The organism is Undibacterium sp. Dicai25W (assembly GCF_049340505.1).
Taxonomy (GTDB): Bacteria; Pseudomonadota; Gammaproteobacteria; order Burkholderiales; family Burkholderiaceae_D; genus Undibacterium; species Undibacterium jejuense.
Window position 1 is genome coordinate 57,672 of sequence record NZ_JBMPOQ010000011.1, and the last position, 57,671, is coordinate 115,342.

The following is a 57,671-nucleotide window of genomic DNA, read 5'->3' on the forward strand; positions in this document are numbered from 1 at the left end:
AGTCGTTTTGCGTATTTCAAAATCGCAGACATTTATCAGCAACGAAGCATAGGAAAAATCGCTGAATTATTGGAAGCCGCGGGTGCGGCTCAGGATGTAATGAGCGACGAGCAAACCGACTGGACACCACCGTCTGGCTGGAAGCGATGGATATGCGGCGCGGCTCAGGCGTTGGTTATTCCTTGGCTGGTAGCGATACGTATGGTGCAATGGTTGGCACCGTTCTTCACATATCACTTTTTGACTGGTGACCCTGACGATTCCAATACCCGGGCAATTTTGTTTTCTGTCGCAACGTTTTTACTATTGACACTGGCGGAGTTTGGAATTGCGATCCTCGGTAAATGGTTGATTGTCGGCCGCTTAAAAGCTGGACGCTATCCTTTATGGGGTATCGCATATTTCCGATGGTGGCTTGCGGATCGTCTGGTTGAAGCAGCACCGACTTATATGCTGAGTGGATCTTCTTTGTATCCCTTATGGTTGCGTGCATTGGGGGCAAAGATCGGTAAAGATGTCACGATTGGCTCGATTACCTTACGCTCACCGGACTTGTTAGATATCGGAGATGGCGTCAGCATAGGTAGCGCCGTCAATCTGGAAAATGCACGGGTACAACATGGTGAGCTGATTCTTGGCTCTATCACCTTGAAAAAAGACGCGTATGTTGGTTCATATTCTGTACTGGAAGGAAATGTCTGTTTAGAAAATGGTGCACATCTGGACGGCCAATCTGCCTTGGCAGATGGCAACGTAATTCCGGCATATCGGGTGTGGAAAGGTTCACCCGCAAAAGACTATGCAGCGTTTGATCAAAACAGTACACAGGCCCGTCCGCTGTTATCACACAAACGCGCATTCGGCGAATTCATATTTTTTGTCACTGGCGCATTACTGATTGGCGCGCTGTTCTTTGTGCCAGTATTTCCTAGCTTCGTGATTATTGACTGGTTTGATAATGCCGATGCGTTTCCGTGGTTGCAGGGTAACTCGATACCATTTCAATTAACCAAATATTTTGTCCTGGCCTTCCCTGCTACGGCAATCTTGATTTTATGTACTGCCCTGCTTTCGGCCGGTATCCGTTGGTTTATTTTGCCTAAATTAAAGCCTGGCATCTATAAAGTTCACGGGAATACCTATTGCCAAAAATGGTTGGTGAATCAAATTCAAGAATCGAGCTTACATGTCTTACACGGGATCTATGCGACAGTATTTGCCCCATTCTGGTACCGCTTATTGGGTGCAAAAGTGGGCAAAGGTGCTGAGATTTCTACCGCTTTGGGGGTGGTGCCAGATATGCTGACTTTAGGTGATGAGACATTTATCGCCGATGCGGTTTTGCTTGGCGATGAAGAAATTGATGCGGGTTGGATGCGCATGCAACCCACTGTCATCTCAAGACGGAGCTTCGTCGGTAACGGCGCGTATATTCCAGATGGCACCATCTTGCCTGAGAATGTATTGATTGGGGTTCATAGTTGTGCTCCGGATAATGCCTTAATGAAGGACGGCGACACATGGTTAGGATCTCCTCCAATACATTTGCCGGCACGTGAAGAAACGAAAGGCTTTCCTGAAAGCCTGACATTTAAACCATCATTTTTCCGGCGTATAGGACGAGGTTTGGTCGAGGCCTTTCGGATCATCGCGCCGCATGCCATTGTGATTGCGGTCGGTTATACAGTAGTGCTGAATTTAATGCCGCTGGCAGGTGATGATCGTTGGATGGAAGTGTTTTTGTCGTTATTGGTTGCTGGTTTGCTTTATGGTGTTGGTAGCTTTGGTTTTGTGTTGGTGTTTAAGTGGCTGCTGATTTATCGTTATAAGAAAGCCAGTGTTCCGATGTGGACTCCATTTGTCTGGCTATCTGAAGGCATTACCAATTTGTATGAAGGGGTAGCGATCCCCAATTTTATGCGCTATCTGCGCGGCACCCCATGGCTGCCGATCGCCTTTAATTTATTGGGATGCAACATCGGCAAAGGGGTATATTTAGATACGACTGATATCACTGAGTTTGATTGCGTTCGCATCGGCGATTATACTGAAATCAATGCACTGGCTTGTCCTCAGACTCACTTGTTTGAAGACCGTGTGATGAAAATTGATCATGTCACGATTGGTGAGCGGGTTTATATGGGCGCACGCAGCTCGGTGTTATACGGCGCAGAAGTGGGTAATGGGGCTAGTTTGGGAGCTTTAACGCTGGTAATGAAAGGTGAATTTATTCCGGCAAATTCAAGCTGGCGCGGCTGTCCTGCTGCAATGACGACTTAATTCCCTCTTTAGGGCTTCTGATGGAACAGCATTTGCCTGCTTTTTTATGGCCACTCCAGTCACACACAGCGCTGGAGTATTTTATTGCTAAAGATGTTGTCGTCATTTATATCACCGTTCCAGAAAATATTGAACGCGATGTGGCCAGACAATCTCTGCGCCTGGCCTTAACAGAAATGCTGGTTGCCGCATTCGATTGCCCTGCGCAGCAGATACGCATAATAAGCATCATTGCTAAAGGGAACTTTGCGCTTGTTGGAGAACAAGAATTGTTTATTTCTATGAGTTATGAGGCGGGGATTGCCATTGCCGCTATCAGCGCCAAAAATCAGCTTGGCATCGACATTCTTCGATTAACACCAGAAATAGAATGGCAAGACCTTGCTCGTTTGTACCTTGGGGAGCAAAAAACTTCAGAGATTCTTGCTGCTCCTGTCCTAAATCAATTTAGATTATTTACAAAATATTGGACGCAACTTGAAGCCAAACTCAAATCCAACGGAATGACTTTGACAGAACACGAGAACCAAATCAGTGCCGCAAATCATCATCTGCTTGCGGACACTGAATTATTTTTGCTCCAAGTCCCGGAAACTTATGTTGCCAGTCTTGCTCTGTCGGCTATGCAATAAGTTTTACTTAGCGTGACAGCTCAAGCATTTCAAATTTAAGGTACTTGGCAAGTATCATCACTACTACTTCATCCCAAATATAAAGTTTAGCATCGCCTCTTTGGTCTGATCCACTTACATTTGCAGAGCATCACCATTTTGCCTTAGACAAAATAATCAGCCATTTTTTGCAAAATAAAATTTCTAAATGACCTGCTTGCACACCGCTAGAGCAATCAAATACAGGGTTTACATGGTAAGCGCGCTGTCTGTAATCACGACATACGAAAATCTCACGGCGCCCCAAACGCATCAAAAAAGAAGTTGGTGCCAATTGCAAACTGAATCGTGTATCGAAAGCTTGTTGTATGTATGCCATGGTGAATCTCCGTGTCGGTAGATAATACAAAAATATCATGAAGGACATCTTCGAAACTTTTTATAATCACTGCGCTCGTCTTTTGTCCATGGAAAGTACTTTAACATAAAATACTGTATATGCAATCAGTATTTGTTCTATTGTTGCTTATCTCTGACATGTAAATATCTCTTCAAAATATCTGACGTGCTTGCTGGTATTGGTTTAGCGGGCATTTCCATTGATTTTTAAAAAATCTTTTGAAGTTTCGTGGATAACACAATATACTGTATATTTAATCAGTATATTGTGTTATCTTATGCTTACTCAACCTCCATTGCCAATCAGTCGCACTCATTTGCCGGGTGGAATGGAGAGTTTTCACCCTGATATTTGGCGCGCATCACAATTAGCCCAAGATAACCATGCTACGTTGAGCAGCGGCTATGTGGCGTTGAATGAAGAATTACCAAATGGTGGCTGGCCTTTAGGGCAACTCATTGAGATTCTGGTCGCGCAAGCTGCAACGACAGAAATCAAACTGCTGCTACCTGCTTTAAGAAACTTAGGGAACCGTCCCGTTGCGCTACTCGCGCCACCACATATCCCGCTGGCCTGTGCCTACCAGGCAGAAACGAGCATGAACATTCCTTTGCTATGGATAGCCAGCGCTAAACACATCGACAGTTTGTGGGCTGCAGAGCAAATTCTTAAAAATGGTAGCTGTGGTGCCTTATTGTTCTGGCAAACACAAATTAAAACAGAAGCCTTGCGACGATTACATTTGATCGCTCAAAAATCGCAAACTTTGTTTGTTGTTATACGCCCCTTGCAAGCTGCGCAATCGCCATCTCCCGCAGTGTTGCGACTGGCGCTCAAGCCTCAGGCATCGGGAATACAAGTTGATATACTCAAGCGGCGTGGCGCTGTCAGCGATACACCTTTGTTTTTATATCTGAACAATCACCCTTACCTGACTCTGAAATCTACTGAGTATACGCATCCCGACAAGATCAACAGGTTTGGTAAAGACGTTGATTTTCTCAGTAGCTTGAAAAATGAATTATCAAAAGAGGCAGCAAAAGATCTACACAGTTCTGCCGGCGTTAAATGAGTTACCGCTATGCCTGACGCCATCCGCTTCACCAGAAAAGCACCGATCAACAAACCTGCACCGCATAGCGAGACATTGTGTATTGCAGTGCATTTACCGGCACTGCAGCTGGAAGTATTTGTTCCGCTTTGGCAGCAAGTAGAACGTGAGTCTGCAAGCGTCGTCTTAAAACAAAACCGCGTGATCGCTATGTCGGATGATGCACGCAAGGCAGGTGTGCGAGCTGATATGCGGCGCGGTGGCGTGCAGATGCTCTTACCGGAGGCACAGTTTTTTGTACAAGATAGTGAAAGAGAAGCTGCAGCGATATCGGCTATCGCACTGGCTTTACTGCGCTACACCCCACAAGTCAGTATTGCCGACAATGCGAGCATCTTGCTCGACATCGGCGCCAGCCTTCGATTATTTGGTGGCTTACGCTCCTTGCGCCAGCAAATCCGATCCACCGTTAATACTCTAGGCTATAGCCTGACAACAGGATGTGCGCCGACAGCCAAATCTGCATGGTTATTTGCCATTCATGCTGCACGCCATCAACACCGTCAACGTCAGGGGCATGTTTGTTTGCAGATATCACGTTTGCACAAGGCACTGGATCAGTTGCCCATACACTTATTGATGAACGCACTTGCGTGGCAGGATTTTTTACATGGACTAGCATGTTATCGGCTGGCAGATTTACGTGCCCTGCCACGTCCGGGTCTGCAACGTCGATGCGGCAAGACCTTGCTGGAGGAGCTGGATCAAGCCTATTCTTTGCACTCAGCACCACAAATATGGGTAGTTGCCGATCCGGAATTTCATGCCAGACTTGAACTACCAGATCGACTGGACAGTACCGACGCCTTATTTAGTTACAGCCGCAACCTATTGTGTCAATTATCAGGATGGCTCAATGCCCATCACCTGGCGGTCAAACAGATACGTCTGGAATTACAGCATGAGCGTGGTCGTCAGGCTGTGCCGCCCAGCATGCTCGATATTCAACTCGCCGAAGCAAGTTGGCAAGAAGCGCACTTGCTGCCACTATTTAAAGAAAAGTTAGCACACCTCCACTTACCAGCAGCCGTAATTGCTCTAAGCTTGCATGCTCCTCATACGGTAGCACTGGAAGTGTCTAGCGATTCTTTGTTCCCTGATACCTTGAGCAAGCCGGAAGAGCACCAACACTTACTGGCGCTCCTGGTAGCGCGGCTAGGTGCCAATCATGTGTTGCGCCCATTCCCCAAGGCAGATCACCGGCCTGAAATCGCTAATCAATGGATATCGGTGATGCACAACGATAAGCTATCCGATAAAAAAGTAGCTTCTACCTCATTATTAAGACCCAGTTGGTTGCTCAACCAGGCGATTGCTCTTGAAGTTCGCAGACATAAGCCCTGCTTTGGTTCTGAGTTAAATCTGATTTCCCCCGCCGAACGTATAGAAGCCGGTTGGTGGTCAGATCAGACGCAAGTACGAGATTATTTTGTCGCAGTAGATAGCAATCATGTGCGCTACTGGATTTACCGCGAACGGCCTTCGCATGCAGAAAATACAGAGCCAAGCTGGTTTTTACACGGTATCTTTGGCTGATCTGGGCACAGTGGCATCATGAAATATCTCAACACGGGCTCAGCGAACAGCGCATCGACATCGATCCTGCCAGCCTATGCGGAATTATTCTGCCTTTCTAATTTTAGTTTTTTAGAAGGTGCGTCTCATGCTGAAGAATTGGTCAAACGCGCAGCCAAACTGGCTTATGAAGCGCTGGCGATCACCGATGAATGTTCCTTTGCCGGTATCGTCCGCGCACATGATGAAGCAAAGATACAAAAATTACCGTACATCGTTGGAACGTATTTCAAACTCAGTCAGCAAGATGCGGGTCTGCCAGAAACAACTCTCATCGCATTAGCAAGTAATCGCGAAGCTTATGGCAATTTATCAGAACTAATCACCTTAGCACGCAGCCGTTGCACGAAAGGCAGCTACCTGCTGACACACAAAGATTTGCATACACCGCCAGAAGGATATGAACATTTAGCTGGCTTGCCAGATTGTTTGCTCATTTTAGTCCCTGACTATCCAGTCAAACCGGATATTCTGGCAACACAAGCCACGTGGTGCGGGCAACATTTTAGTGACAGAATTTGGATGGGTTTAAACTTATTATTGCAATCAGGCGATAGTTATCAACTACAGCAAGTCACCCATATTGCCAACGAATATGTACTACCGGTGGTGGCGCTTGGTCACGTACTGATGCACGTGCGTTCTCGCAAGCCATTGCAGGATACCTTGACCTCAATACGTTTAGGAAAACCCGTCGCCGAATGTGGCTATGCATTGGCATCCAATGCCGAGCAGCACCTACGCTCAAGATTCCGGCTAGCCAATATTTATCCGGCGGACACCCTCGCTGAGACGATTCGAATCGCCAATTTATGCCGGTTTTCATTGGATGAATTGCGCTATGAATATCCGGAAGAAGTCATCCCCAAAGGACAGACGCCTGCCGCTTACTTACGTAGCGAAGTCTATCTGGGTGCACAATTGCGCTATCCGCAAGGTGTATCAGAAAGTCTTAAAAAAACCATAGAACATGAACTGCATTTAATTAATGAGCTAGCCTATGAAGCTTATTTTTTAACCGTGCATGACATCGTTAAATTCGCTCGCAAGCAAGGCATACTCTGCCAGGGACGTGGCTCGGCGGCTAATTCCGTAGTCTGCTATTGCCTCTACATTACCGAGGTCAATCCCGAAGTCAACAGCCTGCTGTTTGAACGTTTTATTTCCAAAGAGCGTGGTGAGCCCCCCGATATTGATGTTGACTTTGAGCATCAACGGCGCGAAGAAGTCATCCAGTACATTTACCAAAAATATGGGCGCAATCGCGCCGCGCTGGCAGCAGCCGTGCATACCTACCGGCCGCGTGGTGCTTTACGTGAGACAGGTAAAGCACTAGGCATTGATGAAGCCTTCATCGATATGGCAGCCAAATCGCATCACTGGTTTGATAATAAGCATGATTTGTTGGCGCGCTTTACAGAATGCGGGCTCGACACCAACTCCATGCAAGCACAACAATGGGCTAGCCTGGCTAGTCAGCTATTACGTTTTCCACGCCATTTGTCACAGCACAGCGGTGGTTTTGTGATTGCCAGAGGTAAATTATCCCGATTAGTACCGATAGAAAATGCTGCTATGAAAGACCGTCGCGTCATTCAATGGGATAAGGATGATCTTGAATCGCTGGGGTTATTAAAGGTCGATATTCTGGCACTCGGTATGTTGTCAGCGCTTCGGCGGGCGTTTGAATTAATGAAAACCCTTCCTGGTAAGCCCACACGTATGCAAGACATTCCACGTGAAGACCCAGCGACCTACGCTATGCTGTGCAAAGCCGATACAGTCGGCGTATTTCAAATTGAATCGCGTGCGCAGATGAGCATGCTGCCACGCCTGAGGCCACGTGAATTTTATGATTTAGTTGTGCAAGTTGCAATTGTGCGCCCGGGGCCGATACAAGGTGGTATGGTGCATCCTTATTTACGCCGCCGTCAGGGTTTGGAAGTCGTTGAGACCTATCAAAATCCAGCAATGCAAAAAGCCTTGGGACGTACTTTAGGCATTCCTATTTTTCAGGAACAAGTGATGCAAATCGCGATGCTGGCCGCTGATTTTACCGCTGGCGAAGCAGATGGATTACGCCGTGCGATGGCCGCCTGGAAACGCAAAGGTGGTTTAGATGCCTACCATGATCGCATAGTCAACGCCATGGTCAAAAATAACTACACACTTGAATTTGCAGAAGGAATTTTTGAGCAAATGAAAGGCTTTGGAGACTATGGTTTTCCTGAAAGTCATGCTGCCAGCTTTGCCATTCTGGCCTACGTCAGTAGTTGGATTAAACGGCATGAACCCGCTGTCTTTTTATGCTCCCTGCTCAATTCGCAACCAATGGGTTTTTATTCCCCGTCGCAACTTATTCAAGATGCGAAAAGACATGATATTCAGGTCAGACCGATTGATGTAATGCACAGCAATTGGGACTCTTCTTTGGAAACCACCGATCTACCGGAGAAGCTCAACGCTTACACGCAAACCACCCAATCTGCAGTGCGTTTAGGCATGTCGCTACTGAGCGGCATGTCCGAAGCGGCTGCAGTCAGAATACAAGCAGCGCGTGCAAACGCTGCTTTTATCAACGTCGCTGATCTGGCAAGACGTGCTGAACTCAATCGTCATGATTTGCATGTACTGGCTGCTAGCAATGCCCTGCATAGCCTGGTGGGTCATCGCCGTCAGGCCTTATGGTCAGCGGTCGGCGCAATGCCGGATAATGATTTACTGCGCCCCCTGACAATAGAAGAATATACGCCCACGTTGACTACGCCAAGTGAAGCACAAGAGATCACAAGCGATTATCAGACAACAGGTTTTAGTTTGCAGCGTCATCCACTGGCTTTGTTGCGCCAACAATTACTGGCGAAGCGTTTTTTACCTGCCAGCATGTTAAATACCTTTCAACAAGGTCAATTTGCCAGAGGTTGCGGCATCGTCACTGTCAGGCAGCAGCCAGGCACCGCCAAGGGTGTGATGTTTTTAACCATTGAAGATGAAACCGGCACTGTCAATGTTTTAGTTTGGCCAGCACTGGTGGAACAGCAACGTCGCGAGCTGCTAGGGGCAAGCTTGCTGGGTGTTTATGGAATATGGCAACGTGAAAATGAAGTGTGTCATTTATTAGCGAAGCGATTGGTAGATCTCTCTCATTTGTTAGGCCAGTTAGAAGTGGCCAGCAGAGATTTTTGTTAAAATATCCGCCACTCCTAAAGATCACCAAAAAAGCGCGATTCCTATCAAAGGTAGACCTTGAATACCAAAACCAGCATCACCACAGAACAGCACGCTCCTGCACTTAGCAAATCGGATCGCAAACAACAACAGCAAAGTTTGATCGCTGCATCTACCGCCCACGCAGTACACGATGGAATGACAGATCTGGTGTATGTACTCCTGCCGATCTGGCAAAGTCAATTTGGCATCAGCTACGCAATTGCTGGCCTAATGCGCGGTATCTACGCCGGATGTATGGCTGGTTTTCAAATCCAGGCCAGCAAATTTTCAGAAAAATACGGACGTAAAACCTTGTTAGTCGGTGGCACGGCACTAGCAGGGATCGCCTATATAATCGCAGGACAAACTGCCACTTTAATTGGACTCATTGCCGCACTGGCACTAGCAGGTATTGGTGCCAGCACCCAACATCCCCTTGCCTCTTCCCTGGTAGCAGATGCATACGACGAAGATAAATTACGCTCAAGATCCGCACTGGCCACCTATAACTTTGCAGGTGATATAGGAAAAATGGCACTACCCGCAGCTGTGGGTGTGGCATTGACCTGGTGGAGCTGGCGTCAGAGTGCAGGATTTGTTGGATTATTCGGAATCGCAGTTGCACTTTGGCTAGTCTGGGCGATACGTGAAAAACCTCATGGCCAGACATCTACAGGCATAGAATCGAAAGTCGAATCACAGCCCGAACGAGTCGTCACTGTGAAAACCTACGCATCCTATAGCGCAGGCTTTCACGCTTTACTCGCCACCGGTGTCGTCGATACAGCGACACGTATGGGATTTCTAACCTTTTTGCCCTTTGTATTGAAGGACAAGGGAGCAACTACCGCGACGATCGGCCTGGCATTGTCATTACTGTTTGTTGGTGGCGCTGCGGGAAAATTAGTCTGTGGCTATCTGGGACGTCGCATCGGCATGCTAAAGACTGTCTGGTTTACTGAAATACTGACTGCTATTGTCATCCTTTGTATCCTGAATCTGCCACTCACCATTGCCCTCATGACCTTACCGATTATCGGACTGGCACTCAATGGTACATCTTCGGTACTCTATGGCAGCGTGCCTGAGCTAGTTGATGCCAGTGACCGCACACGTGCCTTTGCTCTTTTCTATACCGGCACCATCGGTGGAGGTGCACTATCCCCAATATGCTTTGGCTGGCTTGGCGATCACACCAATATCGTCTTAGCGATGCAATGTCTTGCAGCATTTGTTTGTTTGACGTTACCGTTGGCATGGATAGTCAATCGAGAACTACCAAAATAAATCCCATTCGCCATCAACAAACGTCCCAAAAAAAGCGCCCATGAAAATGAGCGCTATGCGTGGACGAAACCAACAGGTTTTTACTTTGTTCGCTCTTTTAACACATTCGCTACCAAAGCATCAATCACCTGAAACGTTGCCTGCGTGACTTCGCCGCGACTCATTTTCGGGTTGCTTTCTGCAAGCATGGAACCGTTAGTCAGGTAACGCCCATTAACAACAAACGTTGGCGTACTGTTTACTTCGTAATTTTCTATCACCTTAGCCAAACGCGTTAATGAAGTTGTTACCGAAAAGGAATTATAGGCATCAATAAACTTTGTTTTATCAATGCCATTTTTGATCGCCCATTCCAGATTATCTTCGTCGGTTCGTAATGGTTGATGATTCCGGTGCCATGCTTCTAATACTTTAGCATGCAAATTTTGCTCAAGTCCAAGTGCATCCAGCGTCAGAAATAAATGCGCTTCTGCATCTTTAGGCCCATGGTATGGCAAATGAATACGTCTGAACGTGACCTTGTCACCCTGCCTCTTTATCCACTCAGCCAGATCCGGCTCAAGCGCATTACATGCAGGACAGTGATACATAAAAAATTCAATCACCTCTACCTTGCCCGGCGCTGTCTTTACTTCCTGCGGCGAGCTCAAACCAAGGTAATCAACGCCTTTCTGCGGCGTGACCGGTGAAGCCATGGCTATCGATGAAATAAAAGCGCAAACGATAACTGATAATTTAATAAAACTCATACAATCCTTAGAAAAAACAGACTTGTTTTAATAGAAGCTATAACGCCACCGAAGTAAGCTGACGAAAGTTCTTTTCATTTCAATTTACGGACTTAATTCATATGCCAATATCGCCGTGTATTGGTCAGAGTCAAATTTTTTACCCACAACCAGCATTTGTCCCTGCAATTCAGAGTTATAGTTAAACGTAAAAAAATCACCGTCTTTCTCCATCTCTTGCCAGTGATCCGCTTGTACCAAGGCCATTTTTTCAAAAATCGTGGCATTGATCTTAAATGTGTACATACGATTGAGCTTAAGGCGATACATGACAGGTGCTTTTTGTATCGAGACCAGATGATACGGCAACTCAAAAGTATGCACAAAACTTCCGGAAAACTCAGGACTTCTGGTCGCCTCCCACGCTTCTATCGGTGAAATATTACTGTGAAAAAAGGTTGGCTCTACTTGTGGCAAAGACTCAAACTCACGCTGGGATAAATGGGAAGTTCTTTGCAACTGCCATTGCTCATCGACCGGAAAATGACTGAAAACGAATTGTTCTGGCGGCGTCAAAAAAAATGCTTCAGAGAGTTCTTTTTTAAATTTTCCGTCCTTGATGTACCCTGCTCCCCAGGTTGAATCGACCAGATACCAATTCTCATTGATGCGAATTGCGTTCCATGCATGATTCGGCTTATCAAAATGTTGCCCTTGGGAAGTACCGTATGCTTTGGCATAGCCAGAAATACTTTTCACTTCCAGATTGGCATCTTTTGCCATTTTCTCAAATAGACTAGAAAACCCAAAGCAAACGCTCTTGCGCTTTTTCATCACATCTTCAACACTCATATCTTCCACTCGACCTGATAAAAAAGCATCCGCATCATAGACGATACGATCGGTAATCCAACGGTAAATAGCACGGGCTTTTTCAGCGTCAGTATTCAAGCCTTGCGTAAGATAGGCTACCAACAATTGACGATCTACCTCTACTTCTGGCGGCGCCGCAAGCGTGTGAGCATCAATGGCCGCGATTTGCTGATCGCTCAATTCGTGTGCGCAACAACTGACGTTCAGAAAAAAGAAAATCAGAAAAATGCCAGAAAAAAGCGAACGGGACGAAGCCTTTAAAAAAGCGCCTGTGAAGTTCATATCAGTACCAAAAATATAGGGTAGAAATGGCGAAAAGTTCTGGAAAATCACGCAATTTATTATAGTTTAGTATGATCCTTCCGAGATAACATCATCAAATTAAGATTAAAAATTAAGCAACATTAACACCATAGTGTTTTGCAATGTTACAACCTTAAAAATGATTTTCAGCTTACTTTTGATTTAACGTTGCGAAGTATGCACCGTCACATTAAGGATCAACGAAATTGTGAGCCATAAAAAATGGCAACTCCGCTGGAGTTGCCATTTTAACATTGAAATTACGAGAAAAAAACGAATTACTCTTCGTCTTCCTGTTCTGGCATCTTCAATCGACCAGTGTGGTAATCGTATTCATAGACCTCACCATAGCGACCCCATTCAATCGCCACTTCCAGCACGCGTTTAGCTTCATCAGCTTTGAGGAATTCTTCCAGTAACTCCAAAAGCGGCTGCTCAGATAAGCTGCCATTTACTTCCATTTCCAACTTGCGACGAATATGTGCCGCTAATGGGACGTGCATCAATAACTGCTCTCCAAACAACTCCTGTTTCTCTGCCTGTTCGGCGTCGAAATATTTTCGACCGAGTGGCGTCAAAATAATATCGCCTTTTTCCAGAACTGCAAAACCTAACAAACTCAAGGCTTCATACGTAGGGAACAGTTCTTCATCTGATAATTCTGCTTCTTCCGCCAATTGTGGCAAGTCGGCACGACCATTGTAAGGCGCCTCGGCGACCATATCCAAAATCGCTTCGATACGGCTAACGTCAGTATCTGGCAAGCGATAGCCAAGATGTTTGGAACTTGGCACTTCGGAACTTGCTTCGTGCGTCGTACGCATAGTCATCAAACCATACACTTCATCGATCAATGCCCGTACTTCCGCCGACTCAACATTACGTGGGCGCGGCAAATCAATTTTGACTTCACAACGGATCGTACCCGGATCGCTGGACAGAATGATAATGCGGTCTGCCATCACCACCGCTTCTTCGATGTTATGCGAAACGATCAAAATACCTTTCGTCGATATCTTATCTTCATCCCACAATTCCAACATATCATTGCGCAGAGTTTCACCGGTCAATACGTCGAGCGCCGAGAAAGCTTCATCCATCAACAAAATATCAGGATTGGTCACCAGTGCACGGGCGATACCAACACGTTGCTTCATACCACCGGACAACTCGCGTGGCAACGCACCACCGAAACCAGCAAGACCGATCAGTTCTAACACGGCATCGGCGCGTTCCTCACGTTCTTCGGCTGGCACACCTTGTGCCTCTAGCCCTAATTCAACGTTTTGTTGCACTGTCAGCCAAGGAAACAAAGCAAATGACTGGAATACCATCGCCACCCCTGCGACCGGTCCGAAGATAGCCTTATCGCGATAAGCAACCTTACCTTTGTCCGCGGGAATCAAGCCGGCCATAATGCGCAGCAAGGTGGACTTACCCGAACCCGATTTTCCAAGCAAGGCAACGATTTCGCCTTCTTTCAGTTGAAAATCTACTTTATCCAGAATCAAACGGGACTTGCCGTCTGTTGCTTTGAAGGACTTAGCGACCTGCTGCAGGTCTATCAATAAATTTTGATTCATCTTTATTTCTTTCGGACGACATTCCGTCTACGTAAGCGGCAAAGGGTTTTAAGCGATTAAATAGTGATCATAAATTGATCCGCATCATGATCATTAGCGAATACGATCTTCCGCCAACAAATACAATTTACGCCAGAAAAAACGATTCAATAAGGTAACAAAAATACACATCACGCCAATACCCAAAGCAATGCGATGAAAATCACCGGTTTCGGTCATTTGTTTGATGTAACTACCCAAACCATCGGCGACCAGCGTAGTTTTACCCCAGGTCACATATTCCGCCACAATACTGGCATTCCATGAGCCACCACTAGCAGTAATAGCACCGGTAATATAACTAGGGAAGATCGCAGGCAGGTAAACGCGCTTCCATTTCAGCCAACCTTTCAAACCCAGGTTATCAGCAGCCAGTCGCAATTCATTTGGAATCGTAGCCGCACCGGCAACGACGTTAAACAAGATATACCACTGTGTACCAAATACCATTAAGGGGCTTAGCCAGATGTTTGGCGTCAGATTTAACGACACCATCACAAACACGACCAGTGGGAACATGAGATTAACTGGGAACGCGGCCAGGAATTGTGCAACAGCCTGGACTTTTTGCGAGTATTGGGGGCGTAAGCCTATCCAGACTGAAATCGGCACCCATACCAATGAAGCAAGGCCAATTAACAGCATTACGCGAACCAGCGTAATCGTAGCAAGCCCGAAGACGCGGATAACTTCACTCATCCCCACGTCACTGTGAATAAAACTGATCAGACGGAAAATTGCGAGTAAGGTGACGACAGTCAGTAGCCCATCCCAAATACGGGACCACATAGGGCTCATCGGCTTTTTCAATGCGCGCTCAGAAGTGCCATCGTAAGTAACACTAAACCACCCTAAACCACGGCTCAAAAATGCCCAGAAACTCTCTGTCCAAGAACGCACCCAACTACTATTACGCATCCAATCCAGTAACCACGATTGCTGCGCCGTTTCGCCTTGCGATTCTTCAAAGCGGAATTTATCTGCCCATGCCAATAATGGGCGGAAAAATAATTGATCGTAGAGAAGAATACCCGTCAACATTGCAGCAATTGCCCACGCAATTGCATAACCATCCTTGGCTTCGATGGCGACCGCTATATACGAACCAATACCAGGTAATTTGATGTCCTGACCAGCCACAGAAATCGCTTCAGCCGCTACTAGTAAGAACCAACCACCAGACATCGACATCATCATGTTCCAAAGCAAGCCAGGCATCGCAAACGGCAATTCAAGTCGCCAGAAACGTTGCCATGAAGATAATCTAAAAATATGCGCAGCTTCTTGCAGTTCAGCAGGGACCGTCCGCATTGATTGATAGAGGCTGAACGCCATATTCCACGCTTGCGAAGTAAAGATGGCAAAGATGGCTGCACACTCAACACCAAGTAGATTTCCCGGAAATAAGGCAATAAAAGGGGCGATTGTAATCGCCTGAAAACCTAAAATTGGTACCGACTGCAAAATATCTAAAGCTGGGATCATGATTTTTTCAGCAGCGGCGTACTTCACCGCAATGGCAGCAAATACAAAGCTGAATAAAAGAGAAAATCCCAGCGCGGTAAACATGCGCAAAATAGTTCTGAGCAGATAGTAAGGTAAATACCACGGATCGAGAGAAACTTGCAATGCTTCACCAACCGAGAATGGGCGGCTCATCTGCATTGCAGCGAAAGCAAAAATGCTGAGTAAAGCCAGAATCAAAGGTAGTAGAGCCCAGTCCCAACGATTAGGACCTTTATCATCAACGATCACATCGTCACGCGTCTGGAGCTTGAATAGTTCAAACATGCATACCACCTTGCAGCAAGCGTTTCATCAAAAAAGCATCATTCATATGCAACAAATTACCTCCTCAGTTACTTAGGCTTCATCAGTAACTCCGGGATAAATTATTGCCGGATGATCACGCAAAAATTTGCACGCCAAACGACGGTTCGATATCGACGAATCAGGTAGAAAAGCCAGCGCATGCTAGAAGAACTACTACCCACATTTTAGCAAGGTAGCAGCAGGACATCTGCGGTTACATTGCAGTGTTGTGGTCGACGTTTGATCGACAACTATAACCATCCACAGAACGAATTCCAATGAGAAGAAGCCCGCACTTTAACACAGGGAGAGACCTGTTCACAATATGATGCGATGCAAAATAATCTTTATATTTTTAACCTCTAAAATTCACTAAATCATTAATAAATGACCAAAGTCACAGAGACTATTTCTGAGAGGTAGAGATACGATTTTTTAACAACAAAATTAGATCATTTCGCTCACTTTTGTTAGCAAAATCGAGCGCTGTCATGCCAGCGTCATTTTTAAGGCTTATATCCGCACCACTATCAATCAAAATTTTTGCTGTGTCGTACTTTCCAAAATTAAGTGCCATCATCAGTGGCGTTGTTTTATTTGGAGACTCAGAATCAATATATGCGGCATGCTCTAATAAAAAATTCAGTGTTTCAACGCTACCGCTTGCCGCAGCGTAATGCACGGCAGCCCAGCCAGGTTGATTCACTTCAGCACCAGCTGCAACTAATTTTTTTACCGCCTCTACATTCCCCGAAAAGCTTGCCAACATCAGCGCCGTATCACCATTGCGAGCATGTTGTTCAAGTTTAATATCGCGCGCACTCAAAAGAGTATCAATCACCTTCATTGATTTTTCTCTGATCGCAATCATTAACGCTGATTCGCCGCGCAACTCGTCAACCGAATTTGGATCCATGCCACGCTGCAGTAAACCACTGACTGTTGCCTGATCATTAAATTTCACAGCAAAGATAAAATCATCATAAGAATTACTCGCAGCTAACACTACGTGATGAACGCCAATCAGAAGAAATAAGCCACAGATCGTTTTCGCAAGCAATCGGCCAAACGGTTTCAACGCAATAAAGTTAACTATTATTTTCATCTCTACCATCCTATCGTTTTCAATTAGATATCCTGTGAATTTAAGCTGCAAACTGAAAAAGATTAAAGAAATTTTCCGTGGTGATTTTCTGCACTTCATTCACTGAAATACCTTTGATATCCGCTAAAAATTCTCCTACATGACGTACAAAACCTGGCTCATTCATTTTGCCACGATGCGGAGCTGGTGCCAGATATGGAGAATCCGTTTCGATCAAAATTCTGTCCAATGGCAAGACTTTTGCAACCGCCTGCAAATCTTTCGCACTCTTAAAAGTCAATATGCCGGAAAATGAAATATAGAAACCCATTGCAACCGCAGCCTGCGCTACTTCTAAAGATTCTGTAAAACAATGCATGACACCTGCCACCCCACCCTTCTCTATACCTGCACCTTCTTCCTGCATAATTCGAATCGTATCTTCAGATGCTGCACGCGTGTGAATGATCAGGGGCTTACGACTGATTCTGGAAGCGCGTATATGCTGACGAAAGCGCTCTCTTTGCCATTCCAGATCACCTTTTAGTCGAAAATAATCCAGACCAGTTTCACCGATGGCAATAATTTTCGGATGCTGCGCCAACTCTACCAATTGTTCTGCGCTGGGCTCTGGTGTTTCTTCATAATCCGGATGGACACCGACCGAGGCATAAATATGCGGATATTGCTCTGCCAACGCTAACACTTGTGGAAAATCCGGCAAATCAACAGAAACGCATAATGCGTGACTCACACCGTTGTCTTCCATCTTTTGCAGAATTTCAGGCATGCGTCCGGCTAACTCCGGAAAATTAATATGACAATGGGAATCTACGTACATAATGAGGCCAGATAAAAAATAAATGGCAGCCGTAGCTGCCAGGATAGTAAGGTCAATTGCTCAGATCAAAAAGTGACCCGTGTGCAATGAAACTTAGAAAAATAACTAGCGATGCTGAGCGATTACATCAATAACTGCTTGTGCGGATATATTAGCAGTATCGCGCAGCAAGGTATGGTGCATTTCTGTAAATCGTTCTTTCAGACTACTTTGCAACTGATCACTATTTAATTGCTCCCAAAGCGCATCCGCCATTGCTAATGGTGTTGCAGCAGATTGCAAAAATTCTGGCACCACAAAATCACGGGCAAGAATATTAGGCAAACCTATCCATGGCTGGTAGCCCATATGCTTCAAGATCTGCCACGATGCTTCCATCATCTTATATGCGATCACCATAGGCTTTTTGAACAGTGCGACCTCTAATGACGCGGTGCCTGATGCCACTAGCACCACATCTGCCGCCGCGATAGCGGTGTGAGACCTGCCATCGATCAACAAGACTGGAACCCCTTCGAGCTTCGCCGCCACGACCAATTTAATGTAATAGCTACGTTGCTTATTACCAGCCATAGGGACGACGATTTGAAGGTGCGGATCGCGTTCCAGCAAAATTTTTGCGGTACGTATGAAAGCTTCGGTATTGTATTTAATTTCAGAAATACGACTACCAGGTAATATCGCTACCACTTTGAATCTGGGATCAAGTCCCAATTCTTCGCGCGCTGCGTTGGTATCAATTTCCAGTGGAATAACCTGTGCTAAAGGATGCCCGACATACGTTACAGGGATACCAGCATTTTTGTATATTTGCTCTTCGAACGGAAATATCACCAACATGTGCGACACCGCAGCGGCGATTTTTTTAATCCTTCCGCCACGCCAGGCCCAGATTGAGGGACTGATGTAATGCATCGTTGGAATACCAGCTTGCTTAAGCTTAACTTCCATATCCAGATTAAAATCTGGCGCATCGACACCGATGAATACATCAGGCTTTTCAATCAACAACTGTTGCGTCAACTGTTTGCGTATCCCACTGATTTCACGGTAATGCACCAGTACTTCGAATAAACCGCGCACTGACAGTTTCTCCATAGGCCAATCACTAACAAAACCGTGCTCAGCCATGTGCGAACCACCAATACCATGCATATAAGCGTCTGGCAAACGTGGACGCAAACCTGATAGCAAACGCGCTGCCAGCATGTCGCCGGAGGTTTCTCCGGCGACCATAGCTATCTTAGACTGATAAGAAGATGGCATAGACAACTAGCGAACAATGCCACGCGTAGACGTATCAAGAAAGTCGCGTAGTGACTTTACGTGCACGGCAACCTCCTGAGACAAGCCAGCGATTTGCTGATCAAGTGCCAGTTTGGCCTCATCCAATGTCAATCCCGATTTATAGATTACTTTATAGGCTTGGCGAATTGCATTTAATTGTTCACGATCGAACCCACGACGTTTTAATCCTTCCAGATTGACGCCATGTGCTACCGCTGGATTGCCGGAAAGCAGAACAAACGGCGGCACGTCCTGCGTCAGGCTAGTATTCATCCCGACAAATGCATGCGCACCAATCTTGCAGAATTGATGCACCGCTGAAAATCCGCTCATGATCACCCAATCGCCGATTTCCACGTGACCAGCCAAGGCGGCGTTATTCGAAAAAATCGTGTTATTTCCAACGGTACAGTCATGAGCAATATGAACGTAAGCTAAAAACCAGTTATCACTGCCGATGCGCGTAATGCCGCGATCTTGTACCGTACCACAATTGAATGTACAAAATTCTCTGACCAGATTGCGATCGCCGATTTCCAGATACGTAACCTCACCGCCATACTTTTTATCCTGTGGCGGGCCACCAATCGAGGAAAAAGCATGAAAATCATTGTCTTTGCCGATCGTCGTGTGACCGCTGATGACAACGTGCGGGCCGATTTTGGTCCCGGCTCCAATACTGACATGAGGGCCAATAATCGAATATGGGCCAACTTCTACCGAGCTATCAAGGTTTGCCTTGGAATCGATCAGCGCGCTTGGATGGATCAGCATTATTTCTCCGCATTGTCATCAGTGGTGCGCATAGTACACATCAACTCGCCTTCTAATGCAAGTTGACCATCTACTGTGCCTTTCGCTTTATACTTCCAAATGCCACGAGCAACTTTAAGAATTTCTACTTCCATTTTCAATTGATCGCCTGGCTCAACTGGGCGTTTAAAACGCGCACCGTCGATTCCAAGGAAATACACGATCGTCTTCTCGTCAGGCTTTTGCCCCATTGTTAAAAACGATAATAGTGCTGCTGTTTGTGCCAGAGCTTCAATCATCAACACGCCCGGCATCACTGGTTTGTTCGGAAAATGTCCGTTAAAAAATTCTTCATTCGCCGTAACGTTTTTGATGGCGGTGATGGTCTTACCATCTTCCCAGTCCAACACGCGATCCACCAATAACATTGGGTAGCGATGGGGCAAATATTCTTTAATTTCGTTAATGTTGAGTGTTTTTTTCATGATGATTTTTCAGTCAATGTTTTGATTGTTTTTTCTAATTGGCGAATTTTTTCACGCATACCCGAGAGATTTCTGACGATGGCTGCGGATTTTTCCCAATCTGCATTTTTTGCAAGAGGATAAAAACCAGTGTATTGGCCTGGCTCAAGAATGGATCTCGACACCATACTTGCAGAAGACACGTGGACATTATCAACAATCGTCAAATGTCCAAGCACCATTGCCGCACCACCAAACGTACAATTTTTTCCGATCTTGGCGCTACCAGCAACACCCACACATCCTGCCATCGCGGTATTTTGACCAATATGGCAATTGTGACCAATCTGAATCTGGTTATCGAGTATCACGCCATCTTCAATGATGGTATCAGCCAAAGCACCACGATCTATACTAGTGTTAGCGCCGATTTCGACACGATCGCCAATGACTACGCGTCCGGTTTGCGGAATCTTAACCCATTGTCCCCGGTCATTGGCAAATCCAAAACCATCGGCACCGATCACCGCACCAGAATGAATAACGCATTCAGCCCCAACCACGCAATAGTCATAAACGGTCACATTAGCATGCAATAAAGTATTGTCGCCAATAGTGACGCCACGCCCAATCACCGTTCCCGCCTTAATCACGGCGCCTTCACCGATCACCGCCTCAGCATCAATACTGACATGCGGCCCAATACTCGCCGACACTGGCACAATTGCATGCGGGCTCACCCAAGCACTTGGATGTACACCCAGGACAGGAGGAATTGCCTTCAGCGACGCAAAATATTGGGCCGCACGCGCAAAGTAGACATAAGGGTTCGGCACAATGATGCACGCCCCCGAATACTGAGCCGCAATTTGCGCGTGATCCGTCTCGGTCAAGATTAAGGCTGCAGCTTTGGTCAAAGCTGCTTGCGCACGTAATTTTGAATTGGAGAGGAAAGTAATGTTCAGGTCTCCAGCATCGCTTAAAGGCGCAATGCCGGTCACTGTTATATCAGGAGATCCAATTAATTGACCACCGAAGCGATCGACCAATTCTCCCAGCCGAGTGCTCGTCGTGGTCATTGTTTATTTAGAGAGTTCTTTGAGAACCTTATCGGTAATATCGACGCGGGGATGAGAGTAAACGGCATCTTGCAATACGATGTCATACTTCTCAGCCTCTGCAATCTTTTTGACAGCTTTCACTGCGCGATCAACCAAGGCTGCGATTTCTTCATTTTTACGTTGATTAAGATCTTCGTTAAACACACGCTGCTTACGCTTAATATCCTGATCCAAATCGGTTAATTCACGCTGCCGTTTAATACGATCTGACTCTGAGAGTACAGGTGTATCTTTATCTAGCTTCTCTGCTAACACTTTAATCTTAGCAGTCAGGTCTTGCAACTCTTTGCCTCTTTTGGAAAACTCTTGTTCAATTTTCGCTTCGGCAGCCTTCGCAGGTGCGGACTCACGCATGACACGCTGAGAATCAAAAATAGCCACTCTCGAATCTTGTGCATTCGCTTGTGCAAGGCTAAAAAAACATGCCGCACAAACCATCAAACGACTAAACAATTTGGACGGGGTAAGATGTTGACTCAAAATAATCTCCGTAACTCGAACTAAAACACGCAAAAATTGCGGTGCCGCAATTAAAAACCTGTACCCATTTGGAACTGGAAGGTTTGCTTTTTATCTTCCGGCTTAGCATTTAACGCACGCCCGAAACTGAGCTTCAACGGACCCACCGGCGAAATCCAACTTATACCAATACCGGTACCAAAGCGCAAATCTTTGAATTGCATTTTTTGTCCTTCGTCAAAAACCTGACCACCATCCAGGAAAGTGAACCAGCGCAAAGATTTGTCGGCACCAGGGAATGGTACTTGCAACTCTATATTGCCAATGACCCTGCTTGCACCACCCAAAGAATCGCCATTAGGGTCTTTAGTACCAAGACTAGATGGTTCATAACCCCTGACAGAACCAATACCACCGGCATAAAAGTTCTTGAAAATAGGATATGGATTACCGTTGAGGCCATGACCGTAATCAAATTCCCCATTTAATGCCAACACAACGGAGCGATAAACTGGCTTGAAATATTGGGCATTATAGATTGCACGATAATATTTCATGTCGCCAATAGCTGCCACCTCCAGATTGGCACGCTGATAACGTCCTACAGATGGAGTCATGACGCTATCACGACTATCTCTTTGCCATGCGACCGTAAACGGGAAGGCATTTGTCGTTGCTGAACCTACCCCATAGAGTGGATCGGTAGGATCTTTAGAAACATTGTTGCCATACGTCGCTATGTATTTCAAATAGCGTGAAGGACTGCTCTGATACGCATCAACCTTGGTTCGTTCAACACCAATACCAAAGAAAATAGTATCTACCTCAGAAAAAGGAACGCCAAAACGAATGTTGCCACCGGTTGTTTGTACTTTATAGTCACCAATACTGCCGATAATTGGTCGTGTCGTACGCAAATACCCTTCTAAGCTACGACTAATGCCGTCATCAGTAAAGTAAGGGTCAAAATGCGACAAAGCAATAGTGCGGTTCATGCGACTGGTATTCATTTCCAAGCCGATAGTATCTCCACTACCAAATGCGTTGGCTTGTGAAATCGATCCGGTCAGTGTTAATTTTTCCGCATTAGAATAACCTGCACCAAATGTCAAATTACCAGTTGGTTTTTCCGTGACTGTCAGACTAATATCAACTTCGTCGGCACTGGTCGCTACCTCTGGCGTTTCAAGTTTAACATCGCCAAAGTAACTCAGGCGCTCAACACGGTCACGTGATGCTTTAATTTTTTCACCGTCATACCACGAACCTTCAAATTGGCGGAATTCGCGGCGGATTACTTCGTCCCGCGTCTTTGTATTTCCCGCAAGATTAATTCGGCGAACGTAGACACGCTTGCCAGGATCAACAGCGACAGCGAAAGCAACTTCTTTCTTTTCTTTATTTAAGATAGGATTTGCACTCACGTTAGCAAACGCGTACCCAAAATTACCTAAACGTTCAGAAATACGCTTCGTACTTTCAGTTAAACGAGCAGCATTGTAGACGTCATTTTTCTTCAACAACATCAAGGAGGCCAACTCATCCTCGCGACCAAACATTTCACCTTCGAGCTTCACGTCGGAGACCGTGTATTTCTCGCCCTCAACCAGATTGATAGTGATATAGATTTCTTTTTTGTCAGTTGTAATCGCAATCTGGCTTGAGAGAATTTGCATCTCAAGATAGCCGCGATTTTGATAGAACGAGCGTATAGCCTCGATATCGCCCGACAATTTCTGTTTAGAATATTGATCTGCTTTGGTGTACCAAGAGAACCAGGTTGGCGTATTCAACGCCATTACGTCACGCAATTCGCCGTCAGAAAACGCCTTATTGCCGATAATCTTGATTTGCGCAATTTTCGCAATTTCACCTTCGTCCACTGCAAACGTAACTTTGACACGGTTACGCTCTACTGGCGTGATGGTTGTTGTAATTTGCATGCCATACAGGCCTTTAGACAAGTATTGTTTTTTCAATTCTTGTTCAGCGCGATCAACCGTAGCTTTGTCGAAAATTTTCGATTCGCCAATACCGATATCTTTGAGCGCCTTAATCAAAGCATCTTTTTCAAATTCTTTGGTACCAGTAAAGTCTACGCCAGCAATAGTTGGACGTTCTTCCAGTAAGACAACCAAAACGCCGTCTTGTTCTTCAATCTGAATATCTTTGAAAAATCCTGTGGCGTATAAAGACTTAATTGCAGTCGTACTTTTAGCATCATCAAATACTTCACCCACTTTTACGGGTAAATAGCTAAATACGGTACCAGCCTCTGTTCTTTGCAAACCTTCAACACGAATATCTTTAACTGTAAATGGCTGTATCGCAAAAGCGCTGCCGGAACATAAAGCCAACGCAGCCAAAGCTACAGTATGACGACGAAAATGTGGCAAAGTGAAATGCTCGATATGTAATTTCATTGGGTGTAAAGTTCTTTCAATACTCTCAATATTGCTATCTGGAATGAGTTTTTTATCATCAAGCCGACTATTATGACATTAGTCTGACTATGTCATTAAAAAAAGCTACCGCCATCATTGCCATCAACAGTGCTAAGCCGGCACGTTGGGCAATTTCGCCAAAGCGTTCTGAAACAGGTTTCCCCGTCAAAACTTCCAGCGAATAATACAACAAATGCCCACCATCTAACACTGGTATGGGCAGCAAATTCATTACGCCAAGGCTAATACTGATTAATGCCATGAAACTCAGGTAGCTAATCACACCAGTTCTTGATGTCTGACCCGCATAGTCAGCAATAGTTAACGGTCCTGTCACATTCTTTAAGGAAATTTCGCCAACCAGCATTTTCCCGATCATCTTAAAGCTCATCAGACTAGTATCCCAGGTTTTTTGACCCGCCTTCAATACCGAATCAAAAAGACCAGCGCTGACAACGGTCATTTCTGGTGCCAGCATTAACTTAACTTTCAAGCGTCCGACACGTGTGCCAGCATTACTTTCTGGCTCAGGGGTTGCTACTATATCAAATTCAGACTGATTTCTGAGAATGTGTAGCTTCAACGGGATGCCAGGCGATGCACTTACCATTTCCGTGAACGCCAACCCATCAAGAACCGCAACTCCATTAACCGCCAGCACCCTATCATTTTGCTGCAATCCCGCCAACTGAGCAGCACCACCGGGAAGTATCTCGCCAAGTATTGCCGCAGGTCGCGCAAGAGAGAATCCTAGCTTAGATAAGAAATCCCCTTCCAAGTCTTTAGCGCTCAACTGCTGCAAAGGTAAATCAACAACGCGACTTTCTTTTCCATTTAACGCCCCGTTTGCCTGGCGCTCAACAACAAGCTCAGCAGCACCTTTTGCCAAAGCGCGCTGCATCAACTCCCACTGCACTTCGCTCCAACTTTGCACCACGAGACCATTAATGCTTAAAATCCGGTCACCATGGCGCAAACCTGCTTCGTAGGCGATAGAATTGTTTGATGGGACTCGGATTTTTGCAATTGGTTCAGGAATACCATGTATAAACAATCCCGCATACAAAACAATCGCCAACAGAAAATTTGCAACCGGCCCTGCAGCGACAATAATAATGCGCTTCCAAACAGACTGACGGCAAAATTCACGCGGCAAATCTTCCTGCGGTATTGGTATATCACCTTGCTCACGCATATCGAGCATTTTGACGTAGCCGCCCAAGGGCAACATGGAAATTACCCATTCGGTCTGATCTTTTCCTAGTTTGCGAGAAAAAATCACTTTCCCCATACCCACAGAGAAGCGAAGTACTTTAACGCCACACAATCTGGCTGCCAAATAGTGGCCAAATTCATGAATAGTGACCAAGGTCCCTAAAGCGACTACAAATGCAAGTATTGTTTGTATGAGTTTCATTGGGAAACAAGTTTAGTAGCTACGCTTCGCGCTTCCGCATCAGCCGCCAAAATACTTTCAAGATCCGTCATTTCGGTTACAACAATCTTTTGCAGACTTTGCTCAATGACTTGAGGAATCATGGTAAATCCTATCTTTCCATCCAGGAAAGCCTGAACGGCAATTTCATTACTCGCGTTCAAAATTGTCGGTGCCGAACCACCTGTCCGCAGCGCCTGAAAAGCCAAAGCCAGGCAAGGGAAACGATTGAAATCCGGCGCCTCAAAGTCAAGTTTCCCAACTTTAATTAAATCCAAAGCATCAACACCAGAATCGATGCGTTCCGGATAAGCCAACCCATAGGCAATCGGTGTACGCATATCTGGATTACCCAATTGCGCCAACACCGACCCATCGTTATACGAAACCATCGAGTGAATCACGCTTTGAGGGTGAATCACCACATCGATGCGATCCGCAGGAACATTAAACAGCCAATGCGCCTCGATCACTTCCAAGCCCTTATTCATCATTGTGGCGGAGTCGATAGAAATTTTTCTACCCATTACCCAATTTGGATGCGCAACTGCTTGCTCTGGGGTGACAGAACTTAAGGTTTGGATGTCACGATATAAAAACGGGCCGCCGGATGCCGTCAGCAATATCTTGCGCACACCATATTGATCAGGTTGCCCATCAAATGACCGCGGCAAACATTGGAAAATGGCGTTATGTTCACTGTCAATAGGCAACAAAGAAGCGCCATGCGCTTTAATCGCATTCATGAACAGATTGCCCGACATGACCAGCGCTTCTTTATTCGCCAGCAGCACCTTCTTACCAGACTCTGCTGCTGCAAGAGACGCTGGCAAACCAGCAGCACCAACAATCGCCGCCATCACGATATCGCACTCTGGCGCCGAGGCTACTGCGCACAGTGCAGAGGCACCAAATTCGATCTGAATATTTCCAAGGCCACTTGCCACGAGCAACTGCCGCAAACCATCTGCTGCAGTTGCAGACCCGACAACCACCACCTTAGGATGAAATTGCGCGCATTGTGCAGCCAATTTTTCAATCTGGCTATGTGCTGTTAAAGCATACACGCTATATTTATCAGAGTGACGGGCAATCACATCCAAGGTCGAAACACCAATGGAACCAGTTGCCCCAAGAATGCAGACTTGTTGTTTATTGTTTATATTATTCATGATACTAGCGCCATAAATCTAAAAGTACCGCTAAAGGCAGCACAGGAATCAATGCATCAATTCTGTCTAACACACCACCATGACCCGGCAGCAAGTTACTGCTATCTTTCATTCCTGCACGACGTTTTAGCATAGACTCAAACAAATCACCAACCACACTTGCCGCTGAAATCAAACTAAGTAATACAGCTGCAATCATCCAGCCTTTGCGCGCAAACAATTGTGCAGCAAAGGTATCATGCAATTGCGGAACTAATGTTGAAAGGCTAGCCAAAACCAGCACTGCTAACCAACCACCAATAGCACCTTCCCAGGATTTTCCGGGTGAGATCGTTGGCGCAAGCTTATGCTTACCAAACGCCTTGCCAGCAAAATAAGCACCAATATCTGCCACCCAAACGATCACCATGACTGACAGCAAGTACAAGGGGGAACGTTGAAACAGCACTGCGATAGCAATAAAACAGCCGAAGATGCTAATCCCATAAAGAGCACTCAGCAAGCCATTTGAAAATCCAAAACCAGGCAAACCCTTTGCCAACAATGGCGTTAGTCTTAATATCCAGAAGGCAACGCACAATGCAAATAGCAATGGTGTAGAAAAGCTATTCAAATGAAAGAGCAAATACCCAAAAAACACCGTCCAGATTGCCGACATCAAAATTGGTCCGGGTTTTTTAAATAAGCGCTGACACTCCCAAATTGCAGCGGCAAAAAAAGCCGCAACAATGGCTGAAAAGGCCAGGAAATTCCCGAGATACATTATCGGCAACAATATTGCCAACAAAACCAATGCGGTAATAATACGGGTTTTTAACATCAATGACTTTCTATCAGGACGTTTGCATCGTCAGCGCGATAGATGATTCACGCATCGTTGTAAACTTGATGGTCAAATGGCTCTCACTGCCCTCGTCCAGACAGGAATCATCGAGATCACTCAAAAGCTGACTAAACATCGAAATCAAAATTGGCAGGAAAATAAGAGAGAAGAAATTGCGGATCGCAAGAGGAATAACCGTGAATGTCAAAGATACGTTTCGCACCAATGACATTCCCACGGAAAATAAAAAACACACACCACTTACAGAAAAAATAGAGTCAAATCTACAAGGAAGTGTGTTTTTCACAGGGTGCTCTTTTGTGCTTACAGGCACAATCAAATACCAGATAAAGAGTAAAAAGCCGGATTTAAACCGTCAACACTTCTTTTTCTTTTTCGAGCAATAATTTATCGACTTCGGCGACAAATTTATCAGTCAATTTTTGAACATCATCTTGCGCGCGACGTTCATCATCTTCAGAGCACTCTTTATCTTTGAGAATTTTTTTCAGCGTTTCATTGGCATCACGACGAATATTACGGATCGCAATTTTTGCGCCTTCACCTTCTGTTTTTACCAGCTTCACCATTTCTTTACGACGCTCTTCTGTCAACGGTGGTGTTGGCACACGAATCATGTCGCCTTGGCTCGATGGATTCAAACCCAGATCGGAATCGCGAATCGCTTTTTCAATCGCGTTCAGCATTTTCTTTTCCCAAGGTTGAACACCGATAGTGCGCGCGTCAATCAAGGTAACATTCGCGACCTGAGTGATGTTGGTTGGCGAACCATAGTAATCAACCATGACGTGATCCAGAATACCAGTGTGAGCACGACCAGTGCGCACTTTGGCTAAATCGGATTTCAAAGTCTCGATCGACTTTTGCATTCTTTGTTCGCTATTTTTTTTAACGTCTGCTACTGCCATTCTGTCCTCCTGTACATCAATGCAGGATCTCCATTCAAAAAATGAAGACCCTTATCAAAATTAAATCATTAAATCACAAATCCTGCATTATACGTGGACAAGTGTGCCTTCGTCTTCACCCATAATGACATTCTTCAACGCACCGGGTTTAACGATAGAGAAAACTTTGATCGGCAACTTCTGATCACGGCACAATGCGAATGCAGTCGCGTCCATCACTTGCAAATGACGAGAAATAGCTTCATCAAAAGAAATGGTTGAGAAACGGGTTGCGTTAGCATCTTTTTTCGGATCCGCAGTGTACACACCATCTACCTTCGTCGCTTTCAACACGATTTCAGCACCGATTTCAGATCCACGTAAGGCAGCGGCTGTATCTGTAGTAAAGAATGGGTTACCTGTACCTGCAGCAAATACCACAACCTTGCCTTCTTCAAGATACTGCAGGGCTTTGGGACGCACATACGGCTCAACCACCTGATCAATCGCAATCGCCGACATCACGCGTGCAGTAATACCAATTTGACGCATGGCGTCTGCCAAAGCCAAAGAGTTCATAACTGTTGCCAGCATCCCCATATAGTCCGCCGTTGCACGATCCATTCCTTGCGCACCAGGTGCTACGCCACGGAAAATATTGCCACCACCGATAACGATGGCCAATTCCACGCCTAAGCGAGAAATTTCTGCTACGTCGGCCACCATGCGCTCAATGGTGGCACGATTGATGCCAAATGGGTCATCGCCCATCAAGGCTTCGCCAGAGAGCTTCAAGAGCACGCGCTTGTAAGCAGGTTTTGTCATGATAGGACTCCTTCTGGAAAGTTAAATAAAATGATGAACAGCAAAAATGCTATTTGATTTGGATACACTTAAGTCCGACCACTACCGGCACAGCAAAGGCACGCTAAAGGGAATTCAGTCAATATTTTAAAGATTGAATATACACAAACCAAATAACTTTTAAAAAATATTCTGCGTGCTTAAAAAAACGGGCCTTTCGGCCCGTTTTTTAATAACGACTTATTACGCTTGTTTTGCCGCTGCAACTTGCGCAGCAACTTCAGCAGCGAAGTCATCCACTTTCTTTTCAATGCCTTCACCAACAACGTACATAGTGAACGCTTTGACAGAAGAATTAACAGATTTCAGCATCTGCTCAACTGTTTGCTTGTCGTTTTTAACGAAAGGCTGATTGAACAAAGATACTTCCTTCAAGAATTTGGAAACAGCACCTTCTACCATTTTCTCAACGAATTTGGCTTCTTTACCAGATTCCGCTGCTTTTTGCTCAGCAACTGAACGCTCTTTAGCGATCAAATCTGCTGGAACTTGCTCAGTAGACAAGGATACTGGTTTCATCGCAGCGATGTGCATCGCGACGTCCTTACCAACTTGTTCGTCAGCACCATCAAATTCAACGATAACGCCGATACGTGTGCCGTGCAGGTAAGAAACCAATTTAGCTTGTGTTTCGAAACGTGCAAAACGACGGAAAGACATGTTTTCGCCAATTTTACCAACCAAAGCAGCACGCACCTCTTCCACTGTTTTGCCTTCGAGTGGCAATGCGCCCAATGCAGCGATGTCTGCAGGATTGTGTTCAGCGATCAATTTAGCGACAGTGTTAGCCATAGCCAGGAAGTCGTCATTCTTAGTCACGAAGTCTGTTTCACAGTTAACTTCAACCAAAGCACCAACACCACCAGAGATATAAGAAGCAACAACGCCTTCTGCAGTAACACGGGAAGCAGCTTTAGAAGCTTTGCTACCCAGTTTTACACGCAGAATCTCTTCCGCACGATCCATATCGCCTTCAGCTTCTGTCAAAGCTTTTTTGCATTCCATCATTGGTGCATCAGTCTTTGCACGCAAAGCACCAACTAAAGCTGCTGTAATCGCTGCCATGTCATTCTCCTAATTCAGTAGTGCTAAAAAGCACGATCATCAAATTTTGTTTAAAAAAAAGGGCGAACGACTGTTGCCCCATTTTTTGTTTTAGATTACCGAAGCAATCCAAAACTTATTTACCTGAACAAACTATTACGCTTGCTCAACTTCTACAAACTCATCAGAACCTGGCTTAACAGCTTCCAGAACTTCGTTAACCGCGTTTGCACGGCCTTCGAGGATCGCGTCTGCTACGCCACGAGCGTACAAGGAAATTGCTTTAGAAGAGTCATCATTACCTGGAATGATGTAAGCAACACCTTCTGGAGAGTGGTTAGTATCAACAACGCCGATAACTGGGATGCCCAATTTAGCAGCTTCAGTGATCGCGCCTTTGTGGTAACCAACGTCAACCACGAAAATTGCATCAGGAATGCCGCCCATATCTTTAATGCCGCCGATAGACTTTTGCAGCTTGATCATTTCACGTTGGAACATCAACGCTTCTTTTTTGGACAATTTTTCAACGGAACCATCTTCAACAGATACTTCCATATCTTTCAAGCGCTTGATCGAAGTTTTTACTGTTTTGAAGTTTGTCAGCATACCGCCCAACCAACGCTGATCAACGAAAGGCATACCTGCACGTTGTGCTTCAGCAGCGATGATTTCACGAGATTGACGCTTAGTACCAACCAGCAATACTGTACCGCGATTTGCGGACAATTGACGGATGTACTTCATCGCTTCCTGGTACATAGACAAAGTCTTTTCCAGGTTAACGATATGAATTTTGTTGCGGTGACCGAAAATGTACGGTGCCATTTTTGGATTCCAAAAACGAGTTTGGTGACCAAAGTGCACACCAGCTTCCAGCATTTCACGCATTGTTACAGACATAATAACTCCAGGGTTAGGTCTTGAATCCAGCCAGTGATCTTCAGATACGTATCTGAAAACACCCTTTTCGACCGGATTCGATTGATAAGAAATTAATTAACTTGCTCGGAAATTCCGTTCTTTTACAAGCTAACCATCTATTCTACTATGAAACTATAGATTTTCTCAAGCAAGAAGTTTCACACTGAGCTGCGAACGACCGCTTCCTCGTCTATAATTCTGCTTTTAGTAGCCTTTGGCATTTACACAAGCGGCATTGTTCATTTTGCTGAACAGCTAAAATTGCATCGAATCATGAGCAACAAGCTTTTTCGAGCAGTTCGGCCGCCACCATTACAAAGAAGAAAAATTATGGAATCCATCTCAATTAAAACCGCAGAAGACATCGCAGGTATGCGTATCGCTGGCAAACTCGCGTCTGAAGTTCTGGACTACATTACGCCATTCGTTAAAGTTGGCATCACTACAGGTGAAATTGACCGGCTGTGTCATGAGTACATGACGAATGTGCAAGGTACCATCCCTGCTCCGCTGAATTACTGCCCGCCCGGGTACACTCCTTATCCAAAAGCTATTTGCACTTCAGTCAACGACGTAATTTGCCACGGCATTCCAGGCGATAAAGTTTTGAAAAGTGGCGACTCCGTCAATCTCGACATCACGGTCATTAAAGATGGCTACCACGGCGACACCAGCCGTATGTTTTTAGTTGGCGAACCTTCTATTCTGAGCAAACGTCTGAGTGAAATCACTTATGAGTGCATGTGGCTGGGAATTGCCAAGATCAAACCTGGCGCACATCTGGGTGACATCGGTCATGTGATTCAACAACACGCAGAAAAAGCAGGATACAGCGTCGTGCGCGAATTTTGCGGTCATGGTATCGGCAAAATTTTCCACGAAGCACCACAAGTCATGCACTACGGCAAGCCAGGTACCATGGAACGCCTCGAAGCTGGCATGATCTTCACAGTTGAACCAATGATCAATGCGGGTCGTCGTGAGATCCGTGAAATGGGCGATGGCTGGACCATACGCACCAAAGATCGCAGCCTGTCGGCACAATGGGAACATACTGTACTGGTGACCGAGACTGGCTACGAAGTTTTGACCATGTCAGAAGGCTATCCTGAACTGCCAGATTTCATCAAAAATCATCAAGGCTGAGCTGGATAATGCTCTCACCCGCTCTCGCATTCAAAGAGGAAATCAAGACAGGTCAGGCTGCAATTATTCGCGCCTTCAACGCAGATCACAAAGCTGAACAGCTGCTGCACGACTTATGTCGACATGTTGATCAGGTTCTGGAAAAAGTCTGGAAGCATTTTCAACTACCTAAAGAATACTCTCTGGTCGCCGTTGGCGGGTACGGGCGAGGTGAGCTATTTCCACAGTCCGATGTGGATGTCCTGATTCTGCTGAACAAAGCACCAGAGCCAGCAGAGAAAGAAAAGCTCGAAAATCTGGTGCAACTATTCTGGGATATCGGCTTAGATATTGGACATAGTATCCGCACCGTAGACGAATGTTTGCAAGAGTCTAGCGCTGATATCACGGTGCAAACCAGCCTGCTCGAAGCACGCCTGGTGACTGGTAGCCGAAAGCTCTTCTGGGAATTACAAGAGCGCTATTCATCGGCAATGAATCCGCAAAAGTTTTTCCAGGAAAAACTGCTGGAATTACAGCAACGACACGTCAAATACGAAGACACGCCATACAGTCTGGAACCAAATTGCAAAGAGAGTCCAGGGGGTTTGCGCGATCTACAGGTAATTTTATGGGTCGCAAAAGCGGCCCACCTGGGTAACTCATGGCGAGAATTAGCTGACCGCGGCCTGATCACTAATACAGAGGCACGCCAACTCAAACGTAATGAGCGTGCGTTCAAAGATATACGAATTCGCCTGCACATCCACGCAGGTCGAAGAGAAGATCGTTTGATTTTTGACGTACAGACTCCGATCGCGGAATCGTTTGGTTTTAAGACGACGGAGTCACGTCGCGCTAGTGAATATCTGATGCAAAGGTATTATTGGGCGGCGAAGGCAGTCACTCAGCTCAATCTGATTCTCTTGCAAAATATTGAGGCCGTGCTATTCCCGCAGCCATCAGTACCACGCCCTATTAATGAGCATTTCAATGAGGTGAATGGCTTTATTGACATTGCACGGGATGACACCTTTGAGTCTTCACCCTCTGCACTTCTGGAAGTATTTTTAGTTCTGGCAAGACATAGCGAATTAAAAGGAATGACCGCCCGAACGTCACGTGCGTTGTGGCATGCGCGCTTACTCATGGATGCGGAGTTCAGGCACAATATTTTCAATCGTTCTTTATTTTTGCAAATTTTGCAGTCCCCGCAGGGCATTACCCATGCATTGCGCCGCATGAATCAAATGAGCATCCTTGGCAGATATTTACCAAATTTCCGGCGCATTATCGGCCAAATGCAGCATGACTTGTTTCATGCCTATACAGTTGATCAGCATATTCTGATGGTCGTACGTAATTTGCGACGATTTACCATGCCAGAACACGCGCACGAATACCCATTCTGCAGCCAATTGATGGCGAACTTTACGCAGCCCTGGGTTTTGTATATTGCGGCTTTGTTTCATGACATCGCAAAAGGGCGCGGCGGCGATCACTCCGTTTTGGGGATGGCAGATGCCAAAAAATTCTGCTACGACCACGGGTTAACTCGCGCCAACACTGAACTCATCGTTTTTTTGGTACAAAACCACCTCACGATGTCACATGTCGCTCAAAAACAAGACTTATCCGATCCGGATGTCGTCAAGCAATTTGCCAGCGTGGTGAAAGATGAGCGCCACCTGACCGCACTGTATCTTCTGACGGTGGCAGATATACGTGGCACCAGTCCCAAAGTATGGAATGGCTGGAAAGGCAAATTGCTCGAAGATTTATATCGCATGACTTTACGCGTTCTGGGCGGAGAAACTCCATCTAAAGACCGTGAACTCAAAAACCGACAAGAAGAAGCATTAAAAGCATTACGCTTAGTTGGCATAGCCCCTGATGCACATGAAAAATTCTGGCAACAACTAGATGTGGCCTATTTTTTACGCCATGACGCATCCGATATCGCTTGGCAAACCCGCGTTTTACACGACAAGATTGACAGTACCACACCGGTCGTCAAATGCCGTCTTTCACCCATTGGTGAAGGATTGCAGGTGACGGTCTACGTCAAAGACCAACCCGATCTGTTTGCACGCATATGCAATTATTTTGACAGTAAAAATTTCGGCATCCTGGACGCCAAGATTCATACTAGCAAAAATGGTTACGCGTTAGACACCTTCATGGTGACGGAGCCAACATTTGCCCATCAATATCGTGACATTATCAACCTGATAGAACATGAGCTGAGTGCAGTACTTGCCAAGCAGACGCCTTTATCTCCGCCAAATAGAGGGCGTTTATCGCGCATGTCACGTAGCTTTCCTATCGTGCCGACCGTGGATTTACGCCCAGACGACAAGGGGCAATTTTATCTGCTCTCCATTTCTGCAAACGATAGAAATGGTCTTCTCTACGCCGTCGCAGAAATATTAACTAAATACAAGATCAATTTGCATACAGCAAAGATCATGACTCTGGGTGAGCGCGTTGAAGACGTCTTCATCGTTGATGGCGCGGCATTGCAAGGGGCGCGAACCCAAATTCAATTTGAAACTGATTTGCTTGATGCTTTAAGAGTTTAGGGTGTAAGCTCGCGACCTATTTGATTTTATTAAAATATATTGAAATAGCTAGTTTCAATTTCACAGCAAGATATTTAAAAAATGACAGAATTAGTACGACTCTCAAAACGCATGTCCGAACTGGGACTATGCTCGCGGCGCGAAGCCGATGAATGGATCGCTCGGGGTTGGGTGCGGGTTGACGGCAAAGTCGTTGATGAACTGGGTAGCAAAGTTTTACCACACCAAAAAGTAACCGTGGAACGGCAAGCTGCGGCTGAGCAATCCAAACGTGTCACCATCCTTATCAACAAACCTGTCGGTTATGTCAGCGGACAAGCAGAAGATGGCTATACACCCGCCGTTGCTCTCATCAAGCCAGAAAACCGCTGGTCCGAGGATAGTGTCGATACGACTTTTCATCCAACACAGTTGCGCAGCCTGGTTCCAGCCGGACGACTCGATATCGATTCCGTCGGACTCCTGGTCTTGACACAAGATGGTCGCGTCGCCAAACATTTGATCGGTGAAAATACGGTCGTTGAAAAAGAATATCTGGTACGCGTAGCGTATAGTGGAACTGGGAAATTACCAGATCAAGACTTGCGACGCCTCAATCACGGCTTGAGCCTGGATGGCAAAAAATTACTGCCTGCCAAAGTCAGCTGGCAAAATGAAGATCAGCTCAATTTCATTCTGCGTGAAGGCAAGAAACGCCAAATTCGCCGCATGTGCGAGATGGTCGGTTTAAAAGTATTAGGCCTGAAACGGGTTCGCATTGGAAAAGTCAGATTGGGTAATCTCCCTGAAGGCCAATGGCGTTATTTGCGTGAAGATGAAATGTTTTGATTTGAGAAATCGATGAATAAAATAGAAATTCATTCATTTTTATGAATTAACATTAAGGTCGCCTTGAAAGAATTCCCAGTCGATCCGATCAAAAAAAGAGAAGATGTAGCAATGCATCTTCTCTTTTTTGTTTTAGTCGTCATCCTCAGGATTCAATTCAGGAAATAAGACCTCTGTAAAACCAAATTGACTAAAGTCCTTGATGCGCATAGGGTACAACATTCCATCCAGATGATCACACTCATGCTGCACGACACGAGCATGAAAAGCCTCTACTTCGCGCGAAATTACTTGACCATATTGGTCGAATCCCTCGTAACGCAATGCTGACCATCGTGGCACCACGCCACGCATGCCCGGCACAGATAAGCACCCTTCCCACCCATCTTCAATTGCATCCGACAAAGGTGTCAGGACAGGATTGATCAGCACAGTTTCTGGTACCAACGGTGCATCGGGATACCGCGGGTTTGTTTTAAAGCCAAAAATGACGAGTTGCAAATCAATGCCAATCTGTGGCGCAGCTAAACCAGCACCGTTTGCAGCCTTCATCGTTTCAAACATGTCGGCAATAATCTGATGCAATTCAGGCGTATCAAATGTGGCGACGCTTTTTGCGACACGCAATAAACGCGGATCGCCCATTTTTAGTATTGGGTGAATCATTTAAATGCCTTAAAAAATTAGTCGATGAGGTCGATGCGGTTGATACGGTTGATGCATTAGAGTATAAACACAAATAAAAAAATGCGATCAGATTCAACATCTTGACCGCATTTTTTTAATTCAGCATAGCGAACGTTACAAAAATTCGCGCCCGACGAACGCCTTTAGCTCAAGATTAAATGCTTATTTGATTGATTTAAGAAATTCAGAAAATTCAGCACTCGTTTCTCTATGTTTCAAACCCAATGCAACGCTGGCTTTAAGATAACCGAGTTTAGAACCGCAATCGTAACGAGTTGCCTCAGAACGATACGCATAGACTGGGAAGTCTTTCAGCATCGCTGCAATACCGTCAGTCAATTGAATCTCACCACCAGAACCTTTGCCAAGGTTTTCCAGATAAGAGAAAATGCGTCCTGACAAAATATAGCGGCCAACAACCGCCAATGTGGATGGCGCTACGTCAGGCATCGGTTTTTCGACAATTGCTTGTACGCGCTCCAGACGATCTTTATACGCCGTACCGCTGACAATACCGTATTGACGTGTGAATTCGCGCGGTACTTCTTGCACCGCAATAATACTTCCACCTTCTTGTTCATATTGCCTTGCCATTTGAGCCATGACAGATGGTGCACCTACATCAGAGTCCATCAAGTCGTCAGCTAACAAGACTGCGAATGGATCATCGCCAATCACCGGACGGGCGCACAAAACCGCATGGCCAAGACCCAATGCCGCCGGTTGACGGATATAAATACAATTAATGTTTTTTGGAATAACATTACGCACCAGATCCAACAGCGCTTCTTTACCTGCTGCTTCCAATTCACTTTCCAGTTCATAGGCTTTATCGAAATGATCTTCTATCGCACGCTTATTGCGACCGGTAATAAACACCATTTCGGTGATGCCTGCCTCTACCGCTTCTTCCACCGCGTATTGAATCAGAGGCTTATCAACGATAGGCAACATTTCCTTTGGTTGCGCTTTGGTTGCAGGCAAGAAACGACTTCCCAAACCAGCGACAGGGAAAACCGCTTTTTTTATTTTTCTCATTTCTCAGCTCCGTGAACAATGTGAAGCAAATCTGCTTCGGTTAATATGGTAATACCTAATTCCTGTGCTTTTACCAGCTTACTACCCGCCTCGTCTCCTGCGACGACAAAGCTGGTTTTTTTGGACACTGAGCCGGATACTTTACCACCGTGCGCTTCAATTAAAGCGCTTGCCTGCTCCCGACTCAGTGTCGGCAAGGTGCCTGTCAATACAAAAGTCTTTCCGCTCAACGAGCCTTCAGCGTCGGTCACCTCGGGAATTTGCGCTAATAACTGCAAGCGCAAATTTTCCAGTTGAAGCAATTGTTGTCTATTTTTTGGAGCCGAGAGCCATTCCAGCAGCGCGGCATTGACGTCGGCAGGCAAACCAAGTTGCACAAAACCATCATCTCCGATTTCTGCCAAATTTACCAGCGTCAGGCCGCGGTCTTGCAATTGTTTGCAACGGGTTGTGGTTAATTTTGGAATTCCAAGAGTAGCTAACAACACGGAGCTTTGGAGGTACTGCCGCAATTTTGCACTTGGCGGATGCTCACCTCCCGGTCTTACGTCAGCTTTCAATAGCTCATCCAGCGCTTGTTGGTTTTTTTCTTCAGCAAAAAAGTCAGCTATTGCTTCAGCGACAACAGGACCTACGTCGGGCAAAATCAAAAATAAACTCAACGGCGAATGACGTATTAATTCAAGGCTACCCAACCACTCTGCCAGCGTCTTCGCCGTCGATTCACCCACATGACGTATACCGAGCGCAAACAAGAAGCGTTCTAATGGCGGTTGCTTGCTCGCAGCAATCGCATCAATAAGATTTTCTGCCCACTTGGTCGCAATTTTTCCTTGCTGAACTGTTTCAGGAATAACGCCTTCACGCTCGTCAGCGCGACGCTTCATCTCCAGCAAATCAGCCAGGCTTAATTTATAAAGGTCAGCAATACCGCGCACATAGTCGAACTCCACCAGATTGTCAATATAACGCTCACCCAGTCCATCGATGTCCATCATCTTGCGCGAAGCAAAATGTCGCAAGGCTTCTTTTCGTTGTGCCGAGCAAAACAAACCTCCAGTGCATCGCGCCACCGCCTCTCCCTCTTCCCGCACAACATGGGAACCGCAAACAGGGCAGCTTTTTAACATCTCAAACATCGATGGCGCAGGCTCGGGTCTACGCTCGATCACGACCGCTAACACTTCCGGAATTACGTCCCCAGCACGCCGTACGATGACGGTATCGCCTATGCGAACATCTTTGCGTCGAATTTCATCTTCATTGTGCAGTGTCGCATTAGTGATCGTCACGCCACCAACAAATACTGGCGCCAGACGTGCAACCGGCGTCAAAGCGCCGGTACGTCCAACTTGAATATCAATCCCCTGTACTACCGTTAGTGCCTCTTCCGCCGGAAACTTGTGCGCAATCGCAAAACGCGGAGCACGCGAAACAAAACCTAACTCCTCTTGCTGCGCAAAGCTGTTGACCTTGTAGACCACACCATCAATTTCGTACGCAAGTGAAGGACGTTTGGTTTGGATGCAGCGATAGAAATCAAGTAAACCGGCAGCACCTGTGACCACCGCATTTTCATCGCAGACTGGAATGCCCATCACTTGATACCATTGCAAAAGTTCACGATGAGATTCAGGTGCCTCTGCACCTTCGAGATAACCAATTCCATACGCAAAAAATCGTAAGTTGCGCTGAGCTGTTATTTTCGAATCTAACTGTCGCAAACTCCCTGCCGCCGCATTACGTGGATTTGCAAATTCTCTTGCGCCGGCATCACGCTGACGCTGGTTTAAATGAGCAAAATCATTTTTAAACATTAACACTTCACCGCGTACATCCAATACTACTGGTGGGTTGTTTGTGTTTAAACGCAAGGGGATACTGCGAATAGTGCGAATATTTTCCGTAACATCTTCGCCGGTAAAGCCATCACCCCGCGTCGCTGCCTGTGTAAATACGCCATTTATATAGCGCAAATTAATCGCCAAACCATCAAACTTGAGGTCAATCGCATACTCGATAGCATTATTGGCGTTTAAGCCTTCAGAGACCCGTCGGTCAAATGCCTGAATATCCTCATCCTCAAACGCATTATTTAAGGATAACATTGGCACGGCGTGCTGAACCTGACCAAACTCAGCAAGCGCAGCTCCACCTACCCGCAAGGTAGGAGAGTCAGGCGTTTTTAATTCAGGGAATTGCTCTTCCAACTGCTGTAGCTCGCGGAACAGCTTGTCATACTCACTATCCGGAATAGTCGGTGCGTCCAGGACGTAGTAAGCATAGCTATGGCGTTCAAGCTCTGCTCGAACCACAGCAGCACGCTGCGCTTCTGGCGTTAGCGTATTCGCGACGGTATTTGATTCACCGTCGCCAAACAAATCATTTTGCATGAAACTAGATTACCTGTTTAGCTAAACAAACGCTGGGCACGCAAGGACCCTGCCGGAATCTGCGCCTCAGCCATAGCACCGTAGAACTCATTGACTTGACCAGCTATTTCATCCAGCGCAGCCTTGGAAATTGGCTGATTGCCGTCGTCCACTACGGTGCCACCTAGTCGCGTAGCGAGCGAACGTGCACATGCTGCCATAGCACCAAAACTATCGCGTGATGGTGCAACGCATGGCACATCCAATAACAATGTCAAACGTGAAGTCATAACCTCACTCACACCAACATTGGTAGAAAGGGTAAATAAGCTGCCGCCATCACCATCAGGCATCATTAAGCGTCCGTCAGGGCGTTGATCAAACCCCATTTTCTCTAACGCAGCCAATAATGTATTCAATGCCCACGGCGCACCGTTTGCTGCGACGTTGACACTTAATTGTGCATCGTGTTCAGCGACAAATTGATGTAATTCACGAGCATGTAAAATCACTTTATTCATGTCAGGAATATCTGGATGCGCATTTAAGTTATCAGCGATGACACGCAGTTTCATGATGAACTCGGAATATTCAAGCTCACTCAACGGACCACTACGACTCACCATCTGAATGCCAGCAAATATAGCAGTGTAAGCGCCACCTGTCGCGATCACGTCACGTTCGCCATCATCTCTTTGCCCGATAAAATGGACGGGTTTCTTACCCACATATTTGAGATCAGCGATTTCACCCAAAATCTTTTCACCGCGAATTGGCGTATCGAATTCTAAAGGAATAACACAGTCAATTAATTCATCGACTGGTAATTCTCGCGCCAGCACAGGTAGCAAAGAACTAGTTAATGGCTCTGCAACTGGCTCGTCGTGCGGCATCGGTACTTCTTCCGAACCTGTATCTTTTGACGTGCCAAGCAGTTCCTCCTGGACAGGAGCAGATGGACGCGTTTTTTTTACGACTGGTTCGATATCCAGCTCTTTGTCTGCGAACACTGGCTCTTGCCTCTGCGTCGCATCGACGGGAGCGTCAGGATTGAGCAATACATCATCGTGTCCATCCGCAAAGGCGTTTTCAACTGTCTTTTTTGCCTTATATTCTTGCCATTTGTTAAAAATTACGACTCCAACGACCAATGTGCCGCCAGCAATTAATAAACTTATTTGAAAATCGGTCATGCCGCTTGAACCTCAGTAGCAAAATTGACAGCAGACTCCATGTCTACCGCCACAATTCGGGAAACTCCCTGCTCTTGCATGGTAACGCCAATCAATTGTTGCGCCATTTCCATTGCAATTTTGTTGTGGGAGATAAATAAAAATTGGGTATTGGAGGACATCCGTTTCACCATCTTACAGAAACGTTCGGTATTCGAATCATCCAAAGGAGCATCAACCTCATCAAGCAAACAGAACGGTGCAGGATTGAGCTGAAACATTGAGAATACGAGAGCCGTTGCAGTCAGCGCTTTTTCGCCACCTGACAACAAGTGAATCGTGGCATTCTTTTTGCCAGGCGGCTGCGCCATCACTTGCACGCCTGAATCCAGAATTTCATCGCCAGTCATGATTAATTTTGCCTGACCACCGCCAAACAAGATCGGGAACAATTCAGCGAAATGATGATTAACCTTGTCGAAGGTATCCTGCAACAATTCGCGCGTCTCAATATCGATCTTATGAATCGCATCTTGCAAGGTCGTGATGGCTTCCGTCAGATCAGCATGTTGTGAATCAAGGAACGTTTTACGCTCTTTTGCCTGCGCTAATTCATCCAGTGCTGCCATGTTAACTGCACCTAATGCGGCAATTGCATTCGTCAGGCGCGTCACCTCACCTTGCAAATAAGATGGTTTCAAATCTGCATGGAGTTTTTCGGATAATTTATCTTCATCAACCTCAAAATTTCGCAACTGTTCCGCATATTGTTCTTGCGCCAGACGAGCAGCCTGTTCTTTGAGTTGCAACTCAACGATACGATCACGTTGTGGTTGGAGGCCACGTTCGGTTTGCGTTTTACTGTCTTCGTGTTGACGCAGTTTTTGCGTCAATTGATCCAATTCATGCCTTGCATCAGCCAGCGCGCGCTCTTGCTCACTGCGTCTATCCAACAAATCTTGAAGACCAGCTTGCGCAGCCTGATCATTCATGGATTCCAGCTCTAACTGTCCTTGTTGCATACTAGCAAATAGTTGAGCAGATTGCTCCAGCGCGGTCGCAATATTTCTGCGCATTTCTTCCATCTTACTGCGATGAGATTTCTCCGCAAAAGATGCCTCTTGTGCCGCTAATTCAAGCTCGCGCAAACGCTGACGTGCGTTATTGAGTTGCTGTTCTTTTTCGAGGTACGCGGTCTGTCCGTCCTCGTGTGATTCTTGAAGTTCAGCCAGTTCTAAGTCGAGCATTTCAAACTTTTGTTCAGACTCTGCACGGATTTGCTGTTGTTCCGCTTCTTGCGTAGCAATTTCCATCAAATCGGTACTGATTTGCGTACTACGCTGATTAAAGCGTTCTTGTACTTCAGCCAGTTTCATGTATTCGATTTGAAGACTGTGGGTATTCTGCGTCAAAGAACTGACTCGCTGACGCAGATCTTGCAATTGCTGGGCTGCCTGAGTATAAGCAGCCTCAGCTCGAATCGCACCGGATTTTGCCTCATCAGCAAGCAATTGCTTAGCACGGCATTGCTTGCCGATATTTTCTATTTCTTGCTGGCGACCCAGGACACCGTCTTGCTCAGAGTCTGAGGCGTAGAAGCGCACACTCGAGCGTGAAATCACATGCCCTTGTTTGGTCACAAATGATGCGCCAGCTGGTAATTTGACTCTGTCTACAAAGGCAGCAGTCACATCTTCGGCAACATAAACTTGGTGCAACCAATCTTGCATCAGACCACGCACGCCAGCATCGTTTAATTGAAGCAGACTTAAAAATGGCTTTAAGCCAGGTGCAGGGAGAATTTGTTCGCCAGAAATCTGCGGACTATACACTGCGAGCTTTGCAGGGGGAGCATCGCTAAAAAAGGCTTTCGCCCAATCAAGATTGGACATTTCCAGAGAAGCTGTACGCTCACGCAGAACAGACTCGAGTGCAGTTTCCCAACCAGCTTCAATGTGCAGTTTTTGCCAAAGTTTTGGTAAGCCGCCGAGCTCGTGTTTTTCCAACCATGGTTGCACTTTACCTTGCGTCTGTACTTTTTCTTGCAATTGTTTGAGCGCGAGCAAACGGGCTTCCAGTTGCGCCAATTCAGCCGCATCCTGATTCACCTGAGTTTGTGCCTGCTTGCGAGCGTCTTCCATTAGTGGTAGTTGCTGTTGCGACTCTTCGAGCTGCATCGACAACTCTTCCAGCATTTGCTTTTTCTCTTCCAGTTGGAAGGATAAATTTTCTAAATGACTGGAATCTGGCATGGCCAGACCTTGCTTTTCTTGCTGTAAGCGCTCTTTACGCGCCGCCAGAGAGTTGAGAATATTTGACGCATTGCGTTGATGCGCAGATTCAAGTTCTATCTGTTGTTGCATCTGCATAATTTTGGCGCGTGATTCTGTCGTCTTCAGTTGCGACTCGCGCCATACCTGCTCCATCGCAGGTAACGTATCGCCCTGAGAATGTGCCACCTCTGCTGCTTGTTCGGCACGCATGGCCAGTTCTTCGACATGAATCTCGGCTTCAGCCAATTCATCTTGCAGATGATGACTTTGTGTTTGCCATTGATCTCGTTGCGCGGTCAATGAGTGCAATTGTGATTGCAAACGGCTGCGCGATTCAACGACAAATTTAATCTGTGCTTCAAGACTGCCAATCTCTGCATTGGTCTGATATAAGTGACCCTGTGCCTGATGCATGCGATCACCGACGGCATAATGCGCCTGACGCATTTGCTCGAGCTCTAATTCTACATGCCGCAGTTTGGCGGTATGCTCTTCTAAATCCAGCTGGGTCTTCTCAATTTCAGAAAAATACTTTTGCTGCTCGTTGGCCGCCTCTTTTTTACGCAGCAACCACAATAACTTTTGCTTTTCTTCCTGATCAGACTGCAATTCATGAAATTTATTCGCAACGACAGCCTGCGCTTCCAACTTTTCAAGATTGGCGTTTAACTCGCGCAAGATATCGTCAACACGGACCAAATTTTCATGCGTATCGTGAATGCGATTTTCAGTTTCGCGGCGGCGCTCTTTATAACGTGAGACACCGGCCGCCTCTTCGAGAAACACGCGCAACTCTTCAGGCCTCGCTTCGATAATGCGAGAAATCATACCCTGGCCGATGATCGCGTAGGCACGGGGCCCCAAACCTGTTCCAAGAAAAATATCTTGAATATCACGACGACGTACGGCCTGACCATTGATGTAATAGGTCGAAGTGCCATCGCGTGTTAAGGTGCGTTTGACGGCAATTTCACCGTACTGGCTCCACTGGCCAGCAGCTTTACCCAGACTGTTATCAAAGACGAGCTCAACGGAAGAACGTCCAGCTGGTTTTCTATGCGTCGAACCATTAAAAATAACGTCCTGCATGGATTCGCCACGCAACTCGGACGCTTTTGATTCGCCCAGCACCCAACGCACCGCGTCGATGATGTTGGATTTTCCGCAACCATTAGGACCGACAACGCCGACCAACTGGCCAGGAACCTGGAAGTGAGTGGGATCCACGAATGACTTGAATCCCGACAATTTAATAGAAGTTAATCGCACTTAATGAAATTTAATTATCTTTTGCAGTCATATCTACCTTCATTTTTCGAACAAACAAAAAATGACATATAGAGGCTTGGCTAGTATTTTGGCATCATACCATTTGATCGGCAAATTATGATATTTACGGAACAACTTCCCATAACAAAAAATAATATTACTACTTGCAGTTGATATGCGAGTGAAACGCATTACTTAAGAAAAACAATAAACGTGCAACAACCAACGCAAGAAAAAAAACTCACATCGACATATATGACAATGTGAGTCAATTTAACTATTTACTTATTTACTTAGCAAGAAACCACAACTTGAGTGATAAATCCTGTGGCTGGAATCGTGCCGGAAACATTAGCCGTTGTACAGTTCAACCCCGGGGACTGGCTTTTTAAAGACACCAGATAGGAGCCGCCAATTGGTACAGCGGTCGGGAACGCAAATGCTCCGTTGACTGTTAGTGTCAACGTATCCTGAGCATTCGTTAAAACAACCTGCTTACCAGCCGGCAATCCAGTCAAATTTCCAAAAACAATATTATTGTTCGGTAAATTAGCAACACAATTCACAGCAACATTAGTAACGGCCGCACCATTTGAGCTTACTGTTCCAGTACCATTTGTTACTGAACACGTCTGACCTATTGGCTGGGAATTAACAGTGACATTGTAGCCAGATCCAGATGGAAGATACAAAGAAAACGTAAAAAAACCATTCGCGCCAAGAGTTAACGGATTTGCATTATTATTCAATAGCGTTAATGTACTCCCGCCTGCCAACCCTGTCAGGGTGCCACCTATTGGCGCATTAGATGAGCCACCGCAACCTGCTATAACAAGCCCAACTAACGAGCTTAACATTAAGGTTTTTACTTTTATCATTTCATCCTCTTTTCTCAACCGTTTTCTTAACCATTTTCTTAACCACTAAAACACCCATACTTTTCAAAGTATGTGATTATTTTGAATAGAAATCACATTACCGCCTTTAAAAGAGGGTAAAAGTTCACACATCTTTTTTTACGCGGGCAATTTTAACTCAAGCACGCATGTAATAACTAAATAACACGGTATAGTAATCGATCAAAAACTGAGAACAAGTGGGTAGTTGTAATTTTTTTAGACCTATTTGTATCCACATGTACTTTTTATATGACCACTACGCCGCGCATTCCATGCTTACTTAATAAGATTTATAAAGACTCATTAGAAATCATCAACGCTCACGAAGAAAAACAAACAGCGCTGTATCATTGGTTTCGCCAAAGATCTTCCCACATTTAAAGCCAAAGGATTTCTCACAGGAATGTCCGTGAGGATATAATGCGTGAATCACTTAAGGAACAACTTATTTGGCAACGAGCTTGCACAAAATAAATAAAAATAGATAGAAACCCAAAATGACTTTCCATCCTCATCTCGCAAAGTTGCAACCTTATCCATTTGAGAAACTGAAACGCTTGTTTGCGGATACCAAGCCCAATGCATCATTCAAAGCAATCAGTCTGGGGATTGGTGAGCCCAAGCACCCAACTCCGGAATTTATTAAGCAAGCACTCGTTGATAATATGGATGGGCTTGCGAACTACCCTCTTACGGCAGGATCGGAAGCCTTACGCTCCTCTATTTCTCAATGGATAACAAGACGCTATAGCATTCCAGCACTTAATCCGGCGACGCAAATTTTACCGGTCAACGGTTCACGGGAAGCCTTATTCTCTCTAGCTCAGACGATTATTAATACTGAACAATGCGCAAATGGCGCCCCATTAATCATCTGTCCCAATCCGTTTTACCAGATTTACGAAGGTGCGGCCTATCTTTCGGGTGCTGAGCCGTATTTCGCTAACGCTAATCCTTCGCGCAACTTTGCGCCTGATTACGGCAGTATTCCTGAAGAAATTTGGAAACGCGTTCAACTCCTATTTGTATGCTCACCAGGGAATCCTACTGGAGCCGTATTAAATTTGGATGATTGGAAAGAATTATTCGATCTGTCGGATCGCTATGGCTTTATCATTGCCGCTGACGAATGCTACTCTGAGATTTATTTTAAAGAAGACGCGCCTTTAGGTGGCTTGCAAGCGGCACAGCTATTGGGCCGAGCAGACTATCGGAGACTTATTTCTCTATCAAGCTTGTCAAAGCGTTCCAATGTGCCAGGCATGCGTTCTGGCTTTGTGGCTGGGGACGCTGAAATCGTCAAAAACTTTTTGTTATATCGAACCTACCATGGTAGCGCAATGAGCCCCATGATACAGGCGGCCTCAGCGCTCGCTTGGAACGACGAGCTTCACGTACAAGAAAATCGGACTAAGTACATTAAGAAATTTGCGCAAATCACACCTATACTAAAAGAAGTTTTAGACGTTGACCTTCCAGATGCGGCTTTTTATTTGTGGGCAAAAGTCGACCACCTTCATGGCATCAGTGATACTGAATTCGCCAGGCGTTTATATGAACAATATAATGTGACGGTTTTGCCGGGTAGCTATCTGGCGCGAGAGGCGCATGGAATGAATCCGGGACAAAACCGGATTCGTATGGCCTTGGTCGCAGAAGTGGAAGAATGCCTCGAGGCAGCTCAGCGTATTGTCGCTTTTTGCAAAGACCTTTTAAAGAATCAATAAGTGCAATCGATGCTTATATAACTTTTTAGTATCATCCATTTATTCAAATAAACTACACTGCAACAACACCGTTTTTATTTTACTTAAAAAGACTCAACATGACACAACAATTACAGCAACTGATCGATAACGCGTGGGAAGATCGTGCCAATTTATCTCCTAAATCTGCACCAGCAGAAATCCGTGAAGCCGTCGCCCATGTATTGAGTGAATTAGATAGCGGTAGTTTGCGCGTTGCTCAAAAGATTGACGGTAGCTGGCATGTGAATCAATGGGTAAAAAAAGCAGTTTTATTATCATTCCGCCTTGAAGATAACATCTGCATGCCATCTGGCGATCACATGCAATTTTTTGACAAAGTACCAACTAAATTTGCAAATTATACCGCTGAGGATTTTGCTAAAGGTGGTTTCCGCGTAGTCCCACCCGCCGTCGCACGCCGCGGTAGTTTTATCGCCAAGAACGTTGTATTGATGCCGTCTTACGTTAACATTGGTGCCTATGTTGATGAAGGTGCCATGGTCGACACGTGGGCCACCGTGGGCTCCTGTGCACAAATCGGTAAGAATGTCCATTTGTCTGGCGGCGTTGGTATTGGCGGCGTATTAGAACCCATGCAGGCTAATCCTACAATCATCGAAGACAACTGCTTTATCGGTGCACGTTCTGAGATCGTTGAAGGTGTGATTGTCGAAGAAAATTCTGTCATTTCTATGGGCGTATATATTGGCCAATCAACCAAAATTTTTGACCGTGCAACTGGCGAAGTAAGTTATGGCCGCATCCCATCCGGCTCTGTTGTAGTGTCTGGTAGCTTACCGTCAGCAGATGGCAAATATAGCTTGTATTGTGCAGTAATTGTAAAACGTGTTGACGCACAAACTCGTTCCAAAACGAGTATTAATGAATTGCTGCGCGGCGCTTAAATCGTCGAGAATCAATTAAAGAATTCAATCAATCAGATATTTTTGAGTGCAAAGGAAGCATCATGGCAGCAATGGAGCGCTTGTTTCAGCTCATGAAAGAAAAACATGCTTCCGACATGTTTTTCGCAATGAACTCCCCGGTTCATTTGAAAATTAATGGCAATTTATTGCCTATTAACCAACAAAGAATGGATCAGGCTAACATTCTTTCATTGTTGTCTGAAGTTGTCTCTCCTGAACACCTCGAAACGCTCGAACGAGAAAATGAGTTGAATGTCGGTATTGGTGCGCCTGGCATCGGACGTTTCCGCTTGTCCGCGTTCCGCCAACGTGGAACGTTCTCTGCCGTTTTCCGTTTTGTTCCCGGAGATATCCCACGACTAGACAGCTTAAACCTGCCCCCAGTAATGTCCGAACTGATTATGGAAAAGCGCGGATTGATACTCGTGGTAGGTGCAACGGGTTCTGGTAAGTCTACCTCGATTGCTTCGATGCTCGATTACCGCAATGAAGTGCGCACTGGCCATATTCTGACCTTAGAAGATCCGATTGAATACTTGTTCCGAAGTAAAAAATCGATCGTTAATCAACGCGAGATTGGTAGTGATTCTGATAGTCTTAAAATCGCGTTAAAAAATTCTTTGCGTCAAGCACCTGACTGTATCTTAATCGGCGAGATTCGTGATTTAGAAACGATGATGGCGGCGATCGCCTATGCACAATCGGGTCACTTGGTTCTGGCAACCCTGCACGCAAACAACAGCTACCAGGCACTGAACCGGATTATCAGTTTCTTTCCGATGGAAAACCGGACTGCCCTATTGCTGGATCTGGCCTCATCAGTACGCGCCATCGTTTCACAACGCCTGATACGTGCAGTCGATGGTGGTCGGTGTCCGGCAGTAGAAATTATGCTTAACACTCGCTATGTTTCTGAACTGATTGAACAAGGTGATATCTTCCAGATCAAGGAAGCCATCGAAAAGAGCCTGTCGCCAGGCTCGCAAACGTTTGAACGCGCCCTTATGAATCTCATCAAAGCTGGATTAATCACTAAAGAAGAAGGTCTGGCAAATGCAGATTCCGCCAATAACTTGTTGTGGCTGTTGAATAATGAGGCATCAACCAGTCTGGCACCCGCCCCAGAGCCAGAGCCAGAAGTAAAAGAAGAAGCTTCTTTTACTGAATTTACTTTAAACATGTAAGCTAACGTAATCAATGACTTCAACAATGTCACGACAAATCACGGTTTTCGGCATTCCCAATTGCGATACCGTTAAAAAATCCCGGGTCTGGCTGCAAGAGCAAGGCCTGGATTTTGAATTTCACGATTTCAAAAAACAAGGCTTGGATCGAACCACGGTTCAGGCATGGCTGCAATTTGTTCCGCTCGACATATTGATTAATCGTAAGGGAACAACGTGGCGCGCGCTATCTGATGCGCAAAAAGCATCGGCGGCAGAAGCAGACCCTGCGATCCCACTGATCCTGAGCAACCCCTCCCTGATCAAACGTCCGGTATTACAAATGAAGAATACCGACCACATCAGTCACGTTTCAGTCGGTTTTTCAGCAGACCAGTTTAAAACAATTTTTGAAAATAAATAATGAGCAAAACGCTAGCATTAACTGAGCAGTTAATCGCCCTGGACTCAGTCACGCCTGAAGATAAGGGTTGCCAACGCACTTTAATTTCATTGCTTGAACCATTAGGTTTTACTTGTGAAACCATACAATCGGGCGATGTGACCAATCTCTGGGCGCGTCGCGGCACTGCTCAACCTTTAGTTGTATTTGCCGGTCATACAGATGTCGTGCCAACGGGTCCTGTAGCACAGTGGCACTCAGCGCCTTTCACGCCAACACATCGCGATGGCAAGCTGTTTGGACGCGGCGCGGCTGATATGAAAACCTCTATCGCTGCTTTCGTTGTCGCTGCTGAAGAATTCATTGCAGCACACCCAGAGCATAACGGCTCGATAGGCTTTTTAATTACAAGCGATGAAGAAGGTCCGGCGACAGACGGTACTGTCGTCGTTTGCGACATGCTCAAAGCGCGCGGTGAACAACTGGACTATTGCATCGTTGGCGAACCTACTTCTGTTGGCGCATTAGGTGACACCATCAAGAATGGCCGCCGCGGCACCATGTCCGGAAAATTAACCATCAAAGGTATTCAGGGACATATCGCTTATCCACAATTAGCCAAAAATCCTATTCACCTGTTCGCTCCGGCAATGGCGGAATTAGTGGCTGAAGTTTGGGATCATGGCAATGAATACTACTTGCCAACCTCATGGCAAATGTCAAATATTCACTCAGGAACCGGCGCCTCCAATGTCATACCTGGCGATGCAGTGATTGACTTTAATTTTCGCTTTTGTACAGCAAGCACTGCTGAGGGCTTGCAACAGCGCGTCCATGCGATACTGGATAAGCACCGCCTCGATTATGATTTAAAGTGGACTATCGGCGGTCATCCTTTCTTGACCCCTAAAGGCAATTTGAGTGATGCATTAGCAAATGCGATCCGCGCTGAGACGGGACTGGAAACGGAATTATCAACAACTGGCGGCACTTCTGACGGACGTTTCATTGCCAAAATCTGCCCACAAGTCGTCGAGTTTGGTCCACCGAACGCCAGTATTCACAAGATTGATGAGCACATTGAAGTGCAATACATCGATCCACTCAAAAACATCTACCGTCGCACATTAGAAAATCTGCTGACTTAATTCGCGCACCAGGAATTTAACATGACTATACCCGCCAATACCTTTATTACGATTCGTGATCTGCTACGCCATGCGGTGTCGCGCTTTAATAAAGAGAAACTATTTTTTGGTCACGGCAGCGCCAACGCACTAGATGAAGCGGCGTATTTGATACTTCATACCCTGCATTTACCACTGGATAAAATTGATCCTTTTCTGGATGCAAAATTATTAACCAATGAAATTGATGCTGTCCTGCGCGTCATTGAGCGTCGCGCCACAGATCGCGTCCCCGCTTCTTACATCACCAATGAAGCATGGCTGGGCACTTATAATTTTTACGTTGATGAACGTGTGATCGTGCCTCGCTCCTTTATTGCAGAATTGATTCCGGAACATTTTTCTCCGTGGGTCAACGACCCGGATACGATTACTAACATCCTTGAACTCTGCACTGGCTCTGGATGCCTGCCTATCATGTTGGCTGATATGTTCCAGAATGCCCATGTAGACACGGCGGACATCTCCAAAGATGCCTTGGAGGTCGCGAAACGTAATGTGGAGACATACGAACTTCAAGATCGTATCACTTTGATTGAGTCAGACCTCTATACCAACGTACCAAACAAAAAATACGACTTGATCATTACCAACCCTCCCTATGTGAATTCAAGCTCCATGGCGAAGTTGCCGAAAGAATATCTGCACGAGCCACAAATTGCCTTAGCTGGTGGCGACGACGGTATGGATCTAGTACGAAAAATTGTTGCTGGTGCCTCTGAACGGCTGACAGAAGATGGTTTATTGATGGTAGAAATTGGCAATGAACGTGCATTTACCGAAGCAGCGTTTCCTGATCTGAACCTGACCTGGTTGACCACCAGTGCTGGCGATGACATGGTGTTTTTAGTTGAAGCACGGGATTTAGCGAACTTCAGCGCATAAACCTGTAAAATTGCAGCAACAACTGATGTGACACGGGCAAAAACATCTTTTGCCCGTTTTTTATTCAAATATACTCACCACTAGTATATTTTTGAGCCGCTTATTTTATGCTGATATATTCAGTAAAAAGCGATATACCCCCTAATTTTTAAGTTTATATGATACGTTTGCAGCAAGTCATCCTCGCGCGAGGCACCAAGCCCCTGTTTGACAGCGTCGATGTCACCCTTAACCCTGGCGATAAAATTGGCCTGATTGGCTCAAATGGTGCAGGTAAATCCAGTCTGTTCGCCATGTTGCGCGGTGAGCTGCATCCAGATCAGGGCAGCATAGAATTCCCGGCAAAGTGGCAGTTGGCCCACGTTGCGCAAGAGACACCACCATTAGAGCGCTCAGCGATTGATTACGCCATCGATGGCGACGTTACTTTGCGCAAACTTGAAGCGGAGTTAGCAGCATTAGAAGCGCAACCAGAAAGCTATGAAAACGGCATTGCGATCGGTGACTTGTATGGCTCTATGGCGGATGCTGACGCCTACACGGTTCGCTCACGCGCAGAACAATTGCTGATCGGCCTTGGTTTCAAACTCGATCAATTGGAGCGTTCAGTCGCCAGTTTCTCAGGCGGCTGGCGCATGCGCCTGAATCTGGCGCAAGCATTGATGTGCAAATCAGATCTATTGCTGCTCGATGAACCAACCAACCATTTGGATCTGGATGCGATTATCTGGCTGGAAGACTGGCTCAAACGCTACGCCGGCACCTTGATCATTATTTCGCATGATCGTGACTTCCTTGACGGCGTCGCTAATGTGATCGTACATATCGATGAACGCAAACTCAAACGCTATTCAGGTAACTACTCAGCTTTTGAACGTCAACGTGCAGCGCAATTAATTCTCGCAGCTGGCACAATCGAAAAGCAAAACCGCAAGCGTGCACATCTGGAATCCTTCATCAGCCGCTTTGCCGCGAAAGCGTCTAAGGCAAAGCAAGCGCAAAGCCGTATCAAGGCATTGGCGAAGATGGAAGAATTGGCACCATTGCGCGCAGCAGCTGAATTTTCCTTTGAGTTCCGCGAGCCTCTCAGTGCACCAAATCCTATGTTAGTGATGGAAGATGTCGATTGCGGCTACCGCATTGAGTCTGAAACTGATCACAGTTTTACCGAAAGACGCATTGTTAACGGCGTCAAATTTTCACTGCAAATTGGTCAACGTATCGGCCTCTTGGGTGTGAATGGCGCAGGTAAATCGACACTGATCAAAACCATCGTCGGCGACATCTCCCCCTTATCTGGTGTCATGCAAACCGGTAAAGGCCTATCGATCGGCTACTTCGCGCAGCATCAGGTTGAAATGCTACGCCATGACGAGTCACCTTTATGGCATTTGGCACATATCGCTCCCAACGTGCGTGAACAAGAATTGCGTAACTTCCTTGGTGGATTCAACTTCCCTGGCACGATGGTCACCAGCCCCATCAAGCCTTTTTCGGGCGGAGAAAAAGCCCGTCTCGCGTTAGCAATGATTGTCTGGCAGCGCCCTAACCTGCTGCTGCTTGATGAACCCACCAACCATTTGGATTTGGAAACGCGTGAAGCGCTTACCGAAGCGCTGGCGCAATTTGAAGGCACTCTGGTCGTCGTATCACATGACCGCCATTTGCTGCGCGCCACAACCGATCAATTTATCATTGTCGCTGACGGTCAATTGCAACCGTTTGATGGCGATCTGGATGATTATAAAGAGTGGCTTTTCAAAAGCAAGTTAGAAAAAGAAGCCGCTCCTGCGTTACCGGAAAAAGCCAAAGCCAAAGAAACAGCATTGCCGCAAGCTAAGCCTGTTCCAGTTGCGAAGGTTGATGATAAAGAACAACGCAAACGCGATGCTGATGAACGCCAACGGCTCGCCAACTTGCGTAAGCCCATCGAAAATCGCATCAAGCGTTTAGAAGAGGAAATGGCAAAACTTAACACCAGAAAGCAAGCCATCGCCGTGCAACTTGAAGATAGTGACGTGTATAGCGATGCTAACAAAGAAAAGCTCAAAGCACTCTTGCTTGATCAGGCGTATCTCGTCAAAGAGCTGGAAACTACTGAAGCTGATTGGCTGGAGCAACAAGAGTTTTTAGAAGCTGTCGTTTGATGCAGGTAATGTACGACGTGTTAAATACATGATTTTTTTGTAGGGCGGGTTTCACCAGCCCTACAAAATTGGCCGTTCAAACTTCAAGACCAATCCCTCGGTTCAACCTGATAGTAGCTTCTAAGTTGTTCATACAACGCGGGATGATGTACCGCCAACTCTGTACTTTTCTTAAAAAACGCTTCAGTCGTGACTGCAAAAAATTCTGCTGGATTGGTCGCGCCGTAAGGATCAATGACGGTTGCGTGGTGATGTTCTCTCGCATGCAATAACTTCGTGTACTCCACTTCCATCACTTGCGACCACCTGCGATAAGCTTCAGCATCAGGTAGCAATGGCGCGCCATTCGTAGATCCAGATTCGCTATCAAGTTGATGGGCAAATTCATGCATCACTACATCCTGACCGTGACCAATATTTGCAGGATGATGAATAATTTGATCCCACGCCAATATCACGCGGCCATCACTCCACGACTCGCCACTTAGTCCCTGATTCGTATGTGTTACCACCCCGCCATTCAACATTTGCGTTCGCGGTGCAACAAATGCGGATGGGTAGACCAAAATATGCGTCAGTTTTGGATAGACCTCGCTAGAACGATTCAAAAGCAACATACAAGCTCTACCTGCAATAGTCACTTTGATCTCATCGGTGATGATTAATCCACCACAACCAACAAACGTCTTTTGAAATAAAAACTGCCGAATGCGACGCTTTAATTGCATCTGTAAATCAGTAGGCATCTTGGAATATTCAGGCAAGTTTTTGCGCAGGATTTTTGAATAGGGCAACGGAAATGCCTGCGACAAGACATAGCGCAAGCGCGCACGCGGGACTTCAAAAGCCAGCAGCAATAAAACAAGGATGAATAATAACCACCACATAAAGCCCCTTTTTTGATGAGGTTTGTACACCTATCTCACATGGGCGCAACTGCAATAAAGTCAATGGTAACGTTGAGCATTAAATTTTGCATTGACGTAGCGTAATCGCATTTACCTGGATTTGAAATGAAAAAAGCTGCCAGAATTATTCTGTCAGCTTTCTACTTTCTATATTGCGACTCTGAATCTCATTCAGACTTATTTGACCTCAGTCACAAACTGCTCTGTTGGACGGCGCACTTTTTTCAAGTTCACCAGCCAGTCGCCTTCTACTTCACGATACCCAATCGGCAAAATAACCACACTACGCAAACCTTTTGCGCGCAAGCCCAAAATTTCATCCACAGCCGCTGGATCAAAACCTTCCATCGGCGTGCTGTCAACTTCTTGTTCTGCTGCAGCGATCAATGCGGTACCTAAGCCGATATAAGCCTGACGTGCTGCGTGCTGGAAATTGATTTCTGCATCGCGGGTAGGATAAGTACTCAGCAACATGTTGCGATAGTTTTCCCAGCCTTCGTTTTTGAAGCCGCGCACATCATTAGTCAAATCAAACATCATGTTGATGCGTTCAGTTGTGTAGTTATCCCATGCTGCGAAAACCAACAAATGAGAGCTTTCTGTGACCTGAGCCTGATTCCAGGCAACAGGTTTGATTTTTTCACGAATTTCAGCGTTTGTTACAACCAGAACTTCGTATGGTTGCAAACCACTGGAAGTTGCAGTTAAGCGCACTGCTTCTAAAATTTTATCCACTTTTTCTTGTGGAACAACTTTGGCAGCATTGAATTTTTTGGTTGCATAGCGCCATTGCAGCTTTTGAATTAAATCACTCATTTATGTTTCCTTTGATAAATTAATGCAATAAAAGCATCTAAAAATATTTAAAAATATTTGAAAGTATTTGAAAGTATTTGAAAGTATTTAAAAGCTCAACACACAGCTAAAAATAAACATACAGTCTAGTTTGTATGTCGATTTATAAGCACTATAGCAGCTCATTTGAATTCTTGCAGAAGCCCCCAAAAAAGCGAATCCATTAGCATCCGATAAGCACTTAAACTTACTACGCAAATAAGACTACGCGATTACAGCAGTTGATACAACTCATTACTTTTCCGCCTTCAACCGTCAGTCTGGCTGCACGGTTCAGAGTCCGGCACAGTAAGTATTTTGCCGATGACGATAAAGGGCAAAAAAAATCCCGGGCTGTCGCATAAAAATGCACAAAATCCCGGGAAGATCGCTAAACTTGATTCTTTTCAGAAAAATATTTTTAAAATTGACGCTGTGGCTATCTTATTTGAAACGCTGGGCGCAGTGATTTTGTAAGCGCGGGTCTTGCACGAGATATACGGTTTTCGTGCTCTTTATGATTCGCATGCGTTGGAACCGAGGCCAGTGCCGGGCCGCCATCGATAATAAATACGCTCACGACATGTGCCAATTTTCTTGCTTGATCCTGAAGCGATCCCGCGGCAGCAGCAGCCTCTTCGACTAACGCTGCATTTTGTTGCGTCACATTATCCATTTCTGTGATGGCTTGATTAATCTGCTCAATGCCTGTTGATTGCTCCTGACTCGCAGCAGTAATTTCACTGATCACATCCGTCACGCGGCGAACGCTATCAACCACTTCCTGCATCGTCGTTCCTGCCAGATCGACCAGCTTAGTACCAGCATCCACTTTTTCGACCGAATCGCCTATCAGTGTTTTGATTTCCTTGGCCGCACTTGCGCTCCGTTGAGCCAGATTTCGGACTTCCGCTGCGACCACCGCAAAACCACGTCCTTGCTCACCTGCCCGAGCCGCCTCAACCGCAGCATTCAAGGCAAGAATATTGGTTTGAAACGCGATACCATCAATCACGCTGATAATATCGACGATTTTCTTGGCGGATTCATTGATAGAACTCATGGTATCAACCACTTCCGAAACCACTGAACCACCCCTGCTCGCGACATCAGACGCCGTTTGCGCCAGGCTATTAGCTTGACGAGCATTGTCGGCATTTTGTTGCACCGTCGAAGTTAATTCTTCCATCGAAGAAGCAGTTTCTTCGAGTGAACTTGCCTGTTGTTCAGTACGCGACGATAGATCCAAATTTCCACTAGCGATTTGACTAGTAGCCGCCGCCATATTGTCAGTGCCTGAGCGAACCTCACTAACAATGGTTTGCAACGAACCATTCATTTCTTTCAAGGCCTGTAAAAGTTCACCCATTTCGTCTTTGGAATTCACTTCTATATTGCTGGTCAAATCGCCGGAAGCGACTTTCTTTGCCACTGCAACCGCGGCATAAATTGGACCGGTGATTGAGAGCGTAACAAACCATGCAATACCAGCGCCAACAATCACAGTCAATCCGGTCAAAGCCAACATTAAAGTGAGTGCATTGTGATATTTTTGTGCTGCCAATTCCTCATCTTTCTTATTTTTTTCTCGCTGCAATTCAATAAAATCTTGCATCGAATTTTGCCATTCGTTCGTAGCAGGAACCGCTTCCTTCAGCAAAAATTTAACAGCCGCATCTTTGTCAGTTTTCACCTGTTCCATGAACTGGTCATTAAGTGGTCGCGTCTTGGTCTGGTACTCTTTAATCTTAGCAACGAATGCTTTACCCGTATCGTCCAAGGGCATTTTT

The 57,671-nt window shown here is 45.9% G+C and carries 46 protein-coding genes (2 of these 46 cut by a window edge); 16 read left to right on the forward strand and 30 right to left on the reverse strand.

What is annotated here, in order from left to right; translation table 11 throughout:
• Together ACO0KY_RS13290 and ACO0KY_RS13295 are read left to right on the forward strand one after the other, a co-directional pair.
• A protein-coding gene (locus ACO0KY_RS13290) for a Pls/PosA family non-ribosomal peptide synthetase (RefSeq protein WP_423046767.1) crosses the window boundary here: on the forward strand, positions 1-2,280 show its 3' portion. Its footprint begins 1,764 nt before the window's first position; the window shows 2,280 of its 4,044 coding nt (coding positions 1,765-4,044); its start codon lies off the left edge, out of view; its stop codon occupies positions 2,278-2,280.
• A 20-nt stretch (positions 2,281-2,300) separates the two neighbouring features.
• Entirely contained in the window at positions 2,301-2,912 is a 612-nt protein-coding gene (locus tag ACO0KY_RS13295; protein WP_423046769.1) for a hypothetical protein, read from the forward strand.
• Between the two features lie 130 nt (positions 2,913-3,042).
• On the opposite strand, the gene ACO0KY_RS13300 is transcribed toward ACO0KY_RS13295, so the two are convergent.
• Positions 3,043-3,270 carry a hypothetical protein gene (locus ACO0KY_RS13300; RefSeq protein ID WP_186910846.1) on the reverse strand — a complete coding sequence of 76 codons (228 nt, stop codon included), beginning with the start codon at positions 3,268-3,270 and terminating at the stop codon, positions 3,043-3,045.
• 298 nt (positions 3,271-3,568) lie between these two features.
• On the opposite strand from ACO0KY_RS13300, the gene imuA reads away from it, so the two are divergent.
• The 4 genes from imuA to ACO0KY_RS13320 are packed head-to-tail and all read left to right on the forward strand — an operon-like array spanning position 3,569 to position 10,474.
• On the forward strand, positions 3,569-4,363 hold the full coding sequence (imuA, locus tag ACO0KY_RS13305) for a translesion DNA synthesis-associated protein ImuA (protein ID WP_423046771.1): 795 nt from the start codon (positions 3,569-3,571) through the stop codon (positions 4,361-4,363).
• Positions 4,364-4,372: 9 nt separating this feature from the next.
• Positions 4,373-5,938 (forward strand): Y-family DNA polymerase, encoded by a 1,566-nt coding sequence (locus ACO0KY_RS13310; RefSeq protein ID WP_423046774.1) that lies wholly within the window; start codon positions 4,373-4,375, stop codon positions 5,936-5,938.
• Between the two features lie 18 nt (positions 5,939-5,956).
• The gene (locus tag ACO0KY_RS13315; protein WP_423046776.1) at positions 5,957-9,166 is read left to right on the forward strand and encodes an error-prone DNA polymerase; all 3,210 of its coding nucleotides are present in this window, start codon (positions 5,957-5,959) and stop codon (positions 9,164-9,166) included.
• Positions 9,167-9,223: 57 nt separating this feature from the next.
• Positions 9,224-10,474 carry an MFS transporter gene (locus tag ACO0KY_RS13320; RefSeq protein ID WP_423046778.1) on the forward strand — a complete coding sequence of 417 codons (1,251 nt, stop codon included), beginning with the start codon at positions 9,224-9,226 and terminating at the stop codon, positions 10,472-10,474.
• Positions 10,475-10,554: 80 nt separating this feature from the next.
• Here ACO0KY_RS13320 and ACO0KY_RS13325 read toward each other — a convergent pair whose 3' ends face one another.
• From ACO0KY_RS13325 to rpsB, 20 genes are all read right to left on the reverse strand, one after another.
• Positions 10,555-11,223: a thiol:disulfide interchange protein DsbA/DsbL gene (locus tag ACO0KY_RS13325; RefSeq protein ID WP_423046780.1), complete on the reverse strand. Its 669-nt coding sequence runs from the start codon at positions 11,221-11,223 to the stop codon at positions 10,555-10,557.
• Positions 11,224-11,307: 84 nt separating this feature from the next.
• The gene (locus tag ACO0KY_RS13330; RefSeq protein ID WP_423046782.1) at positions 11,308-12,357 is read right to left on the reverse strand and encodes a transglutaminase domain-containing protein; all 1,050 of its coding nucleotides are present in this window, start codon (positions 12,355-12,357) and stop codon (positions 11,308-11,310) included.
• A gap of 299 nt (positions 12,358-12,656) precedes the next feature.
• Entirely contained in the window at positions 12,657-13,961 is a 1,305-nt protein-coding gene (locus ACO0KY_RS13335; protein ID WP_186910839.1) for a nitrate/sulfonate/bicarbonate ABC transporter ATP-binding protein, read from the reverse strand.
• A 93-nt stretch (positions 13,962-14,054) separates the two neighbouring features.
• On the reverse strand, positions 14,055-15,791 hold the full coding sequence (locus ACO0KY_RS13340; RefSeq protein ID WP_423046785.1) for an ABC transporter permease: 1,737 nt from the start codon (positions 15,789-15,791) through the stop codon (positions 14,055-14,057).
• 427 nt (positions 15,792-16,218) lie between these two features.
• Entirely contained in the window at positions 16,219-17,016 is a 798-nt protein-coding gene (locus ACO0KY_RS13345; protein ID WP_423046787.1) for an ankyrin repeat domain-containing protein, read from the reverse strand.
• Positions 16,958-17,737, reverse strand: coding sequence for a TatD family hydrolase (locus tag ACO0KY_RS13350; protein ID WP_423046789.1), 780 nt, complete (start codon positions 17,735-17,737; stop codon positions 16,958-16,960). The genes ACO0KY_RS13345 and ACO0KY_RS13350 overlap by 59 nt, the downstream gene beginning before the upstream one ends.
• 105 nt (positions 17,738-17,842) lie before the next feature.
• Positions 17,843-19,003, reverse strand: a complete 1,161-nt coding sequence (gene lpxB / locus ACO0KY_RS13355) for a lipid-A-disaccharide synthase (RefSeq protein WP_423046791.1) — start codon at positions 19,001-19,003, stop codon at positions 17,843-17,845.
• Between the two features lie 6 nt (positions 19,004-19,009).
• Positions 19,010-19,798: an acyl-ACP--UDP-N-acetylglucosamine O-acyltransferase gene (gene lpxA, locus ACO0KY_RS13360; RefSeq protein WP_423046793.1), complete on the reverse strand. Its 789-nt coding sequence runs from the start codon at positions 19,796-19,798 to the stop codon at positions 19,010-19,012.
• Positions 19,798-20,262, reverse strand: a complete 465-nt coding sequence (gene fabZ / locus ACO0KY_RS13365; RefSeq protein ID WP_186910835.1) for a 3-hydroxyacyl-ACP dehydratase FabZ — start codon at positions 20,260-20,262, stop codon at positions 19,798-19,800. The genes lpxA and fabZ overlap by 1 nt, the downstream gene beginning before the upstream one ends.
• Complete coding sequence (lpxD, locus tag ACO0KY_RS13370) at positions 20,259-21,320, reverse strand: UDP-3-O-(3-hydroxymyristoyl)glucosamine N-acyltransferase (RefSeq protein ID WP_423046795.1); 1,062 nt, start codon at positions 21,318-21,320, stop codon at positions 20,259-20,261. The genes fabZ and lpxD overlap by 4 nt, the downstream gene beginning before the upstream one ends.
• A gap of 3 nt (positions 21,321-21,323) precedes the next feature.
• Positions 21,324-21,800, reverse strand: a complete 477-nt coding sequence (locus ACO0KY_RS13375; RefSeq protein WP_423046849.1) for an OmpH family outer membrane protein — start codon at positions 21,798-21,800, stop codon at positions 21,324-21,326.
• Between the two features lie 92 nt (positions 21,801-21,892).
• Positions 21,893-24,244 carry an outer membrane protein assembly factor BamA gene (gene bamA / locus ACO0KY_RS13380; protein ID WP_423046798.1) on the reverse strand — a complete coding sequence of 784 codons (2,352 nt, stop codon included), beginning with the start codon at positions 24,242-24,244 and terminating at the stop codon, positions 21,893-21,895.
• Positions 24,245-24,314: 70 nt separating this feature from the next.
• On the reverse strand, positions 24,315-25,682 hold the full coding sequence (rseP, locus tag ACO0KY_RS13385) for an RIP metalloprotease RseP (protein ID WP_423046800.1): 1,368 nt from the start codon (positions 25,680-25,682) through the stop codon (positions 24,315-24,317).
• Positions 25,679-26,872 (reverse strand): 1-deoxy-D-xylulose-5-phosphate reductoisomerase, encoded by a 1,194-nt coding sequence (gene ispC, locus ACO0KY_RS13390; RefSeq protein WP_423046802.1) that lies wholly within the window; start codon positions 26,870-26,872, stop codon positions 25,679-25,681. Before ispC ends, rseP begins: the two co-directional genes overlap by 4 nt.
• 4 nt (positions 26,873-26,876) lie before the next feature.
• Positions 26,877-27,692 (reverse strand): phosphatidate cytidylyltransferase, encoded by an 816-nt coding sequence (locus ACO0KY_RS13395; protein ID WP_423046804.1) that lies wholly within the window; start codon positions 27,690-27,692, stop codon positions 26,877-26,879.
• A 13-nt stretch (positions 27,693-27,705) separates the two neighbouring features.
• On the reverse strand, positions 27,706-28,002 hold the full coding sequence (locus ACO0KY_RS13400) for a hypothetical protein (RefSeq protein WP_423046806.1): 297 nt from the start codon (positions 28,000-28,002) through the stop codon (positions 27,706-27,708).
• A gap of 61 nt (positions 28,003-28,063) precedes the next feature.
• Positions 28,064-28,624 carry a ribosome recycling factor gene (gene frr / locus ACO0KY_RS13405; RefSeq protein WP_186910829.1) on the reverse strand — a complete coding sequence of 187 codons (561 nt, stop codon included), beginning with the start codon at positions 28,622-28,624 and terminating at the stop codon, positions 28,064-28,066.
• An 87-nt stretch (positions 28,625-28,711) separates the two neighbouring features.
• Positions 28,712-29,428: a UMP kinase gene (pyrH, locus tag ACO0KY_RS13410; protein WP_186910828.1), complete on the reverse strand. Its 717-nt coding sequence runs from the start codon at positions 29,426-29,428 to the stop codon at positions 28,712-28,714.
• Positions 29,429-29,650: 222 nt separating this feature from the next.
• On the reverse strand, positions 29,651-30,532 hold the full coding sequence (tsf, locus tag ACO0KY_RS13415) for a translation elongation factor Ts (RefSeq protein ID WP_186910827.1): 882 nt from the start codon (positions 30,530-30,532) through the stop codon (positions 29,651-29,653).
• A 135-nt stretch (positions 30,533-30,667) separates the two neighbouring features.
• Positions 30,668-31,414: a 30S ribosomal protein S2 gene (rpsB, locus tag ACO0KY_RS13420; RefSeq protein WP_186910826.1), complete on the reverse strand. Its 747-nt coding sequence runs from the start codon at positions 31,412-31,414 to the stop codon at positions 30,668-30,670.
• Between the two features lie 351 nt (positions 31,415-31,765).
• On the opposite strand from rpsB, the gene map reads away from it, so the two are divergent.
• The 3 genes from map to ACO0KY_RS13435 all read left to right on the forward strand — a co-directional run bounded on the left by map (position 31,766) and on the right by ACO0KY_RS13435 (position 35,970).
• Positions 31,766-32,581: a type I methionyl aminopeptidase gene (gene map / locus ACO0KY_RS13425; RefSeq protein WP_423046809.1), complete on the forward strand. Its 816-nt coding sequence runs from the start codon at positions 31,766-31,768 to the stop codon at positions 32,579-32,581.
• Positions 32,582-32,589: 8 nt separating this feature from the next.
• On the forward strand, positions 32,590-35,142 hold the full coding sequence (locus ACO0KY_RS13430) for a [protein-PII] uridylyltransferase (protein WP_423046811.1): 2,553 nt from the start codon (positions 32,590-32,592) through the stop codon (positions 35,140-35,142).
• Between the two features lie 81 nt (positions 35,143-35,223).
• Complete coding sequence (locus ACO0KY_RS13435; RefSeq protein WP_423046813.1) at positions 35,224-35,970, forward strand: pseudouridine synthase; 747 nt, start codon at positions 35,224-35,226, stop codon at positions 35,968-35,970.
• A gap of 132 nt (positions 35,971-36,102) precedes the next feature.
• Here the strand turns inward: ACO0KY_RS13435 and def are convergent, their stop codons facing one another.
• The 6 genes from def to ACO0KY_RS13465 all read right to left on the reverse strand — a co-directional run bounded on the left by def (position 36,103) and on the right by ACO0KY_RS13465 (position 45,659).
• Positions 36,103-36,636, reverse strand: a complete 534-nt coding sequence (gene def / locus ACO0KY_RS13440) for a peptide deformylase (RefSeq protein ID WP_423046815.1) — start codon at positions 36,634-36,636, stop codon at positions 36,103-36,105.
• A 183-nt stretch (positions 36,637-36,819) separates the two neighbouring features.
• Positions 36,820-37,695 (reverse strand): UTP--glucose-1-phosphate uridylyltransferase GalU, encoded by an 876-nt coding sequence (galU, locus tag ACO0KY_RS13445; protein ID WP_186910821.1) that lies wholly within the window; start codon positions 37,693-37,695, stop codon positions 36,820-36,822.
• Positions 37,692-40,088, reverse strand: coding sequence for an NAD-dependent DNA ligase LigA (gene ligA, locus ACO0KY_RS13450; protein WP_423046817.1), 2,397 nt, complete (start codon positions 40,086-40,088; stop codon positions 37,692-37,694). Before ligA ends, galU begins: the two co-directional genes overlap by 4 nt.
• Positions 40,089-40,105: 17 nt before the next feature.
• Complete coding sequence (locus ACO0KY_RS13455; protein WP_423046819.1) at positions 40,106-41,260, reverse strand: cell division protein ZipA C-terminal FtsZ-binding domain-containing protein; 1,155 nt, start codon at positions 41,258-41,260, stop codon at positions 40,106-40,108.
• A complete protein-coding gene (gene smc / locus ACO0KY_RS13460) occupies positions 41,257-44,781 on the reverse strand; it encodes a chromosome segregation protein SMC (protein ID WP_423046821.1) in 3,525 nt (1,174 codons plus the stop codon). Before smc ends, ACO0KY_RS13455 begins: the two co-directional genes overlap by 4 nt.
• A gap of 293 nt (positions 44,782-45,074) precedes the next feature.
• Positions 45,075-45,659 carry a hypothetical protein gene (locus tag ACO0KY_RS13465; RefSeq protein ID WP_186910817.1) on the reverse strand — a complete coding sequence of 195 codons (585 nt, stop codon included), beginning with the start codon at positions 45,657-45,659 and terminating at the stop codon, positions 45,075-45,077.
• Positions 45,660-46,177: 518 nt separating this feature from the next.
• On the opposite strand from ACO0KY_RS13465, the gene dapC reads away from it, so the two are divergent.
• From dapC to ACO0KY_RS13500, 7 genes are all read left to right on the forward strand, one after another.
• The gene (gene dapC / locus ACO0KY_RS13470; protein ID WP_423046824.1) at positions 46,178-47,407 is read left to right on the forward strand and encodes a succinyldiaminopimelate transaminase; all 1,230 of its coding nucleotides are present in this window, start codon (positions 46,178-46,180) and stop codon (positions 47,405-47,407) included.
• A 98-nt stretch (positions 47,408-47,505) separates the two neighbouring features.
• Positions 47,506-48,333: a 2,3,4,5-tetrahydropyridine-2,6-dicarboxylate N-succinyltransferase gene (gene dapD / locus ACO0KY_RS13475; protein ID WP_186910815.1), complete on the forward strand. Its 828-nt coding sequence runs from the start codon at positions 47,506-47,508 to the stop codon at positions 48,331-48,333.
• A gap of 62 nt (positions 48,334-48,395) precedes the next feature.
• Complete coding sequence (locus ACO0KY_RS13480) at positions 48,396-49,538, forward strand: PilT/PilU family type 4a pilus ATPase (RefSeq protein WP_246447077.1); 1,143 nt, start codon at positions 48,396-48,398, stop codon at positions 49,536-49,538.
• A 25-nt stretch (positions 49,539-49,563) separates the two neighbouring features.
• Positions 49,564-49,941 (forward strand): arsenate reductase, encoded by a 378-nt coding sequence (locus tag ACO0KY_RS13485; RefSeq protein WP_423046826.1) that lies wholly within the window; start codon positions 49,564-49,566, stop codon positions 49,939-49,941.
• Positions 49,941-51,068 carry a succinyl-diaminopimelate desuccinylase gene (dapE, locus tag ACO0KY_RS13490; RefSeq protein WP_423046828.1) on the forward strand — a complete coding sequence of 376 codons (1,128 nt, stop codon included), beginning with the start codon at positions 49,941-49,943 and terminating at the stop codon, positions 51,066-51,068. The genes ACO0KY_RS13485 and dapE overlap by 1 nt, the downstream gene beginning before the upstream one ends.
• Positions 51,069-51,089: 21 nt before the next feature.
• Complete coding sequence (prmB, locus tag ACO0KY_RS13495; protein ID WP_186910812.1) at positions 51,090-51,992, forward strand: 50S ribosomal protein L3 N(5)-glutamine methyltransferase; 903 nt, start codon at positions 51,090-51,092, stop codon at positions 51,990-51,992.
• Between the two features lie 158 nt (positions 51,993-52,150).
• Complete coding sequence (locus ACO0KY_RS13500) at positions 52,151-54,139, forward strand: ATP-binding cassette domain-containing protein (protein ID WP_423046831.1); 1,989 nt, start codon at positions 52,151-52,153, stop codon at positions 54,137-54,139.
• A gap of 83 nt (positions 54,140-54,222) precedes the next feature.
• Here the strand turns inward: ACO0KY_RS13500 and ACO0KY_RS13505 are convergent, their stop codons facing one another.
• The 3 genes from ACO0KY_RS13505 to ACO0KY_RS13515 form a co-directional block, all read right to left on the reverse strand.
• Positions 54,223-55,026: a zinc-dependent peptidase gene (locus tag ACO0KY_RS13505; RefSeq protein WP_423046833.1), complete on the reverse strand. Its 804-nt coding sequence runs from the start codon at positions 55,024-55,026 to the stop codon at positions 54,223-54,225.
• 198 nt (positions 55,027-55,224) lie between these two features.
• Entirely contained in the window at positions 55,225-55,863 is a 639-nt protein-coding gene (locus ACO0KY_RS13510) for an NAD(P)H-dependent oxidoreductase (RefSeq protein ID WP_186910809.1), read from the reverse strand.
• A gap of 457 nt (positions 55,864-56,320) precedes the next feature.
• Positions 56,321-57,671: the 3' portion of a methyl-accepting chemotaxis protein gene (locus tag ACO0KY_RS13515; RefSeq protein ID WP_423046835.1), read on the reverse strand. The gene runs 308 nt beyond the window's last position; the window shows 1,351 of its 1,659 coding nt (coding positions 309-1,659); the start codon falls outside the window, past its right edge; its stop codon occupies positions 56,321-56,323.

What these genes read in the sequence shown, in the direction of transcription:
- ACO0KY_RS13295 (WP_423046769.1), top strand. Translation starts at nt 2,301, where the DNA reads ATGGAACAGCATTTGCCTGCTTTTTTATGGCCACTCCAGTCACACACA.
- ACO0KY_RS13300 (WP_186910846.1), bottom strand. Translation starts at nt 3,270, where the DNA reads ATGGCATACATACAACAAGCTTTCGATACACGATTCAGTTTGCAATTG.
- imuA (WP_423046771.1), top strand. Translation starts at nt 3,569, where the DNA reads ATGCTTACTCAACCTCCATTGCCAATCAGTCGCACTCATTTGCCGGGT.
- ACO0KY_RS13310 (WP_423046774.1), top strand. Translation starts at nt 4,373, where the DNA reads ATGCCTGACGCCATCCGCTTCACCAGAAAAGCACCGATCAACAAACCT.
- ACO0KY_RS13315 (WP_423046776.1), top strand. Translation starts at nt 5,957, where the DNA reads ATGAAATATCTCAACACGGGCTCAGCGAACAGCGCATCGACATCGATC.
- ACO0KY_RS13325 (WP_423046780.1), bottom strand. Translation starts at nt 11,223, where the DNA reads ATGAGTTTTATTAAATTATCAGTTATCGTTTGCGCTTTTATTTCATCG.
- ACO0KY_RS13330 (WP_423046782.1), bottom strand. Translation starts at nt 12,357, where the DNA reads ATGAACTTCACAGGCGCTTTTTTAAAGGCTTCGTCCCGTTCGCTTTTT.
- ACO0KY_RS13335 (WP_186910839.1), bottom strand. Translation starts at nt 13,961, where the DNA reads ATGAATCAAAATTTATTGATAGACCTGCAGCAGGTCGCTAAGTCCTTC.
- ACO0KY_RS13340 (WP_423046785.1), bottom strand. Translation starts at nt 15,791, where the DNA reads ATGTTTGAACTATTCAAGCTCCAGACGCGTGACGATGTGATCGTTGAT.
- ACO0KY_RS13345 (WP_423046787.1), bottom strand. Translation starts at nt 17,016, where the DNA reads ATGAAGTGCAGAAAATCACCACGGAAAATTTCTTTAATCTTTTTCAGT.
- ACO0KY_RS13350 (WP_423046789.1), bottom strand. Translation starts at nt 17,737, where the DNA reads ATGTACGTAGATTCCCATTGTCATATTAATTTTCCGGAGTTAGCCGGA.
- lpxB (WP_423046791.1), bottom strand. Translation starts at nt 19,003, where the DNA reads ATGCCATCTTCTTATCAGTCTAAGATAGCTATGGTCGCCGGAGAAACC.
- lpxA (WP_423046793.1), bottom strand. Translation starts at nt 19,798, where the DNA reads ATGCTGATCCATCCAAGCGCGCTGATCGATTCCAAGGCAAACCTTGAT.
- fabZ (WP_186910835.1), bottom strand. Translation starts at nt 20,262, where the DNA reads ATGAAAAAAACACTCAACATTAACGAAATTAAAGAATATTTGCCCCAT.
- lpxD (WP_423046795.1), bottom strand. Translation starts at nt 21,320, where the DNA reads ATGACCACGACGAGCACTCGGCTGGGAGAATTGGTCGATCGCTTCGGT.
- ACO0KY_RS13375 (WP_423046849.1), bottom strand. Translation starts at nt 21,800, where the DNA reads ATGGTTTGTGCGGCATGTTTTTTTAGCCTTGCACAAGCGAATGCACAA.
- bamA (WP_423046798.1), bottom strand. Translation starts at nt 24,244, where the DNA reads ATGAAATTACATATCGAGCATTTCACTTTGCCACATTTTCGTCGTCAT.
- rseP (WP_423046800.1), bottom strand. Translation starts at nt 25,682, where the DNA reads ATGAAACTCATACAAACAATACTTGCATTTGTAGTCGCTTTAGGGACC.
- ispC (WP_423046802.1), bottom strand. Translation starts at nt 26,872, where the DNA reads ATGAATAATATAAACAATAAACAACAAGTCTGCATTCTTGGGGCAACT.
- ACO0KY_RS13395 (WP_423046804.1), bottom strand. Translation starts at nt 27,692, where the DNA reads ATGTTAAAAACCCGTATTATTACCGCATTGGTTTTGTTGGCAATATTG.
- frr (WP_186910829.1), bottom strand. Translation starts at nt 28,624, where the DNA reads ATGGCAGTAGCAGACGTTAAAAAAAATAGCGAACAAAGAATGCAAAAG.
- pyrH (WP_186910828.1), bottom strand. Translation starts at nt 29,428, where the DNA reads ATGACAAAACCTGCTTACAAGCGCGTGCTCTTGAAGCTCTCTGGCGAA.
- tsf (WP_186910827.1), bottom strand. Translation starts at nt 30,532, where the DNA reads ATGGCAGCGATTACAGCAGCTTTAGTTGGTGCTTTGCGTGCAAAGACT.
- rpsB (WP_186910826.1), bottom strand. Translation starts at nt 31,414, where the DNA reads ATGTCTGTAACAATGCGTGAAATGCTGGAAGCTGGTGTGCACTTTGGT.
- map (WP_423046809.1), top strand. Translation starts at nt 31,766, where the DNA reads ATGGAATCCATCTCAATTAAAACCGCAGAAGACATCGCAGGTATGCGT.
- ACO0KY_RS13430 (WP_423046811.1), top strand. Translation starts at nt 32,590, where the DNA reads ATGCTCTCACCCGCTCTCGCATTCAAAGAGGAAATCAAGACAGGTCAG.
- ACO0KY_RS13435 (WP_423046813.1), top strand. Translation starts at nt 35,224, where the DNA reads ATGACAGAATTAGTACGACTCTCAAAACGCATGTCCGAACTGGGACTA.
- def (WP_423046815.1), bottom strand. Translation starts at nt 36,636, where the DNA reads ATGATTCACCCAATACTAAAAATGGGCGATCCGCGTTTATTGCGTGTC.
- galU (WP_186910821.1), bottom strand. Translation starts at nt 37,695, where the DNA reads ATGAGAAAAATAAAAAAAGCGGTTTTCCCTGTCGCTGGTTTGGGAAGT.
- ligA (WP_423046817.1), bottom strand. Translation starts at nt 40,088, where the DNA reads ATGCAAAATGATTTGTTTGGCGACGGTGAATCAAATACCGTCGCGAAT.
- ACO0KY_RS13455 (WP_423046819.1), bottom strand. Translation starts at nt 41,260, where the DNA reads ATGACCGATTTTCAAATAAGTTTATTAATTGCTGGCGGCACATTGGTC.
- ACO0KY_RS13465 (WP_186910817.1), bottom strand. Translation starts at nt 45,659, where the DNA reads ATGATAAAAGTAAAAACCTTAATGTTAAGCTCGTTAGTTGGGCTTGTT.
- dapC (WP_423046824.1), top strand. Translation starts at nt 46,178, where the DNA reads ATGACTTTCCATCCTCATCTCGCAAAGTTGCAACCTTATCCATTTGAG.
- dapD (WP_186910815.1), top strand. Translation starts at nt 47,506, where the DNA reads ATGACACAACAATTACAGCAACTGATCGATAACGCGTGGGAAGATCGT.
- ACO0KY_RS13480 (WP_246447077.1), top strand. Translation starts at nt 48,396, where the DNA reads ATGGCAGCAATGGAGCGCTTGTTTCAGCTCATGAAAGAAAAACATGCT.
- ACO0KY_RS13485 (WP_423046826.1), top strand. Translation starts at nt 49,564, where the DNA reads ATGTCACGACAAATCACGGTTTTCGGCATTCCCAATTGCGATACCGTT.
- dapE (WP_423046828.1), top strand. Translation starts at nt 49,941, where the DNA reads ATGAGCAAAACGCTAGCATTAACTGAGCAGTTAATCGCCCTGGACTCA.
- prmB (WP_186910812.1), top strand. Translation starts at nt 51,090, where the DNA reads ATGACTATACCCGCCAATACCTTTATTACGATTCGTGATCTGCTACGC.
- ACO0KY_RS13500 (WP_423046831.1), top strand. Translation starts at nt 52,151, where the DNA reads ATGATACGTTTGCAGCAAGTCATCCTCGCGCGAGGCACCAAGCCCCTG.
- ACO0KY_RS13505 (WP_423046833.1), bottom strand. Translation starts at nt 55,026, where the DNA reads ATGTGGTGGTTATTATTCATCCTTGTTTTATTGCTGCTGGCTTTTGAA.
- ACO0KY_RS13510 (WP_186910809.1), bottom strand. Translation starts at nt 55,863, where the DNA reads ATGAGTGATTTAATTCAAAAGCTGCAATGGCGCTATGCAACCAAAAAA.